Genomic DNA, 57,671 nt, shown 5'->3' with positions numbered 1-57,671 from the left:
CCCCATGTGCAATGGGACTGGCAGTGCTTGCACAGCCGATTGTATTTTTGCTTTACGGAAATTCCACAGGACTGGCAGCCAACCTGCTGATCCTTGGTTCTTTTTCGATCCTGCTCAATGGAATGTCAAATATTTCCAATGGAGTTCTGCAGGCAATCGGACAGCAGAGGATTCCGGTGATTACGGCTGCAATCGCACTGGTTGTGGACATTGTGGTAGTGGTAGTGCTGCTGTTTACTACAAACCTTGGAGTTTATGCACTGCTGATCGCAATGGTGATCTATTCTGTGGTTGTATGTGTGTTAAATGACAGAGCCATGAAGAAATATCTGCAGTATAAGAATCCATGGAAAGAAGGATATCTGTATCCTATTCTTGCATCTGTTCCCATGGGAATTGTTGCAGGCTGTATCTGCTATGGACTGAACATTTTTGTAAAATCCAATTTCATTTGTCTGATCGTTTCCATTCCTGTTGCTGCGGTTGTTTATCTGTTTGCTTACCTGATCATCAGCAAGCCGTCAGAATCACAGCTTAGAAGAATTCCGGGTGGAAGCTATCTGATAAGGATTGCAGAGAAACTTCCGTTCTGGCAGAATAATTAAAAACAGAAGTTATAAAAAATAAAAGAGTTATATTTCATGGTTTAAATGTATTTCTGAAATAGAAACACATTTAAAATTTCTGAAATATAACTCTTTTTTTGAGCGCGTTTGAAAAATGCTTTTCGCAAAGCAGGATATGTAGATTGCGGGATATTTCACCCGAATTCAGTTGCCGTAGCTCGCTACGGCGCCCTCATCCGGGCAAAATATACCACAAATTGTGACGCACATCTTACAGAAAGCCTTTTTCAGACACGCTCTAAGGCGGATATATTGCAAGGTAAAATACATTGCAATATATCCATTACGGTATTATTTATGCATTTTTTTCTTCTACTTTTTTCAGGTTTTTCTGAGCTGTGGAGAGCATCAGTTTGATTCGGTTGAGCTGATTGACTTCACTTGCACCCGGATCATAGTCGATGGCTACAATATTGGCTGTCGGATATTCTCTGCGGATCTCTTTGATAACACCCTTACCTACAATGTGGTTCGGCAGACATCCGAAAGGCTGGATACAAACAATATTCGGAACATCTCCATGGATCAGTTCCATCATCTCACCTGTCAGGAACCATCCCTCACCTGTCTGGTTTCCGGTGGAAACGATCGGAGATGCCATTTTTGCCAGATCTCTGATATCAGCAGGCGGTGCAAAATGGCGGCTCTGTGCAAGAGCTTCGCTTGCAGGCTTTCTCACCCATTCGATTGCTTTGATTCCCCAGTTTGCCATGGTTGCCTTGGACTTCTTGAATCCAAGATTTTCTACCTTAAAGTTCTGATTATAGAAGCAGTAGCACATGAAATCGATCAGATCCGGTACAACTGCCTCAGCGCCTTCAGATTCCAGAAGCTCTGCCAGATGATTATTTGCAGCAGGCAGGAACTTGACAAGGATCTCACCTACGATGCCGACACGCGGCTTCTTCACATCACTGATGGGAATGGTATCAAATTCATGAACCATTTCGCGGCACATTTTTTTAAACTGGCTGTGGCTGATACTGCTTCCGCTTAAGAAAGAGATCACACGCTGTTCCCAGATTTTATGTTTCCTGTTTACGATTCCCTCTTCCAGTTCATAAGGACGCATACGATATACGCATTTCATCAGGATATCTCCGAATACGGCACCGTAAGCAACTTTCTTCACTAATGGAAGCGTAAGTTTGAATCCGGGATTGCTTTCCAGACCGCTTAAGTTAACAGAGATAACCGGAATCTGTTCCATACCGGCTTTCTTTAATGCGCGTCGTATAAATGCGATATAGTTGGAAGCACGACATCCGCCACCTGTCTGTGACATGACAACGGCCGTTTTGTTCAGGTCATATTTACCGGAAAGCAGAGCATCCATGATCTGTCCCACAACGATCAGAGACGGATAGCAGGCGTCATTGTTTACATACTTCAGACCAACATCCACTGCATGCTTATTGTCATTCGGAAGCACCTCCAGGTTGTATCCGCAGGAATTGAATGCTGCCTGCAGGAGGCTGAAATGGAACGGTGACATCTGCGGGCAGAGGATGGTATAGTCCTTTCTCATTTCCTTTGTAAAGGATACTTTATCAATAGAAGCAGGTTTGACAGTACGTTTCTGTCCCTGTGCTTTCTTCGCGCGGATCGCTGCGATCAGGGAACGGATACGGATTCTTGCAGCACCAAGGTTATTTACCTCGTCAATCTTTAAGCAGGTATAGATTTTGTCACTTCCGTCAAGGATTTCATAAACCTCGTCAGTAGTAACTGCATCCAGACCACATCCAAAAGAGTTGAGCTGGATCAGATCCAGGTCATCGCGTGTCTTTACATAGTTTGCAGCAGCATACAGTCTGGAGTGGTACATCCACTGGTCATTGACGCGAATCGGGCGTTCCACAGGTGCCAGATGAGAGATGGAATCCTCAGTAAGTACGGCAATACCATAGCTGTTGATCAGATCCGGGATACCATGATGGATTTCCGGGTCAATATGGTATGGGCGTCCTGCAAGGACAATACCATGGCGTCCTGTATCTTCCAGATATTTCAGGGTTTCTTCCCCTTTTTTCTGTACATCGCGGCGTGCAGCAGCCATTTCCTCCCAGCCCTTATGCACAGCAGCTTTGACTTCTCCTGCCGGGATATCCTTAAATTCCTCTACCAGACGATTTGCCAGAATTTCCTCAGAAGTAAATGCAAGGAACGGATTGCGGAAGGTAATGGACGGATCATTTAATTCGTCTACGTTATTCTTGATATTTTCGGCATATGAGGTAACGATCGGGCAGTTATAGTGATTGACTGCATCCGGGAACTCGTTACGTTCATATGGGATACATGGGTAGAAAATAAATTTCACGCCATTGCGGATCAGCCAGGTTACATGGCCATGGGCAAGTTTGGCAGGATAGCATTCAGATTCACTTGGAATGGACTCAATACCCAGCTCATAAATCTTTCTGGTGGAAGTAGGAGAGAGCACAACCTCATACTTCAGTTCTGTAAAGAAAGTATACCAGAAAGGATAATTCTCAAACATGTTCAGAACACGGGGGATACCTACTTTACCTCGCGTTGCCTTATCAGCAGTAAGCGGTGTGTAGGAGAAAATACGCTTATATTTGTATTCATAAAGATTCGGAATATGATCTTTGTTCTTTTCCTTACCGATACCGCGTTCACAGCGGTTACCGCTTACATACTGGCGGCCTCCGGAGAATTTGTTGATAGTCAGACGGCAGTTATTGGTACATCCACGACAGTTTGCCATAGAAGTTGTATATTTCAGCTCGTTAATCTTATCAATGGAGAGCATAGTCGTTTCTGCGCCTTCCTGATGGCGTTCACGGGCAATTAGTGCGGCACCGAAGGCACCCATGATTCCGGCAATATCCGGACGAATGGCTTCGCAGCCTGCAATCTTTTCGAAGCTTCGAAGAACCGCATCATTGTAGAAAGTACCACCCTGTACAACGATGTGTCTGCCAAGTTCGGAAGCATCAGAAACCTTGATAACCTTATACAGAGCATTTTTGATAACAGAGTAAGCAAGACCTGCGGAAATATCGGATACCTCAGCTCCTTCTTTCTGTGCCTGCTTTACCTTGGAATTCATGAAAACAGTACATCTGGTACCAAGATCTATAGGATGCTGTGCAAAAACAGCAGCTTTTGCGAAATCCTGTACTGTATAATTCAGGGATTTGGCAAAGGTTTCAATAAAGGAACCGCATCCGGAGGAGCATGCTTCATTTAACTGTACGCTGTCAACGGTCTTGTTGCGGATCTTGATACATTTCATATCCTGTCCGCCGATATCCAGGATACAGTCTACCTCTGGGTCAAAGAATGCAGCTGCATAGTAATGGGATACGGTCTCAACCTCGCCCTCATCCAGGAGCAGGGCCGCTTTGATCAGAGCCTCGCCGTAACCTGTAGAACAGGAATAAGCGATCTTTGCGTCTTTGGGAAGCAGTTCATAGATTTCTTTAATAGAACGGATGGTAGTTTTTAACGGGTTTCCGTTGTTGCTGCTGTAAAAGGAATAAAGAAGTGTTCCATCTTCGCCTACCAGTGCAGTTTTGGTTGTGGTGGAACCTGCATCAATACCCAGATAGCAGTTTCCTTTATATGTAGCCAGATCTCCTGTTTTTACTTTGTAGGAACTCTGACGTTTTGCAAATGCATCGTATTCTTCCTGAGAAGCGAAAAGTGGTTCCATACGTTCTACTTCAAAATCCAGCTTAATGGAATTGCGGAGTCTGTCTTTCATTTCTGTCAGGGAAATGGAGTTGTCTTCTTTTGCATTTAATGCAGAACCGATGGCTGCAAAAAGATGGGAGTTCTCCGGAATGATGGTGTGTTCCTCATCCAGCTTCAAAGTACGGATAAAGGATTCTCTCAGTTCGGACAGGAAGTGAAGCGGACCACCCAGGAATGCAACATGTCCACGGATGGGTTTTCCACAGGCAAGACCGGAGATGGTCTGGTTTACAACTGCCTGGAAAATAGAAGCTGACAGATCCGGTTTGGTTGCACCGTCATTGATCAGCGGCTGGATATCCGTTTTGGCGAAAACACCGCAGCGTGCAGCAATCGGGTAGAGCGCTTTGTAATCTTTGGCATATTCATTCAGACCTGTGGCATCTGTCTGGAGAAGAGAAGCCATCTGGTCGATGAAAGAACCGGTACCGCCTGCACAGATACCGTTCATACGCTGTTCTACGTTTCCGTTTTCGAAATAAATGATCTTGGCATCCTCACCGCCAAGCTCGATGGCAACATCTGTCTTTGGTGCCAGCTTCTGCAGAGAAGTAGAAACTGCAATAACCTCCTGGGTAAAAGGAACGCCCAGATGGTTGGCAAGGGTCAGACCGCCGGAACCTGTGATCACAGGATGGAGAGTCATCTCGCCATACTGGTCAAAGGCCTCCTGAAGAAGGTCTGCAAGGGTTTCCTGAATGTTCGCAAAATGACGCTTGTAATCTGCGAAAATGAGATTTTCATTCTCATCTAAGATCGCGATCTTTACAGTAGTGGAACCAATGTCAATTCCAAGTGTTTTGTAATTCATAAAGTAAATTCAAGCCTCCTCGTATTGTATATAAACAAAATTGAAATTTTCCTGTTACTGTTCACACACCACTATCCCGCGAAGTGTTTTGGCATGAATATGCCAAAATCCCGAGACATACAAGCCAAAATTCCATTGCCGCAGGCAATCTGGAATGAATTTTGGCTACGTTACTGAGAACGGAGTGAACAGTAACATTTTCCTTACTGTTTGCTGCTGATATCATGCAAAGCGTGTTGCCGGACACGAAGTAAACAGTAAAAATCTATCCTGTTCTTTCCTATTAAATATCTGTTTCCAGATATGGAATATTCCGTAATATTATACGCTAATGGTCTGAAAAAGACAATATGAAACTTTACCAATGATTACCTTATTTGCAGTTGAAAATTCAGCTATTTCGGGATATAATAGAAAAAGTGATTTTTATCAAGAGGAGAGAAAAAATGGCAGAATATAAACTTCTTAAAACAGAAGGCCGTGCCAAGCGTGCGGAGTTTCATACAGTGCATGGTACGATCCAGACTCCTGTTTTTATGAATGTGGGAACGATCGGTGCGATTAAAGGCGCTGTATCCACCATGGATTTACAGCAGATTGGAACACAGGTAGAATTATCAAATACTTATCATCTTCATGTGCGTCCGGGTGATAAAATAGTAAAGCAGTTAGGCGGTCTTCATAAATTTATGGTATGGGACAAACCGATCCTTACAGACTCAGGCGGATTCCAGGTGTTTTCCCTTGCAAAGCTGAGAAAGATCAAAGAAGAGGGAGTTTATTTTAATTCCCATATTGACGGGCATAAGATCTTTATGGGACCGGAAGAGAGTATGCAGATCCAGTCCAATCTTGCCTCCACCATTGCCATGGCATTTGATGAATGTCCCAGCAGTGTGGCTGACAGGGATTATGTGCAGAAATCTGTAGACAGGACCACAAGATGGCTTGCCCGCTGTAAAGCAGAAATGGCGAGACTGAACAGTCTGCCGGATACCATTAACAAAGAACAGCTTCTGTTTGGAATCAACCAGGGTGCTGTTTATGAAGATATCCGTATTGAGCATGCCAAAGCGATCTCTGAAATGGATCTGGATGGCTATGCTGTCGGCGGTCTGGCAGTTGGAGAAACCCATGAAGAGATGTACAGGATCCTGGATGCGGTAGTCCCCTATCTTCCTCAGAATAAACCTACTTACCTGATGGGTGTGGGAACACCGGCAAATATTCTGGAAGGTGTTGAGAGAGGAATTGATTTCTTTGACTGCGTATATCCAAGCCGTAACGGCCGCCATGGACATGTATATACCAATCATGGAAAGATGAATCTGTTCAATGCAAAATATGAACTGGACACACGTCCTATCGAAGAAGGCTGTCAGTGTCCTGCATGCCAGCATTACAGCAGAGCCTATATCCGTCATCTTCTGAAAGCGAAGGAAATGCTGGGAATGCGTCTCTGTGTACTTCACAATCTGTATTTCTATAATCATATGATGGAAGAGATCCGAGATGCTCTTGATGCAGGAAACTTCGCAGAATATAAGAAAATGCGGCTGGAAGGCTTTGAAGAGGGCAAAATAAACTCGAAAAGATAATCTGTATATAAAATAATTATTAAATATGCCAAAAACTCTTGAAGTAAAGCGGTTTTTTGTGTATGATGTGTAGTGACGCTTTAATCAGATTGTTCTGCATGAAAACAAGATTTCATACAGAAGGTAACGGAGATTATAAGTGGATCGCAAAGCAGCTCTTCAGTATGAGCAGCCGTCAGGACGGTCTGTGAATACATGATGGACTGCAAATATGCAGAATAACAGGAAAAGTTACAGGAGGAATCAAAATGAACGCATCAAGCGGAATGGGTATGGTTGGCGCTATTGTCTGGATGGTAGTACTGTTCGGAATTATGTACTTCTTAATGCTTCGCCCTCAGAAAAAAGAGCAGAAGAGACTTCAGGCAATGTTAAATGACATGGAGGTTGGCGACAGCATTGTTACTACCGGCGGCTTTTATGGCGTTGTCATTGATATGACAGAAGAAGACGTGATCGTAGAATTCGGTAATAACAAAAACTGCCGTATTCCTATGAGAAAACAGGCAATCGCTGAAGTTGAGAAAGCCGGAAGCGCTGCCGAATAATGAAAGAGATATGAAAAAAGCGGAACCTATAGTCAGTGATGGCTGTGGTTCTGTTTTTTTTATTTTTACAGTAAAATCTCCGGAAAACAGCACTTTTGTATTTTTTCACTTTAATAGGTTGAAATCTGTCGGAAAGTGCGTTATTATAATAACAATTACGCAATTAGAGTATTTTTGGAGGAAATTATTATGGATTATAAGATTGCATTGATCCCCGGCGACGGAATCGGACCGGAAATCGTAAGAGAAGCAAAGAAAGTACTGGACAAGGTATGCGAGAAATATGGACACAGCTTTTCCTATTCAGAAGTTCTGTTAGGCGGCGCATCCATTGATGTACACGGCGTACCCCTTACTGATGAGGCAATTGCCACTGCCAAATCATCAGACGCCGTACTGATGGGCTCTATTGGCGGAGATGCAAAAACTTCTCCATGGTATAAGCTTGAGCCGTCCAAACGCCCGGAAGCAGGACTTCTTGCAATCCGTAAGGCATTAAATCTTTTTGCAAACTTAAGACCGGCTTACCTTTACAATGAGCTGAGAAAAGCCTGCCCTCTCCGCGATGAGATCATCGGAGACGGATTTGACATGATCATTGTACGTGAGCTTACAGGCGGTCTGTATTTCGGAGAACGTCAGACTATTGAAGAGAATGGTGTGAAGAAAGCAATTGATACACTTTCCTATAATGAAAACGAAATCCTCCGTATTGCCATCAAAGCATTTGAGATCGCACGTAAGAGAAGAAATAAAGTAACAAGCGTAGATAAGGCAAATGTTCTGGATTCTTCCAGACTCTGGAGAAAAGTGGTAGAGGAAGTTGCCAAAGACTATCCGGATGTTACCTTAGAGCATATGCTGGTTGACAACTGCGCAATGCAGCTTGTACGTGATCCAAAACAGTTCGATGTTATCCTGACAGAGAATATGTTCGGAGATATCCTTTCAGACGAGGCAAGTATGGTAACAGGCTCCATCGGAATGCTTTCATCTGCAAGCTTAAATGAGACAAAATTCGGTCTCTATGAGCCAAGCCATGGTTCTGCACCTGATATTGCAGGACAGGATAAGGCAAACCCTATCGCAACTATCCTTTCCGCAGCAATGATGCTTCGTTTCTCCCTTGATATGGACAAGGAGGCAGATGCAGTGGAAGCAGCAGTGCAGAAAGTTCTGACAGAGGGATACCGCACAGGTGATATCATGTCAGAGGGATGCAAGCTTGTAGGAACAAAGGAAATGGGCGATCTGATCGCAGCAGCTCTGTAAGAATTGATATTAAGAGGATTCAGCCGGCGCAGGCAGATTACGGAGTCAGGAATTTCGGTTGAATCATTAAAAATAAATAAAACAGTAAGAAAAGAGGAAATAAAACAATGAGAAGTGATGCAGTAAAAACAGGCACACAGCAGGCACCTCACCGTTCCCTGTTTAATGCTCTTGGAATGACAAAAGAAGAAATGGAAAGACCTCTGGTAGGTATTGTAAGTTCTTACAATGAAATCGTACCGGGTCATATGAACCTTGACAAGATCACACAGGCAGTTAAGCTTGGTGTGGCAATGGCAGGCGGTACACCTGTTATGTTCCCGGCAATCGCAGTATGTGACGGTATTGCAATGGGACACGTTGGAATGAAATACTCTCTGGTTACCAGAGACCTGATCGCAGATTCCACAGAAGCCATGGCAATGGCACATCAGTTTGATGCACTGGTAATGATTCCAAACTGTGACAAGAACGTACCCGGACTTCTGATGGCAGCAGCCAGACTGAATGTTCCTACTGTATTCGTAAGCGGCGGTCCAATGCTTGCCGGACATCTGAACGGACACAAGACAAGCCTTTCCAGTATGTTCGAGGCAGTAGGTGCTTATGCAGCAGGTAAGCTTGATGAAGACGGACTGACAGAATGTGAAATGAAAACATGTCCTACATGCGGATCCTGTTCCGGTATGTACACAGCAAATTCCATGAACTGTCTGACAGAGGTTCTTGGTATGGGTCTGAAAGGAAACGGAACCATCCCTGCTGTATATTCCGAGCGTATCCGTCTTGCAAAACATGCAGGTATGCAGGTTATGGAAATGTACAGAAAGAACATCCGTCCAAGAGATATCATGACAAAAGAGGCAATCCTCAATGCCCTGACAGTAGACATGGCACTCGGATGCTCCACAAACAGTATGCTTCACCTTCCGGCTATTGCTCATGAGATTGGAATGGACTTTGATATCAGCTTTGCAAACGAGATTAGCGCAAAGACTCCAAACCTCTGTCACCTTGCACCTGCAGGCCCTACATACATAGAAGACCTGAACGAAGCAGGCGGTGTATACGCAGTTATGAACGAACTGAATAAGAAGGGACTTCTTCATACTGAGTGCATGACAGTTACAGGCAAGACAGTAGGCGAGAACATCAAAGATTGTGTAAACTTAAATCCTGAAGTTATCAGACCGATTGACAATCCATACAGCCAGACAGGCGGACTTGCAGTTCTCAAGGGTAACCTTGCACCGGACGGCGGTGTTGTAAAACGTTCTGCAGTTGTAGAAGAGATGATGGTCCATGAAGGACCTGCAAGAGTCTTTGACTGCGAGGAAGACGCAATCGCAGCTATCAAAGGTGGCAAGATCGTAGAGGGTGACGTAGTAGTTATCCGTTACGAAGGACCGAAAGGCGGCCCTGGTATGAGAGAAATGCTGAATCCTACATCTGCAATCGCAGGTATGGGACTGGGATCTTCCGTAGCCCTGATCACAGACGGACGTTTCAGCGGTGCATCCAGAGGAGCATCCATCGGACACGTATCACCGGAAGCAGCAGTCGGCGGACCGATCGCACTTGTTGAAGAGGGCGATATCATCAGCATCAACATTCCGGAACTGAAACTGGAGATCAAGGTTTCTGATGAAGAAATGCAGGCAAGAAAAGCAAAATGGCAGCCTCGTGAGCCAAAGGTAACAACAGGATATCTTGCAAGATATGCTGCTATGGTAACTTCCGGAAACAGAGGAGCGATCCTTGAGGTACCAAAAGCAAAATAAAGATGAACAAGTACCCGGCGGGAATTGCAGCATAACCTGTGATTCCTGCCTGAAAAGTTAGGAGGATACGTAAAGATGCAGCTTACAGGTGCTGAAATCATCGTTGAATGTTTAAAAGAACAGGGCGTTGACACTGTATTCGGATATCCGGGCGGTGCCATCCTGAATGTATATGACGCCCTCTATGAATATAAAGACCAGATCACACATGTACTGACTTCTCATGAGCAGGGAGCATCCCATGCAGCAGACGGATACGCAAGAGCAACCGGTAAAGTCGGTGTGTGTCTTGCAACTTCTGGTCCCGGAGCTACCAATCTGGTAACAGGAATCGCTACCGCATACATGGATTCCGTACCAATGGTGGCAATCACATGTAACGTGGGAACACCGCTGCTCGGAAAGGATTCTTTCCAGGAGGTTGATATTACCGGAATTGTAATGCCTATTACAAAGCACAGCTTTATCGTAAAAGACATTACTACTCTGGCAGACACTGTACGCAGAGCATTCTATATTGCAAAGAGCGGACGTCCCGGTCCTGTGCTTGTAGATGTGACCAAGGATGTGACAGGTGCGAAATATGAATATACTGCCTGCGCTCCTGCTGAGATCACACCGAAAACAGACACCATCAAAGACGAAGACATTGCAACTGCAGTACAGATGATCAAAGAAGCGAAGAGACCATTTATTTTTACAGGCGGTGGCACGATTATCTCAGAGGCATCCAGAGAAGTGACAGAACTTGCTCACAGAATCGACGCTCCTGTATGTGACAGTCTTATGGGTAAGGGGGGATTTTCCGGAGAAGATCCTCTGTACACAGGAATGCTTGGAATGCATGGGACCAAAACTTCCAATCTCGGTGTCTCAGGCTGCGATCTCCTGATCGTGCTGGGAGCCAGATTCAGTGACCGTGTCACAGGAAACACGAAGACCTTTGCAAAGAATGCGAAGATTCTCCAGATTGACGTAGATGCTGCAGAAATTAACAAAAATATCGTAGTAGATGCAAGTGTGGTAGGAGATGAGAAAGAAGTTCTCAAACATATTCTGGCAGAGGTTCCGGAAATGAGACATCCGGAATGGACTGCACATATCAGTGAACTGAAGGAAAAATATCCGTTAAGATATGATCATTCCCAGCTTACAGGCCCATACATTATTGAAAAGCTGTACGAACTGACAAAAGGAGATGCCATCATCACAACAGAGGTTGGACAGAACCAGATGTGGGCAGCTCAGTATTTCAAATACAAAGAGCCAAGAACTTTCCTTTCTTCCGGTGGCCTGGGAACTATGGGATATGGACTTGGTGCAGCAATCGGTGCCAAGATGGGAAGACCGGACAAAACTGTAGTAAACATCGCAGGTGACGGATGTTTCCGTATGAATATGAATGAGATCGCAACAGCAGTCCGCTGTGGCAGACCTTTAATAGAAATCGTATTGAACAATCATGTACTGGGAATGGTACGTCAGTGGCAGACCTTGTTCTATGACCACAGATATTCCCATACAATTTTAAATGATGCAGTAGATTTTGTGAAGCTGGCAGAAGCCATGGGAGCAAAAGCAATCCGTATCACAAAGATGGAAGAGGTAGAGCCTGCATTAAAAGAGGCTCTGGCATGTCCGGGACCTATCGTACTTGACTGTATGATCGATCAGGATCTCAGCGTATTCCCGATGGTACCGGCAGGCGCAAGCATTGATGATATTTTTGATGAGGAGGATATGAAAAAATGAGCAGAGTGTATAATTTTTCCGCAGGACCGGCTGTACTGCCGGAAGAGGTACTGAAAGAAGTTGCAGAGGAGATGATGGACTATCAGGGAACTGGTATGTCTGTAATGGAAATGAGCCACAGAAGTGCTGATTTCCAGAAGATCATTGACGAGGCAGAGCAGGATCTTCGTGATCTGATGAAGATTCCGGATAATTATAAGGTATTATTCCTTCAGGGCGGAGCTTCCCAGCAGTTTGCAGCAATCCCTATGAACCTTATGAAGAACAAGGTAGCTGATTACATTGTAACAGGACAGTGGGCAAAGAAAGCATACCAGGAAGCACAGAAATATGGAAAAGCAAACAAGATTGCTTCTTCCGAGGATAAGACTTTCTCCTATATTCCTGACTGCAGTGACCTTCCGATCAGCCCGGATGCAGACTATGTATACATTTGTGAAAACAACACAATTTACGGAACAAAATTCAAGAAACTTCCCAACACAAAAGGAAAAACTCTGGTAGCAGATGTTTCCTCCTGCTTCTTATCTGAGCCTGTTGATGTATCCAAATATGGAATCATCTATGGCGGTGTACAGAAGAATATCGGACCAGCAGGTATGGTAATCTCCATCATCCGCGAAGATCTGATCACAGATGATGTTCTGGAAGGAACACCTACTATGCTGAAATTCAAAACACAGGCAGATGCAGGTTCTCTTTACAATACTCCAAACTGTTACTGCATCTATGTATGCGGTAAGGTCTTCAAATGGCTGAAGAAAATGGGCGGCCTGGAAGAAATGCAGAGACGTAACATTGAGAAAGCGAAAATCCTCTATGATTTCCTTGATCAGAGCAAGCTGTTCAAAGGAACTGTTGTACCGGAAGACCGTTCTCTTATGAATGTACCATTCGTAACGGGTGACAAGGACATGGATGCCAAATTTGTAAAAGAAGCAAAAGAGGCAGGACTTGTAAACTTAAAGGGACACCGTACAGTGGGCGGTATGCGTGCAAGTATCTACAACGCTATGCCAAAAGAAGGTGTGGAAGCACTGGTTGCTTTCATGAAGAAGTTTGAGGAGGAAAATGCATAATGTTTCAGTATCATTGCCTGAATCCCATTGCAGAAAAAGGTCTGGGATTATTTGATGAAGAATATAAGAAAAGCGAAGATCTGCAGGAGTGTGATGCAGTCCTTGTAAGAAGTGCAAAGATGCATGACATGGAGCTTCCTGAGAGCGTAAAAGTAATCGCACGTGCAGGTGCAGGTGTCAACAATATTCCGGTAAAGGACTGTGCAGAAAAAGGTGTGGTAGTATTTAACACACCGGGCGCCAATGCAAACGGTGTGAAGGAGCTTGTACTTGCAGGTATGCTCCTTGCTTCCCGTGATATCGTAGGTGGTATCGAATGGGTTGCCAAAGAGAAAGACCAGGAAGACATCGATAAACTTGCTGAGAAACAGAAAAAACAGTTTGCAGGATGCGAGATCATGGGTAAGAAGCTGGGTATCATCGGTCTTGGTGCCATCGGAGCAATGGTGGCAAACGCTGCTTCTGCACTTGGAATGGAAGTATACGGATATGATCCATACATCTCTATTGATGCTGCATGGAATCTTTCCCGCACCATCAAACATATCAAGAGCCTAGATGAGATTTATTCCCAGTGTGATTACATCACCATCCATGTACCTCTTCTTGACAGCACAAAACAGATGATCAACAAAGAAGCGTTAGACAAGATGAAAGACGGCGTAGTACTTCTGAACTTTGCCCGGGATCTTCTGGTTGATGAGGATGCTCTGATCGAAGCATTAGACAGCGGAAAAGTAAAGAAATATGTGACAGACTTTGCAAACCATACAGTAGCAGGACATAAGGGAATCTTGGTAACTCCACACCTTGGAGCATCCACAGAGGAATCCGAAGAAAACTGTGCAGTAATGGCAGTGAAAGAAGTGAGAGATTTCCTTGAGAACGGAAATATCAAAAACTCTGTAAACTTCCCCAACTGTGATATGGGAACCTGCGTGGCAGTAGGACGTATTGCCATCTGCCACAAAAACATCCCGAACATGATCAGCCAGTTCACCAAGATCCTTGGTGCAGAAGGCCTGAACATCGCAGATATGACAAACAAGAGTAAAGGCGAATATGCTTATACTCTCATTGATCTGGAAAGCGCAGCATCCAGAGAAGCACTGGATGAACTGAAAGCAATTGAAGGTGTTTCCAGAGTACGTGTGGTAAAATAGTAAGATACAAGTTAACGGTTTAGTATTTTTATAATGACTGACTGTTGATTTGTAATAGAGATTTATATATTTAAAATATCTCCTGTCTGATTGAGATTTTCAATCGCCAGGAGATATTTTTTGATTTTTATGATAAAAAAAGGAAGCCCAGTCTGGCGGTGCCAGAGGGCTTCCTTAAAAAATTATGATGTTAAATCAGCATCCTCTTGATTTCATAAAGTCAAGAACCTCTTCTTTGGTGGACATAACGCGAAGAGCACCCTTGCGTGTGGTGATCAGAGAAGCTGCCGCATTTGCGAATGTGAGCAGTTCTTTTAAGTTCTCTTCTGTCAGATTGTCCAGACCATGTTCCAGAACATAGTTTAAGGAACTTGCGCAGAAGGTATCGCCTGCACCTGTTGTCTCGATAGTCTTTTCCTGAAGGAAAGGAGCAGCCTCTACTTTCATGTCTTTGTAGTAAGCGCGGCTTCCGTCTTTTCCAAGTGTGATAAGGATAAGAGGAATGTTATATTTCTCTTTCAGAAGTGCGGCACCCTTGTCATAGTCTGTAGTTCCGAACAGGAATTCAACTTCGTTATCTGAGATTTTCAGAATATCGCATTTGCCAAGACCGTATTCGATCTCTGCCTTTGCGTCATCCAGAGATTTCCATAATGGCGGGCGAAGGTTCGGGTCGAAGCTGATGATACATCCGGCTTCTTTTGCAACGTCGATGGCATAGCGGGTTGCCTCGCGTACTCCTTCGTGAGTGGAAGAAAGTGTTCCAAAGTGGAAGATTCTGGAATCTCTGATCAGGTCTTCCTGGATTTCGTCTTTGGTAAGCATCATATCTGCACCCGGGTTACGGTAGAAGGAGAAATCTCTGTCTCCGTCAGGATAAGTATGTACAAAGGCAAGTGTTGTGTGTACCTCGTTGTCGATCACAAGGTTGCGGGTGTCGATCCCTACTTCCTCTACGGCATTCTTAAGCTGGGTTCCGAACATGTCGTTTCCGACTTTGCCGATGAATGCAGTTTTTTTGCCAAGCTTCTCAAGCATTGCAAGCACGTTGCATGGAGCACCGCCCGGATTGGCTTCCAGCATTGGATTTCCCTGTGCGCTGTTTCCGTTTTCAGTAAAGTCAATCAATAATTCGCCTAATGCGGTTACGTCAAAGGCTTTGTTTCCCATTTTGTATCCTCCTTGTTGTGATGGAAAGAAGCATAGTATCCGGAACAAGATTCTTTCCATAGTTAATAACATAAATTTAGCGCAGGAAAGGGAATTTGTCAAACAATTTTCTTTATTTTTTTGTGCAAAGATGCTAAAATAAACATAACTTGATTTGTTATTGTTTACAGGTGACGTTTAATGTACCATAAATACGCTGCCGGTAAGAGTAACCGATCATCGTATTTCTGACAATCGGGGAGGTAGCACAGCTATGGACGAAAAAGTATACGGCTATATGGACTGGCCGAGGATTGAAGCTATTGTGTATGGAGAGGAAACTGCTCCCAGAGATGTGATGGGACCAAGGATCACACAGGACGGAGTTCTTATTCAGGGATTTTTTCCTGATGCAGAGGAAGTAAGTGTGATCAGCGGAAAGAAAACCTATGTCTGCGAGAAAGAGGACGAGGCCGGATATTTTGCAGTATTGCTTCCTGTACGCAAGGTGCCGGAATACAGATTTCTTATAAAAATGGGAGAGACAGAGACAGAATGTTATGATCCCTATGCTTTTCCATGCCAGATCACAGAGGAAGAGGAGAAGGCTTTCTGCGCAGGTGTTTATTATGAGGCATATAAGAAGCTGGGCGCTCATCCTGTGGAGATTAAAGGAGTGAAAGGTACTCTTTTTGCTGTCTGGGCTCCGAACGCAGTGAGTGTAAATATCGCAGGTGATTTTAATGGATGGATCGGACGTGCGACTATTATGCATCGTATGCCTATGTCCGGTATCTTTGAGCTGTTTGTACCCGGGGTAGAGGCAGGGATACATTATAAATATGAGATTAAAGTCAAAGGCGGCGAAGTTCTGTTAAAGGCTGATCCTTATGGGAACAGTGCAGACCATGATCCTGAGGGAGCATCTGTGGTAGCAGATGTAAGTGCTTTTCAGTGGAATGACGGAGACTGGATGAAAGAGCGTCACAGATTTGATGACAGGAAACAGCCGGTTTCTATATACGAAACATCTCTGGAGGAATGGAAATCCGCTGAGGAGCTGGTGGAATTTCTGGCAGAGGAAGATTTTACCCATGTGGAACTCCATCCTGTGATGGAATACCTGGATGATATTACAGGTGGTTATTCTACATATGCATATTATGCACCTACTTCCAGATTTGGAAGCGTGGCGGATTTTCAGAAGCTGGTAGATGAACTGCATCAGGCAGGAATCGGTGTGATCCTGGACTGGACACCTGCACAGTTCCCGCGTTATGCCTCCGGTCTGGAGAAATTTGACGGAACACCTCTTTATGAGAGACAGAATCCGGCAGAGGCCATTCATCCGTTCTGGGGAACATTGCTCTATAATTACGGAAGCCCGATGGTGAAGGACTTCCTGATTTCCAATGCCTGCTTCTGGGCTGAGGTCTACCATGCTGACGGTCTGCGTATGGACGATGTGGATGCCATGCTGTATCTGGATTATGGCAGAAATCCGGGAGAGTGGACACCTAATATTTACGGAACCAATGAAAATCTGGATGCTCTGGAATTTCTGAAGCATCTGAATTCTGTGATAAAGGAGAGAAATCCCGGATTGCTTTTAGTTGCTCAGGAGAACGGACTCTGGCCGGAGCTGACAGACAGTGTGGAGAATGATCATCTGGGATTTGACTATAAGTGGAGTGGCGGATGGACAAAAGATCTGCTTGAATATCTGAGCAAGGATCCTATTGAGAGAAAGAATTACCATGATCAGCTGACTATGTCCATGCTCTATGCATACTGCGAACATTATATTCTGACGCTTGGCAGCAGGGATGTTGGTACATTGAAGGATTTCGCGGATAAGCTGCCTGGAAGTGAAGAACAGAAGAATGCGCAGATCAGAGAGGCTTATGCTTATATGATGCTCCATCCGGGATGCAAGATGATGGCACCGGATAAAGATATGCCAAAGGAACTGGAAGTATTTGTCAAAGACCTCAATAATATGTATCTTGCTCATCCTGCACTTTATCAGCTGGATGATGAATATGATGGATTTGAATGGGTTCAGCTGATGAAGTATGAGGAGAATGTGATCGCATTCATGAGAAAGACAGAGAAACCGGAAGAAACTATTCTGGCTGTCTGCAATTTCGCGGCAATCCCATATGAAAACTACAATGTGGGAGTTCCTTTTGCCGGCAAATATAAAGAAATCTTTAACAGTGATGATAAAAAGTACGGTGGTAATGGTGTAGTAAATACGAGAGTTAAAGCAGCGAAGAAGGCTGAGTGTGATGAGAGAGAGTATTCCATCACATTGAAGCTTCCGGCACTTGGCGTGGCAGTCTTTACCTGCACTCCGGAAGAAACTGAGAAAAAGCCTGCTGCCGGGCACAGCCAGATCAAGAAATCCATCACCAAGACAAGAACTGTACGAAAGGCTGCCGGGAAAACAAAAGCAGCTGTAAAAACCGCAGTGAAACCGGTGACGAAAAAGGTGACAAAAGAAGCACCCCAAATAGTGAATAAAACGGAGGAGAAAATACCGGTCAAAAAGGACTTGACAGAGAAGAAATAATATTATAAACTAAATGCTGTGGCTGTCAGAATTATCAATTTCTGACAGATTACAGCATAAGCTGAAATAGCTCAGTCGGTAGAGCACTTCACTCGTAATGAAGGGGTCGTGAGTTCGAGTCTCATTTTCAGCTTGAAAGATATTGGGCAATTGTAATTTTATAGAAAATCCGCTATACTGAAAAGCAGAGTATAGTGGATTTTTTATGTTTTTATGGAGGTTCGTATGGTGAGTACCTTAAAATTGCCGGTAGGAATTGAAATGATTGTAAAGAGAAATTTACGTTACTGTCCACACGCCACTATCCCGCGAGGTGTTTTGGCATGAATATGCAAAAATCCCGAGACATACAAGCCAAAATTCCATTGCCGCAGGCAATCTGGAATGAATTTTGGCTAAGTTACTGTGAACGGAGTGAACAGTAACAAATTTACTTGACAATCTCGGGCCTATCCTTTAATATAACTTTTGGATTATACCAAATAAATAATGACCGGGAATCTATCAAGAAGAATGGTTGATTTCCGGTTTTCTTATGTGGACATCATGGTCAGGAGTGCACGCAGACTGGATGGAACAGGACGGACCGGATATATCTATAATTGGAAAAATGGACATATACAGATGCGAAACCATGCAGAGACTGGCACTGTAACAGGCGTCAGCATTGGCATAAACCGATGTAGGGGCGAGAGCTTTTACGCGTGGTTTCGTATCTTTTTTAGTATAAAGAGGTATCTTTTTTACATGAAAGGAGCTGAGTATAGTTGGCAGAGGTTTCACTTGAACTGAAGGAGATAAAGAAAAGTTTTACAGAAGGCGAAGCAGTTCTGGATAATATCAGTCTTGAGATCAGTAAAGGAGAGTTTATTACTTTGCTGGGATCTTCGGGATGCGGCAAGACGACAACATTGCGAATCATTGCCGGTCTGGAACAGCCCGATGCAGGAAGTGTCTGGCTGGACGGCAGGGAAGTGACAGGTCTGGAGCCGAACCAGAGGGATGTGAATACGGTATTTCAGAATTATGCCCTCTTTCCGCATATGAATGTTGCGGAGAATATTGGCTATGGTCTGAAGCTGAAAAAAGTTCCTAAGAGTGAGATCAGGAAAAAAGTTTCTCAGATGCTGGAACTGGTGCAGCTTGAAGGATATGAAAAAAGAAAGCCTTCCGAACTCTCGGGCGGTCAGAAACAGAGAGTTGCCATTGCGAGAGCACTGGTGAATAATCCCAAAGTACTGCTTCTGGATGAGCCGCTGGGAGCACTGGATCTGCAGCTTCGCCGTGCGATGCAGATAGAACTGAAGCATCTGCAGAAGAAGCTGGGAATTACATTTATCTATATCACTCATGATCAGGAAGAAGCTATCAATATGTCTGACAGGATCGCGGTGATGAGGGACGGACGTATTGAGCAGATCGGAACACCGGATGAGATCTATAATCATCCAAAGACCAGTTATGTAGCAACATTTGTAGGAAATGCCAATATCCTGCATGGAGTTGCAGAGAGTATTCAGGGAGAGAATGCAATCGTAAAAATTGGAAATGACAGGGTAATTGTAAAGCTTGAAACAAGTCAGCAGGATACAGGGGGAAAACAATACCTGTCAGCCGGAGAAAAAGTAACTCTGGCTGTGAGAAGCGAAAATATATTGTTACAGGAAACTGCTGTAATCGGTGATACCGGTACAGATTACAGAGACGCTGTTGATATAAGTGTGGCAGACGGAAGTCTGGATGCACATAATAAGAATAGTGTATCAGGTTTACAGGCGACTGTTACAGAGAAGAATTTCGCAGGAGGTCAGCTTCGTGTAACTCTGAAGCTGAGTGATGGTACACAGTTGATCGCCAGCAGATACGGAATCGACGCATCCGTCGCAGAAGGCCAGACAGTGAGATGCAGTTTTCTGCCGACAGATGCAGTACTGGTAGACAGGGAGGACATTCATGAAGAAGCGTAGAAACCGTTCTGACAGTTCTGCATGGATGGCACTTCCACTGTACATTTTTACTATTGTGTTTGTAGTATGCCCCCTTATCTATATGGTGGCGCTGAGTTTTGCTACTCCGTCCAGAGGATTTGGGGTGACCTGGAAATTTACGCTGGACAATTACAGAAATATTCTGGAACCTGTATACCTGAATACATTTGTGGAATCACTGAAACTGGCATTTACCAGTACGATAGTGATCGCTTTGATCGGCTATCCGTTCGGGTATTTCATGGCGAGGCTGCCGGAGCACAGAAAGAAAAAGGCACAGCTTCTGTTGTCTACGCCGTTCTGGGTAAATTCCCTGATCCGTCTGTATGGCTGGATCATTATTCTGCAGAAAAAAGGACTTTTGAACTTTGTATTGATGAAACTCGGGATCATTGAGAAACCGTTGTCCATCCTGTATAGCTATCCGGCAATTGTGATCGGTATGATTTATGTGCTTCTCCCGTTTATGATCATGTCTGTATACTCCAGCGCAGAGAAGCTGGACTGGTCTTATGTGGAGGCTGCCAGAGACCTTGGGGCATCCAGACTGCAGGCATTTTTTACTATAACACTGAAACTTACACTGCCCGGGCTGCTTTCGGGTGTGATCCTGACTTTTGTGCCATCCATGGGACTGTTTTTTATTGCAGATATCCTGGGCGGAAATAAAGTGGTACTTGTGGGAAGTCTAATACAGGATCAGATGACCAGAGGAAGTAACTGGCCCTTTGCAGCAGCACTTGCTGTGGTGATGATGGTACTTACAACTGTACTGATCATGATTTACAGGAAAGTGACAAATGCCAGAGAACTGGAGGGAATCGGATGAAAAAGAATTCAAGATTTGCCGGATTTTATATGGGGCTGATTTTCTTCCTGATGTATCTCCCTATTGCAGTAGTGATCGTTTTCTCATTTAATGAATCCAAACTGCCGGTGAAATTTACAGGTTTTTCCCTGAAATGGTATCAGGAACTTTTCCATGACAGAGCAATGTTGGAAGCACTGGTGAACAGTCTGATCCTTGGGGTATTAAGCTGTCTGGTTAGTGCAGTGATCGGTACTCTGGGTGCAGTTGGGTTATCAAGGATTCACTGGAAGTCAAAAGGGGCGCTGGAATACATTTCCATATTGCCGTTAATGATACCGGAGATCATCCTTGGTATGGTGCTGATGGCATTCTTTTATATGCTGAACCTGCCCTTTGGCATGCTGACACTGTTAATAGGCCATACGGTATTCTGTGTGCCCTATATTCTGATGGAAGTGAAGGCAAGACTGGCAGGCATGGATCCGGCACTGGAAGAGGCAGCCAGAGATCTGGGGGCAGGACCGTTCAGGGCTTTCCGGGATATTACGCTGCCCTTAATTATGCCGGCGGTAATTTCAGGTTCGCTGCTTGCGTTTGCCATGTCTATGGATGATGTGGTAATAAGTATTTTTGTAAACGGACCGCGTCTGTCTACGCTGCCGATCAAGGTGTACACACAGCTGAAAACAGGAGTGACGCCGGAGATCAATGCGTTGTGTACCATTCTGCTGGCAGCTACACTGATTATTTTTATTGTTTATTCACTGATAACAAAGAAGAAAAAATAAATGATATAGCTTTTAGGAACATTCTGAACAGCCGGTCAATGCTTTTGGAACAGCCGGATTATAAAAAACAGAGAAAAATACATTCAGAGGAAGGAAAAGATGATGAACAAACTGATTGAGTTAAAAAATCTGACCAAGAATTTTGATGATCAGCAGGTTTTGCGCGGCATCAATCTGGATATTTACGAAAAGGAATTCCTGACGCTTTTGGGACCCAGCGGATGCGGAAAGACAACCACCCTTCGAATCATTGCAGGCTTTGAAGAACCAAGTGACGGAGAAGTACTGTTTAACGGGATTGAGATTTCCAAGCTTCCCCCGTACAAGAGAGAGGTTAATACTGTGTTTCAGAAGTATGCTCTTTTTCCTCATTTAAATGTGGCGGAGAACATCGGTTTCGGGCTGAACCTGAAGAAAGTCGATAAAACTGTCATCGCCCAGAAGGTGGAGCGTATGCTGAAGATGGTTGGTCTGGAAGGCTTTGGGAAAAGAGATGTAACTCTGCTCTCCGGTGGACAGCAGCAACGAGTGGCCATTGCCAGAGCCCTGGTAAATGAGCCGAAGGTTCTGCTTTTAGATGAGCCCCTGGGTGCACTGGATGCAAAGATCCGTAAACAGATGCAGGTAGAATTAAAGAAGATTCAGCAGGAAGTCGGCATCACTTTCATTTATGTTACCCATGACCAGGAAGAAGCCCTGTCCATGTCAGATACGGTTGTTGTTATGAATAACGGTGAGATTCAGCAGATCGGCTCTCCTACAGATATCTACAATGAGCCGGAAAACCGTTTTGTTGCAGGCTTTATCGGTGAATCCAATATTATCGAGGGAACCATGATCCGCGATTATCTGGTTACTTTTGACGGATTTGAGTTTGAATGTGTGGATAAGGGATTTGAGGATAATGAAGAGATCGAAGTTGTGTTAAGACCTGAGGATCTGGATATCGTAGATCCCGGTCAGGCAAAGATCAGGGGGATTGTGCGCAATATTACCTTCAAGGGCGTGCATTATGAGATCCTGATCGAGACAGAACTTCGTACTTATATGGTTCATACCACAGATTATGCGGAAGTCGGAAGGGAAGTGGGACTGAAATTCGGGCCTGAAGACATCCATGTTATGTGTAAGATGGGAAGCTACTGATGAAACAGTACAGAAATCTTATCAAACCATATCTTGTGTGGGCATTTGTGGTCATTGTCATCCCGCTGATACTGATCGCATTATATGCATTTACAGAAGATGGAAACGAGGTGCTGACGTTCTCCTTTACCCTGGAGAATTTCCGCAAATTCCTGGAAGCAACGTATATGAGCGTTATTTTCAAGTCCTTTAAGCTTGGAATCCTGACGACGGTCATCTGTCTGGGACTTGGCTATCCGCTGGCATATATTATTTCCAAATGTCCGGAGAAATCCCAGAGTCTTCTGATCCTGCTGGTAACTATTCCGGAATGGATCAATATGCTTCTGCGTACCTATGCATGGATGAACCTGCTGTCAGACAATGGTATCATCAACCATTTGCTTGGATTACTGGGGATTTCCCCGGTGACAATGATGTATACAGACTTTTCCGTAGTGGTTGGTCTGGTCTGTAACTTTATGCCGTTTATGATCATCCCGATCCATACATCCCTGAGCAAAATGGATAAATCCTTTATCGAGGCTGCCTATGACCTGGGGGCAAATAAATTCCAGACCTTCACAAAGGTTATCTGGAAATTGTCCATCCCCGGCGTGCTCAATGGAATCATGATGGTATTCCTGCTGTCTATTTCCACATTCGTTATTCCGAAACTTCTCGGAGGCGGACAGTACATGCTGATCGGTAACCTGATCGAGTCTCAGTTTATCTCAGTTGGTGACTGGAACTTCGGAAGTGCGATTTCTCTGATTCTGGCTATGCTCATTCTGATATTTATGAGCCTGATGAAGAAGATGGATAAAGATGAATAAGGGAGGACGGCATGAAACGTAATAATAAATTTTTCTCAATGTTATATGTAGTACTCTGCCTTGCTTTCTTTTACCTGCCGATCCTGGTGACGATGATCTTTTCCTTTAACTCATCCAAGTCACTGACCAGATTTACAGGCTTTTCCCTGCGCTGGTATCAGGAACTTCTCGGTAACGGGGAAGTAATTAAGGCAGTTTATGTATCTGTTACCATTGCGATCATTGCGACCATTGTTTCTACAATACTTGGAACCATTACAGCGATCGGTTTATCCAAATCAAAGAAGGTAATCAAGGAACTGCTTTTGAATATTAATAATATCCCGATCCTGAATCCTGAGATCGTAACTGCCATCAGCCTGATGCTGTTGTTCTCTTCTCTGGGATTTCGAAAAGGGTATCTGACTATGCTGCTGGCACATATTGCATTCTGTACCCCGTATGTAATTACCAGCGTTTATCCGAAGGTAAGGGCTCTGGATCCGAATATGGCAAATGCTGCCATGGACCTTGGGGCAACACCTTTTCAGGCTCTGACAAAGGTTATCGTGCCGATGATCAAAGAGGGTATTTTCGCAGGCGCGCTGCTTGCATTTACCATGTCATTTGATGATTTCGTTATTTCCTATTTCGTATCAGGAAATGGTGTAAAGAATATCTCTATTGTTGTATATAATATGACAAAGCGTATCAATCCGACGATCAATGCTTTGTCAACCATCGTGATCGTAGTCATCATCGTGGTACTGCTTTTGTCCAATCTGCTTCCGAAGTTTAAGAATAAAGCCAGAAAGCTGAACAGGAAAGCAGTAAAAATTGTCTCTGTAGTTCTGGTTGTTGCCGTTACGGCAGGGCTGATCAAATGGGGATTCGTGGCGCAGTCCACTCATGTGCTGAAAGTTTACAATGCAGGAGAGTACATGGATCTTTCTCTTCTTGAGGATTTCGAAAAAGAATATGATTGTACCATCGTATACGAGACTTTTGAGTCAAATGAGATGATGTACACCAAGCTTTCAAGCGGTGAGACTTATGATGTGCTGATCCCGTCTGATTACATGATTGAGAGACTGATCAAAGAAGAATATCTGCAGGCACTTGACTGGAAAGAAATTCCGAATAAGAAAAATCTGCTGAATGATGTCATGAACCAGAGCTATGATCCGGGCAACCGTTATTCCTGTCCGTATTTCTGGGGAACAGTAGGAATCCTTTATGATAAGACAGTAGTAGATGAGGCTGATCTGAAAGATGGCTGGAATCTTCTGTGTAATCCGAAATATAAAGGAAATATTTACATGTATGATTCTGAGAGAGATTCCTTTATGATAGCATTAAAAGCACTTGGGTATTCCATGAATACTACAAATGAGTCTGAGATCGAGGAGGCTTATCAGTGGCTGATCGATCAGCGTGACACTATGGATCCGATCTATGCAGGCGATGATGTGATCGACAACATGATTTCAGGAAACAAAGCGCTGGCAGTTGTGTACTCCGGAGATGCATCTTACATTATCAGTGAAAATCCGAATCTGGACTACTTCACACCGGAACAGGGAACCAACAGATGGTATGATGCAATGGTTATCACAAAGGACTGCAGCGAAGTACAGCTTGCCCATGAATTTATTGATTTTATGATCAGTGATAAATCTGCTCTTTCCAATACGGAAGAAGTAGGGTATACTTCTACAGTGAAGAGTGCTTTTGAAACCATGAAGGAGGGGGACTATGCCGGGATCAGTTCTTATATTCCGGATACAACCAACCCGAATAACGAAATCTTTGCTTATCAGCAGCCAAAGATCAAGCAGAAATTTGCGGAACTCTGGACAAAAGTAAAAGCAAAGTAAAAAAGGATAGCCGCTGTCTGCCGATACGGTGGAAGGCGGACAGTGACTGATATAGACAACAATGCAGAGCATAAGAAGGGAGATCATTTATGAAAAAAAGAGTACTTGCAGTAGTGATGTGTGCATTAATGGCAGGAACAGCATTCACCGGATTCAAGGATGCAGGAGATGATAAAGAACTTGTACTTTTTACATGGGAGGGAATGTTCCCGCAGGAAGTTCTGGATGATTTTGAAAAAGAGACAGGAGTTAAGGTTGTTTATTCAAACTTCGATACAGATGAAACCATGCTTGAGAAGCTTTCCATGGCAAAGGGCGGTGACTATGATATCGTGATCGCAGATGACTATATTTTGGAAACTGCGATCCAGGAAGGACTTGCAGAGAAGCTTGACAAGGATTCTCTGGAGAATATCGGAAATATCAACCCATTATATCAGGGACAGTTCTATGATCCAGACGATGAATACACAGTTCCTTACGGAGCAGGCATCCCGCTGATCGTTTATGATCCGGAACAGGTGGATATTGATATCAAAGGATATAAAGACCTCTGGGATCCGTCTCTTGAGGACAGCATTGCACTGACTGCAAACTATCGTGTGATCAATGGTATCACCCAGCTTTCCATGGGCGAGAGCATGAATGAAGAGGACGTTGACGTGATCAAGAAGACAGGAGAGAAGCTTCTGGAACTTGCTCCGAATGTACGTCTGATCCAGGATGACAATACACAGAATGCACTTCTCAACGGAGAAGCAAGTGTTGCATTTCTTTATACCTCTCAGGTAACAGCTGCTCTGGCTGAGAATCCTGATCTGAAGGTGGTATATCCGGAAGAAGGACTTGGATTTGGTATTATGGGTATGTTTATTCCAAGTGAAGCGCCGGATAAAGATGCGGCATATTCTTTCATGGATTACATCATGCAGCCGGAGGTTGCAGCGAAATGCACAGACTATATCGGCTATTACAGCACAAATAAAGCAGCAGATGAGCTGGTAAATCCGGATCTGGTAGTTCCGGATGACGTTACAAAGGGCGAGATCGTCCAGAATGTAAGCCAGGACGCAGACGCACAGTATCAGAAGAACTGGACTGAATTTAAGGCTGCCTGCGACTAAGGGGTTAATCAACTAAGGAGTTAATATGGATGTTTACAAGGGAACCGGTGCCTTTTCCGGAATTGCCATCGGTAAGATACTGTATTATCATAAAAGCGAATATCAGATGCGCCAGTACGAAATCACAGATGTGAAAACAGAGCTGAATATTTTCCGGCAGGCGCGCACCAGAGTCATGGAACAGCTGGAGGATTTATATGAAAAAAACTGCATAATTCAGGGAACCCAGGCAGAGATTTTTCTCAGACAAAAGAATCTGCTGGAGGGAAAAAGCTTTCAACGTGCCATTGAGAGTGTCATACAGAGTGAAAAAGTAAATTCTGCCTATGCGGTAATGACTACAAGGGATGAGATGCTTAAGACTTTCAGAACTCTGGAAGAGCCTGCGATTAAAGAACGGCTGGATAATATGCGGGAGATTTCCGACCGCCTGATCGGTGAACTGGGAGGTATCTCTCCCAGGATAGATCTTGGGGATGAGCCTGTGATCGTTGTGACGGAGAGTATTACGCCAACAGAACTGATGGAGATGGATAAGGATAAACTGATGGCTATTGTTACCCATCATGGTTCCGACATGTCTCATGCTGCCATTATGGCAAAAACAATGAATATACCGGCTCTGCTGGAAATTGACACAGATTCGGAGTGGGACGGACGGCAGGCTATTGTGGACGGATATACCGGAACTTTGTATATTGATCCGGATGAAGAGGTAAAAAAAGAATATGAGATCCGCAGGCAGGCTGATAAAGAAGAAAGAGAAGAGCTTCTGAAATTAAGGAGAGAACCGGATATCACAAAAGATGGCAGAAAAATTGAAATCTATGCCAATATCGGAAATATGGACGACCTGAACAGTGTGCTGTATTACGGAGCTGCCGGGATTGGTCTTCTGCGCAGTGAATTCCAGTATCTTGGAAGAGAAAATTATCCTCGTGAAAATGAGCTGTTTCTTGCATACAAAAAGATTGCGGAGACCATGGGAGAAAAGCTCACTGTGATCCGTACGGCAGATCTCGGAGCAGACAAGCAGGCAGAATATCTGAATATCCCGGACGAGACAAATCCGATCATGGGGAACAGAGGAATCCGTCTCTGCCTTGACAGAAAAAGAATGTTCAAGGCACAGCTTCGGGCAATTTTCAGGGCGAGTGCATATGGAAATCTGGCGCTGATGTATCCGATGATCAGCTCAGAAGAGGAAATGGATGAGATTGAAGAAATTATCCGGGAAGTAAAGATCGGGCTGGATGAAAAAGGAATTCCGTATAAACATATTAAGACAGGAATCATGATCGAGACTCCGGCAGCAGTCATGATCAGCCGGGAGCTTGCCAGAAGAGTGGATTTCCTGAGTCTTGGAACCAATGACCTGAGTCAGTATACACTGGCGATGGACAGACAGAATCCGCTTCTGCGCAAGAAATATAATGACCATCACCCGGCAGTGCTGCGTATGATTCAAATGGTGATCGAAGCGGGACATGCAGAAAATAGACGTGTCTGTATCTGCGGGGAACTTGCAGCAGACACTGCCCTGACAGAAGAATTTCTGAGGATGGGTGTGGACTGTCTCTCTGTAGTGCCGGCATGTATTTTGCCGGTAAGAAAAGCACTGAGACAGGTGGATCTGTCCGGAGATGATAAAGGTGCGTGAATTTGGTGAAAAGTAAAGTGGTATTACTTCCCTGCCGGGAATATGATGAAGAAAAAATCTATATGCTGCTGAAACAGGGGCTGGATTTTCTGGGTGGAGTGGAGACTCTGATTCCAAAGGATGCGAAGATCCTGCTGAAGCCGAATCTGCTGAAAAAAGCAGAGGTAGAGAAAGCAGTGATCACACATCCGGTTGTAGTAGGAGTTTTTGCGGGAATCCTGCGTGAAAGTGGGTATGAGAATATTGTGCTTGCAGATTCCTGCGGTCATGGAACCACTCAGGCAGTGATTCGCGGAACAGGAATGGATACTTATCTGGAGAAATATCATATTCCGGCTGTTGATTATTCTGAGGGCGTGAAAACTGCTTATCCGCAGGGAGTCCAGGCAAAGGAATTTATCCTGCCAAAAGAACTGTTGGAGCAGGACTGTGTGATTTCCCTGAGCAAGATGAAAACACATGCATTAGAACGTATCACCGGTGCGGTTAAGAACAGCTATGGGTTTGTATATGGATTCCATAAAGCGAAGGGGCACACGCAGTACCCGAGTGCAGACAGCTTTGCCAGAATGCTTATTGATCTGAATAAATGTGTGGCACCGAAGCTGTATGTGATGGATGGGATCGTGGCCATGGAGGGCAACGGACCGGGTTCGGGAGATCCGGTTCCTATGAATGTACTGCTGATGTCCACAGATCCGGTTGCACTGGACAGTGTATTCAGCCGTCTGGTTTATCTGAAACCGGAGATGGTTCCGACGAACTATCATGGCGAGAAAATGGGACTTGGTACATGGAAAGAAGAGGAGATTACCCTTCTGACACCAGACGGGGAGATTTCCATGGCAGAGGCAGTGAAAAAATACGGAAATCCGGCTTTTAATGTAGACCGCACAGAAGTGCGAAAGAATATCTGGACAAGAATGGCGGGAGCGTTAAACATTTTTCAGAAAAAACCATATATAGAAGCTGATAAATGTGTCCGCTGCGGGATCTGTGTGCAGAGCTGTCCGGTTCCGGGGAAAGCTGTGGATTTCAGAAAAGGCAAAGGAAAGCCGCCGGTATATGATTACAGAAAGTGTATCCGCTGTTTCTGCTGCCAGGAGATGTGCCCGAAAAAAGCAATCAAAGTGAAGTAGATGAAAAGCAGATAATAAAAAGCGCAACTGTTTATAGAATTGCCATGGTATTTTCGCAGGATCAGGACAGAGGAAAGCCGGACAATTACCAAAAAGCACATAACAGAGGATGAGAATATCTCGGATTGAGACAGATTCTATCCTAAGTTATGTGCTTTTTTGAGTCATATCCCTCTTTAACCGAATCAGGAAAGTTCCCTGCTTTGGCTGCGAATATTCGTTATTCGTCTGACTATGGCTGTCGAAGATACAAAATCTATCTTCCGAGGCTTCTGCTTATCTCGCGGATGAATTCCGGAGTAGTACCACAGCATCCTCCGACAACAGACGCACCATTTTCGATCAGAACCTTCATATGTTCTGCAAAGCTTTTGGCGTCCATACTGTAAATGGCATTTCCCTGATCATCAATCGTCGGCATACCGGCATTAGGTTTGGCGATGACAGGAATGGATACGTTCTCTTTGATATTGCGGACAACGGATACCAGCTGGTCAGGTCCTACAGAACAGTTGATCCCAACTGCCACAGCACCTGCACCCTCAAGGGCGATCGCAGCCTCCACAGCATTTCCTCCGCTGAAAATGCTTCCGTCAGCTTCTACGGTCATTGTACACATTACAGGAAGAGAACTTACGGATGCAGCAGCATCCAGTGCAGCAAGTGTTTCCTCGATATTGATCATGGTTTCCGCAGCAATCAGATCAACACCTGCATCTTCAAGAACCTTAATCTGTTCACAGTATGTTTCATATGCCATCTCATAGGTGAGATCACCGGCAGGCTCCATCATCTTTCCGGTTGTGGTAATATCACCGGCAACATAGACCTTATGTCCTACTGCCTCTCTGGAAATATTTACAAGTGCATGGTTCATTTCCGCAAGCTTATCCTGCAGTCCGTGAAGTCCGAGACTGTAACGGTTTCCGCCGAAAGTAGGTGCGTATACGATCTGGCTTCCTGCTTCAACATAAGCCTTTTGCAGATTCTGCAGAACTTCTTTGTGCTCCATGATCCATGCTTCTGTACAGATTCCTCTTGGCATTCCGGCGGCCATAAGATTGGAACCGGTAGCACCGTCGAGCAGTACAACATCCTGTGTCAGCTTCTGAAATTCTTCTCTAGTCATGGAAATTTCCTCCTGTGTTTTTCTATGAAAGTCCTGAGTGGCTGCCATGAATCAGTCATGTCTGCATGGGTAAATTCGTGGATACCGGACAGGATGACTTTCATATACTGTGACATTATAGCACAGCTTTCAGGATAAATGGAGAAAATTAATAAATTTTTATTTCATATGATGCAGTAAAAATTTCATCCTTGTCCAGAGTGTTGATATATTTCTTTTCCGGAAGCTCGCCCTTAAATCCAAAATCATCACAGCGTCCCATCCATGGTTCAAGACATACAAAAGGAGAACCCGGGACGGACCAGATGCCAAAGCTTGGAAATCCATGACAGATCAGTTCCACATAAGGAGTTCCGTCAGGGAAAGCGATGCCGGCCTTTTCAATCTGGTCATCAAAAATAAGGGCATCTTTGTCAAACATGTGAGCATCAATAAGGCAGGAACCATTCTCAAGCTCCAGTGTATAAGCTTTATCTGCAACCGCGGTGCCTGATGACATGTCGATCAGCAGATAGGAGAGGGAATCCCGGTCGTCGAAAGTAAGATGATATTGCTCCTGGGAGCCAATTCCTCCGGCAGGTACATTGAATGCAGGATGGCCGCCAATTGTAAAATACATGGTTTCATCATTAAGGCTGATCACTTCCCAGCATACACTGACCTGGTTCTTTTCCAGAACATGCTTGATCTTCAGCTCAAAATCATATGGATAATTTTCTCTTGTGGCATCAGAAGATTTCAGCCTATGGGTGATGGAATCAGCAGTCATATCCACGCAGGTAAATTCGCTGTCCCTGGCAAACCCATGCTGACTGGAGGGATATTCGACTCCATTAATACGATAGTGATCCTCAAAATGACGTCCCACATTAGGGAAAAGAACCGGTGCGTGGCGTTTCCAGTAAGCCGGATCTGCCTGCCAGATCACTTCTCTGTTATGTACTTTATCAAAAATGCTGCAAAGCTCAGCACCATGATCGTCTACAGATACTCTAAGATAGTCGTTTTCAATTGTATGGATCATAAATGAATCCTCCTTGATCGATAAATATTGTGTAACTGTTCAGCTGGCAGTATTCTGCAAATCACCGAAGGTGATTTGAAATGCATTTTGGTTCGTAACTGCGAAGGTACCGAATAGTCACGGACATTGATGTCCGGCAATTTTTAAAAAGGTTTTGATTGCTATAAGTTGATGCCGGAATCAATCTGTCTATAAGTATAACACATGGGCCGGATTAATTATAGTTATAAATATACAAAAATAGATCTGAAATGTCGTGGTAAATTGAAAAATACACTGATATAGTGACGAAATACAGAAATCATATGTGTAAAAACCACAATAAATGATTGACGAATAAAAAAATATTTGTTACAATTTACCTCAACGAGTCCTGCGGGACCAGAGCGTGTCTGAAAAATTGTGACGCACATCTTGCGTAAAGCATTTTTCAGACACACTCTAAGACATAATGAACAAAACGTGAAAACAAGGAGGTCATTGCTATGGCGAAAAAAAGAAATATCATTGTTGGACAATCAGGAGGACCTACTGCAGTAATCAATTCCAGTCTTGCCGGAGTTTATAAGAATGCCATTGAACGAGGATTTGACAAAGTATACGGAATGCTTCACGGCATTCAGGGACTGTTGGATGAACAGTATATTGATCTGTCAACACAGATTCATTCAGAACTGGATATCGAATTACTCAAGAGAACACCATCTGCATTTTTAGGTTCCTGTCGTTACAAGCTTCCTGAGATTCACGAAGATAAAGCAATTTATGAGAAAATTTTTGAGATCTTAAATAAACTGGATATCTATGCGTTTATCTACATTGGCGGAAATGATTCCATGGATACGATCAAGAAACTGTCTGATTATGCGATTCTCACAGGACAGACTCAGAAGTTCCTTGGTGTTCCGAAAACAATCGACAATGACCTGGCGCTGACAGACCATACACCCGGATTCGGAAGTGCTGCAAAATATATCGGCGCATCCACAAAAGAAGTGATCCGCGATGCACTGGGACTTACTTATAAGAAAAATATGATTACGATCATGGAGATTATGGGACGTAATGCCGGATGGCTTACAGGTGCCACAGCACTGGCAAAATCTGAGGACTGCGACGGACCGGATTTGATCTATCTGCCGGAAGTGCCTTTTGATGTTGAGAAATTCCTTGCAAAAGTAAAAGATCTTCTGAATAAAAAAGCATCTATTGTAATCGCAGTTTCCGAGGGAATCAAGCTGGCAGACGGAAGATATGTATGTGAGCTTGGAAGCGTGGGAGACTATGTGGATGCATTTGGACACAAACAGCTTCAGGGAACAGCCACTTATCTGGCAAACTTCCTGGCAGCGGAGTGCGGATGCAAGACAAGAGCTGTTGAACTTTCCACATTACAGAGAAGTGCTTCCCATATGGCATCCAGAGTGGATATTGATGAAGCATTCATGGTAGGTGGTGCTGCAGTTAAAGCTGCAGATGAAGGTGACACAGGTAAGATGGTTGTTATCGACCGTGTTTCCGATGATCCCTACATGGCAGCTACAGGTATCTACGATGTACACAGAATCGCAAATGAGGAGAAACTTGTTCCGAGAGAATGGATGAATAAAGATGCTACAAACGTAACTAAGGATTTTGTAGACTATATTAAACCTCTGATCCAGGGAGATTATCAGCCTATTATGGTAAATGGTATGCCGAGACATCTGGTACTGAACATGAAAAAAGGCAGAAAGAAATAATTGATGAAAATTATAAACGGGCAGCCGGGCAGATCAACTTATCTGTTTTGCTTCCCGTTTTTTCCTGTTATAATGAGATGTGAAAGAAAAATATAGATAAAGACCAGAATAAAGGACTGAGAAAACCTTAACAATAATAAGAATAATAAAATAAATCACTTTATGCAGAATGTATAAAAATTTTAGCTAATTTTAGCAGAATAACCTTGACGAAATGACACAAATTCTATAAAATAATTATGTGCGTATAAGAAACATATATTTACTTATGTGCGAAAGGTGTGGCTGTTCAGTTACTTCACAACAGAATGCTGAATAGTTACAAAAGAACAATAATTTAGGAGGAAAATGTAAAATGGCAAAATGGGTTTACATGTTTACAGAAGGTAACGCTAATATGAGAAACCTTCTGGGTGGTAAAGGTGCCAACCTTGCTGAAATGACAAACCTTGGTCTTCCTGTACCTCAGGGCTTCACAATCACAACAGAAGCTTGTACTCAGTACTATGAAGACGGAAGACAGATCAATGATGAGATCATGGCTCAGATCATGGAAGCAATCACCAAAATGGAAGGAGTTACCGGAAAGAAATTCGGTGACAAAGAAAATCCTCTGCTTGTTTCCGTTCGTTCTGGTGCGAGAGCTTCTATGCCAGGTATGATGGATACTATCCTGAACCTTGGTTTAAATGAAGACGTTGTTAACGTACTTGCTGAAAAATCCGGCAATGCTCGTTGGGCATGGGACTGCTACAGAAGATTCATCCAGATGTACTCTGATGTAGTTATGGAAGTCGGAAAGAAATATTTCGAAGAACTTATCGATGAGATGAAAGCTAAAAGAGGTGTTAAGCAGGATGTTGAACTTACTGCAGAAGACCTTCATGAATTAGCTGAACAGTTCAAAGCTGAATATAAAGCAAAAATCGGTGCTGATTTCCCAACTGATCCTAAGGAACAGTTAATGGGTGCTATCAAAGCCGTATTCCGTTCCTGGGACAACCCACGTGCGAACGTATATCGTCGTGACAACGATATCCCGTATTCCTGGGGTACAGCTGTTAACGTACAGATGATGGCATTCGGTAACATGGGTGATGACTGTGGTACAGGTGTTGCCTTCACACGTGACCCTGCTACAGGAGCTAACGGTCTGTTTGGTGAATTCCTTACAAATGCTCAGGGTGAAGACGTTGTTGCCGGTGTTCGTACACCTATGCACATCTCCGAAATGGAACAGAAATTCCCGGAAGCATTCGTACAGTTCAAACAGGTTTGCGAAACACTTGAAAAACACTACAGAGACATGCAGGATATGGAGTTTACTGTAGAGCATGGTAAACTGTATATGCTTCAGACACGTAACGGTAAGAGAACAGCTCAGGCTGCTTTAAAGATCGCTTGTGACCTTGTTGATGAGGGAATGAGAACAGAAGAAGAAGCTGTAGCTATGATCGACCCACGTAACCTTGATACTCTTCTTCACCCACAGTTTGATGCTGCTGCTCTGAAAGCTGCTACACCAATGGGTAAAGGCCTTGGCGCTTCTCCTGGAGCTGCTTGCGGTAAGATCGTATTCACAGCTGATGACGCTGTTGAATGGGCTGAAAGAGGAGAAAAAGTCGTACTTGTACGTCTTGAGACATCTCCGGAAGACATCACAGGTATGAAATCTGCTCAGGGTATCCTGACAGTTCGTGGTGGTATGACATCTCACGCAGCAGTTGTTGCCCGTGGTATGGGTGAGTGCTGTGTATCCGGATGCGGTGATATCGCTATGGACGAAGAAAACAAGAAATTCACACTTGCTGGTAAAGAATTCCACGAGGGAGACTTCATTTCCATCGATGGTACAACCGGTAACATCTACGACGGAATCATCCCGACTGTAGACGCTACAATCGCTGGTGAGTTCGGACGCATCATGGCATGGGCTGACAAGTACAGAACAATGAAAGTTCGTACAAACGCAGATACTCCTGCAGATGCTAAGAAAGCTGTAGAGCTTGGTGCAGAAGGTATCGGTCTTTGCCGTACAGAGCATATGTTCTTCGGTGAGGGACGTATCGATGCATTCCGTGAAATGATCTGCTCCGAAACAGCAGAAGAGAGAGAGAAAGCACTTGAAAAAGTTCTTCCATATCAGCAGGATGACTTCAAAGGTCTCTTTGAAGCTCTGGAAGGTAACCCTGTTACTATCCGTTTCCTGGATCCGCCTCTTCATGAGTTCGTTCCTACAGATGAAGCTGACATCAAGAAACTTGCAGATGCTCAGGGCAAAACTGTAGAGCAGATCAAGACTATCATCGCTTCTCTTCATGAGTTCAACCCGATGATGGGACATCGTGGATGCCGTCTTGCTGTTACTTATCCTGAAATCGCTAAGATGCAGACAACAGCAGTTATCCGCGCAGCAATCGAAGTTAAGAAAGCTCATCCGGACTGGACAATCAAACCGGAAATCATGATCCCACTTGTTGGCGATGTAAAAGAGCTTAAATATGTTAAGAAATTCGTAGTTGAGACAGCTGATGCTGAGATCAAAGCCGCTGGTTCTGACCTTCAGTATGAAGTTGGTACAATGATTGAGATCCCGAGAGCAGCTCTTACAGCTGATGAGATCGCTAAAGAAGCAGACTTCTTCTGCTTCGGTACAAACGACCTTACTCAGATGACATATGGCTTCTCCCGTGATGATGCAGGTAAATTCCTCAACGCATACTATGACGCTAAGATCTTCGAGAACGATCCATTTGCAAAACTGGATCAGGTTGGCGTTGGCAAGCTGATGAAGATGGCTATCGAACTCGGCAAACCGGTTAACCCGAACCTTCACGTAGGTATCTGCGGCGAGCATGGTGGAGATCCGTCTTCTGTAGAATTCTGCCACAAGATCGGTCTTAACTATGTATCCTGCTCACCATTCCGTGTACCGATCGCTCGTCTTGCAGCAGCACAGGCAGCTATCGCTGAGAAGAATGCATAATTAGCATAAAATATAGATTCATGCGCGAGCATGAGAGTGTCCAAACGTAAAATGGCTCCTGGAACTTTAGAAAAATCTGAAGCTCCAGGAGCTTTTTGATGTATTTTGTAGTGAAACGTGGAATAATCATTTGTAGAAAGTTTTAATTATGTGATCTTTGCATTTATGATCAGGAGATTTGATTTCAAAACTCCGGAATGCGAGGATGATGATACAGAGACAAAACTTTATACAAAAGCAGACGTAAATGTAAGAAAAGAAGCAGGAAAAATAGCCGGATAATTAAGATAGTTTATCTGATTATCCGGCTGTTTTTGTCTGGCTGCATAGTAAGTTTCATAGTAACCTTCATGGTAAAACAAATTGACGTTATATATGAAAAGTGATATAATGTACAATGATTTGACATAAAATATATAAAAAAAGTACAAAATACACAAAAATACTTACTGTAGAGGTGCTTCAATGTATGCAGAATTACAAATGGAACTGGAAACAAAAGAAATAAATTACAGGCAGTCATCAAATTTACAGGGAGTTATTATGGAAAATATTTCTCCAGAATATGCAGCCAGACTACATGGAAACCAGTTAAATCCTTATAGTCAATGTATCACGAGGGAAAATAACAACACCATCTGGACAATAAAGACTTTGAATGAAGAAGCATATGAAAATATAATTATGCCGTTGTCTGAATGTACAGATATTTTTTTGAGAAAAAAGGGATTATCAATTTCTGTATGTAATAAAAGGATGCACTTGAAAAATGATAATGAACTTATCACAGAGTTTTATGAGAAGAAATGTCCGAAATATTTGGAGATAAAGTTTCAGACACCCACAGCTTTTAAAAGTGACGGAAAATATGTAATATATCCGGATTTGGGCTTAATATATGCCAGTCTTATGAGAAAATACAGTGCTGTTTCAGAAGCTTTTGATATGTTTGATGAGGAAACACTGGGGGCACTTGTTGAACAGAGTGAAATCGTGCGGTACCGTTTGCAGACAGTACCATTTCCATTGGAGAAAGTTCAGATCACAGGTTTTACAGGAAGTATCTGTATTCATATTAGAGGACCAGAAACAATGGCAAGATATCTGAGAATGTTATTTAAATTCGGAGAATTTGCCGGAGTGGGAATTAAGACAGGCATGGGAATGGGAGCAATGAAATACGTCAGGAGGAATGAAGATGATTGACCAGAAAATTAAGTTGATTACAGGAAGTCTGCTTCATGACATAGGAAAAGTAGTTTACCGGGAAGGTAGTGACAGAAGAAATCATAGTGTATCAGGATATGATTTTCTTAAAGAAGAGGGAAAAATAGAGGATAAAGAGATTCTTGACTGTGTAAGATACCATCACTTTTCAGAAATCAAAAGTGCACGTCTGAAAGAGGATAATCTGGCGTACATCGTTTATCTGGCAGATAATATAGCTGCCTTTGCAGACAGGAGAAAAAAGGAAGACACTGAAGAAAAGGGTTTTGATCTGTCAGTCCCGCTTCAGAGCGTGTTTAATGTATTGAATGGAAATAACCAAAGTTTTTATTATCAGCCAGGTGATATGGATAATCAGGGGAAGATTAATTATCCTGCTTCTGAGAAAAAGCCATTTTCCAGAGAATTCTATATGAAAATCTGTCAGAGAATGTTAGATAATTTCAGAGGTATGAATTGGAGTGAAGAATATCTGAACTCCTTACTGGCCGTTATGGAAGCAAATCTTTCTTATATGCCATCCTCCACTTCAAATGAAGAATTAAGTGATATTTCTCTGTTTGATCATGTAAAATTGACTGCGGCAATTTCTAGCTGCATATATGATTATCTAAACGAAAATCATTTGAGTTATAAGACGGAATTATTTGATAAGAAGGATTTTTATGACAGGAACGCATTTCTCTTATGTTCTATGGATATTTCAGGAATACAGAGTTTCATATATACAATAAGCTCTAAAAATGCATTGAAAACTTTGCGTGCAAGGTCTTTTTACCTGGAAATTATGATGGAGCATATCATAGATCTTCTTTTAGACAGACTGCAACTGTCAAGGGCAAATCTTTTATACTCCGGAGGCGGACATTGTTATCTGCTTCTTGCAAATACAACGAAAACTGTTATACAGATTCAAAAATTTCAGGAAGAATTGAAGGAATGGTTATTGAAACAGTTCCAGACAGATCTTTTTGTTGCTTTTGGATATGTGCAATGTACAGGGAATGCATTCAGAAACGTTCCGGAGGGTAGTTATACAGAGTTATTCAGGAAAATGAGTAAAATGCTGTCGTTGCAAAAACAGCACAGATATACGGCGAGAGAAATAATTCGGTTAAATAATCGAAAAGAGCAGGATTATTCCAGAGAATGTAAGGTTTGCAAAAAAATCGGATATGTAGATGAAGAGGGAGTTTGCGCTCTGTGCAGAAAAATAGAGAAGCTTTCAAAAAATGTATTGTATGCAGATTTTTTCTCCGTTGTACTGGAAAATCCAGATGAAAGAGAAGATGCCATGCCACTGCCGGGAGGATATTGTCTGGTTGCAGACGATGAAAAAAAACTGTGCAGACGAATGGAAAATGACGATTATTTTGTACGAGCCTATTCTAAAAATAAGCTTTATACAGGAAAACATATTGCTACGAAGCTGTGGGTAGGAGATTATTCAACAGGAAGTACTTTTGAAGAATTTGCCCGGGAAGCTGAAGGCATCAGCAGAATCGGGGTATTGAGAGCAGATGTGGATAATCTTGGACAGGCTATTGTGTCAGGATTCTGTAATTCAAAAAATGGAGACAGATATATGACATTATCCAGAACAGCTACTTTATCCAGACAGTTATCCTTATTCTTCAAGTATCATATTCGATTCATCCTGGAAAATGGAGAATATTCACTGGAAGGAAAAAATGGTGGAAAGAAAAGACAGGCTACAATTGTATATTCCGGAGGAGATGATGTATTTATTGTAGGTGCATGGAATGATATTATTGAATTGTCTGTAGATCTGAGAAGAAAATTTGAACAATATACTCAGGGGACATTAAGCATTTCAGCAGGCATCGGTATTTATGATTTTTCTTATCCGATTGCTGCCATTGCAGAAGAAACCGGTATGATGGAATCAGAGTCAAAGAGAATGCCGGAAAAAAATGCAGTGACATTACTTCAGGATGGAGAGATTCATCTGGTGGATGACGGGGATGAAGAAAAAGAGATCAGCGATGGAACCTATTCATGGAAAGAATTGGAAGAAGGAGTTGTTCAGGAAAAATACAGGGCATTATGTGATTTTTTTGAAGGTATTGACGAAACCAGAGGAATGTCCTTCTTATACCGTATGATGGAGTTGGTAAGAGGACATGAGGAGAAGATCAATTTTGCAAGAATGATGTATCTTCTTTCCAGGCTGGAGCCGACAGAGGAAGGACCGAAAAAAGAAAAATACAGACAGTTGTCTCGGAAAATGTACAGGTGGATTCAGTCGGATCAGGATTGCAGACAATTGAAAACAGCAATTAATCTTTACGCATACATTCATCGCAAAAAGGGGGAACACAGGGATGAGAATTAATGAGAATAACTATGTAGATAAAGCTGAAGAGGCGATTAAGAGTCTGGTTGAGGAGTCAAAGCAAAAATGCAGAGGAAAAGTAAATATTGTAACTACATCTAAAATACGGAATCTTCTGGCAATGACTGCGGATATTTATAATCAGGTTCTTACATATACATCAGAAAAATTGGATGATGAAATTTGTGGAAGAATTGAGTATCTCAGAATTCGTTTTATATATGAATGTGGTCGGGAGCCAAAAGTAAAAGCATTTGTAAAACAGGCAGAAATTCTGGAGATTCTTAAAGAAATCAGACAGAGTAAAAAGAATTATCTGTTGTTCAGCAAATATATGGAAGCTTTGATTGCATTTCACAAATATTATGGTGGCAAAGAACAGTAGGAGGAAAGATTTATGTATGGAAAAATCAGGATTTCAGGAAATATTTTAGTAAAAACAGGAATGCATATTGGTGGAAGTGGCGCATTTGCTGCAATTGGGGCTGTGGACTCACCAATCATAAGGGACGCCAGAACAAATCTACCGATGATTCCCGGAAGTTCTCTGAAGGGGAAAATGAGAAGTCTTCTGGCAAAAGAATTCAATGAGCGTGTAGTAGAGCCAAATGAAGATCATGAACGTATTACACGACTGTTTGGCTCTTCAAAAAAGGGAAATATAAAAAGAAGCCGATTACTGTTTTCTGATATGGTTTTAAAAAACGAAGAAGAATTACGAGATGCCGGACTTCAAAGTATGACAGAAGTAAAATTTGAAAATTCTATTTCCAGAGCTACTGCTGTAGCAAATCCCAGACAGATTGAACGAGCCGTCAGAGGTTCTGTTTTTAAACTGGATTTGATATATGAATTAGAAGAAGAACAGGAATTTTTGGAGGATATGGACACTCTCGCAGAAGCAATGAAATTATTGCAGTACGATTATCTTGGAGGAAATGGATCCAGAGGATATGGAAAAATCCAATTTCAGGATATTTATACAGATGCAGTTGTTGGCCATGTTGATAATACATTGCTGGAAAAATGCAATTCGATTCTGAATGAGGCTGTGAAAGAGTAGTCGGTGAAAGGAAGGATACTTTGAATTATACATTATACTGTTTGGAGTTTATAAATGGAGTCCATTTTGGCAGGGGAAATCTAGATAGTTCAGAAATCACTTTTCATGCAGATACTCTGTTTTCAGCTTTGTTTCAGGAAGCACTGAAAATGAAAAAACAGGATAGATTTCTGAAACAGGTGTCAGATGGAAAAATCATATTCTCTGATGCATTCCCATACATAGGAAAAAATTACTATATTCCGAAGCCAATGATTGCTGTTCAGACGGAGGATGAAAGCAAACAGGGAGATTCCCGTCAGAAAAAGAAATTTAAAAATTTGAAATACATCTCAGTAAGTACGCTCGCAGATTTTGTGAATGGAACTTTTCCGGAAGAACATATGGAGGATATGAAATATCTGGGACTTTATGATATGAAAGTTTCAGTAGGAATCCATGGGATGGAGGAGCCGGAACCTTTTCGGGTTAATACATGGAACTTTAATACAGGAACAGGTTTGTATGTGCTGGCAGGATATGAGAATGAATGTGACAGGGAATTGTTAGACGAACTGTTTGAAAGTCTGCAATATACTGGTATAGGTGGAAAGAAAAGTTCCGGACTGGGAAGATTTATATACAAGGTCTGTAAAGTTCCGGAAGATATGATGGGATATTTAAAGAAAAAATCAGAAAAAAACATTTTGCTTTCCACTGCGCTTCCTGAAGATGAAGAATTGGAACAGGTTATAAAAGATTCCTCATATCTTTTAATAAAAAGATCAGGATTTGTAGATTCATCAGAATATGCATTGCAGCAAATGCGAAAAAGAGATCTTTATGTTTTTTCATCTGGTTCATGTTTTGCGCATACATTCAGAGGAAGAATCATTGAAGAAAGAAATGGTGGAAAACATCCGGTATTTCGATATGCAAAAGCTTTCTTCATGGGGGTATAATATGGAACGAAAATTAAAAACATATAAGATACATCTGAAAGTCAATGGACCGGTATTCGTAGGTGATGGAAACGAAATACAGAAAAAAGAATATATGTTTCTGAATAGAAATACCATAGGGGTAATAGATGGCTCAAAGTTCTATATGTTGGCTAAAAAACTTCATCTTCAGAATGATTTTGAACGTTTCATGATTGATGATACAAGAGAAGACTTGAAACATTGGTGTTTCAGAAACCATGTATCTCAAAATGATTTAAAAAACTGTATGAAATATGTAGAGAATGTGGGTGACAGATCAGAAGAAAAAGGAAAGCTTCAGGTAATGACCTGCATTACAGATCCATATGGGAATCCCTATATACCCGGAAGTTCTCTGAAGGGAATGCTACGAACAATTCTTCTGGGTAGAGATATTTTACAACACCGCGAGAAATATAGAACTGATACCAGACAGATCAGGAGTGATTTGGAAGTTAACAGGATTAACAGAAGAATCTTAAATAATAATATTGTAAAAATTGAGAAAAATGCATTCAATTCAGTAAGATCTTCAGGGAAAGAAACTGTTGATTTCGATATTATGTCAGGCATTATCGTTGGAGACAGCGAACCCTTGTCCAGAGAAGATATTATTTTGTGCCAGAAATGGGAACAGCACACAGATGGTACATACAAAACATTGAATCTTCTGCGAGAGTGCATAAAACCGGGAACTGTCATTAAAAGTACATTGACAATTGATGAAACGCTTTGTAATATAAAAAAGAAAGACATTTTGGAAGCAGTACAGTTATTCTATGAACAGTATTATCAGAATTTCCAGAAGAAATTTCCGCGAAGTGACAGGAGAAAACCGAATACAGTATTTCTGGGAGGTGGAAGCGGTTTCGTTTCCAAGACAGTGATTTACCCGTTATTCGGAGAAAAAGAGGGCATTGAAACTGTAAAAAATATTTTTGACAGAACAAATGTGCCTAAAACCCATCAACATTATAAAGATACTCGTATAGGAGTATCCCCTCATATTTTAAAATGCACAAGATATCAGGGAAAAGAATATATGATGGGGGAATGTGAATTAAATATTATTTGAGCATTTTGTTCTTAAATGCGCGAAATTCTGTATTTTGCCGCGCATGGCTTAAATACTGGATTTGTGAGAATTTTTTACTTTCCAAAACGGCTGCATTTCAATAAAATTACTTTTCCCCCGCAATCCCCCTATCTGTCCCAGACAGAACATGGGGTTGCGGGGATGGTATTGAGAAATGTAGCTCCCCGATAGGGGACGGAAACATAGAAATTTCCATGCAAGTGCCTTTTCGACAAAATTGAGAAATGTAGCTCCCCGATAGGGGACGGAAACTTGCGCCCACCCGCAGGCAGGCGCATCAAGCTGTTATTGAGAAATGTAGCTCCCCGATAGGGGACGGAAACGCTATTCTTCTTTCCATTGGTACGATGTACATGATTGAGAAATGTAGCTCCCCGATAGGGGACGGAAACCCGGATGCGGCTACAGCTGTTCGTACGATTGTTCATTGAGAAATGTAGCTCCCCGATAGGGGACGGAAACAGTCTTTCGACTCTTTATGTGTGCAGAAAAATAATTGAGAAATGTAGCTCCCCGATAGGGGACGGAAACCATTTTCATCTTTACCGTCAATCAGGCATTTTTCAATTGAGAAATGTAGCTCCCCGATAGGGGACGGAAACTATACTTGCAAATCTTGACAGCGTAGGCGCTAATATTGAGAAATGTAGCTCCCCGATAGGGGACGGAAACATAACGAATCCATTCATCCATAATTCCAAATTCAATTGAGAAATGTAGCTCCCCGATAGGGGACGGAAACCCGTTATAATATATTATAGTAGCATTCATTCCGCAATTGAGAAATGTAGCTCCCCGATAGGGGACGGAAACCATCATCATAATTGCTATATGGGTTATAAACGCATTGAGAAATGTAGCTCCCCGATAGGGGACGGAAACTATGTTTTCCCTCCACTTTTTAACTTGTGTCTTTTTATTGAGAAATGTAGCTCCCCGATAGGGGACGGAAACGATGTGCAAGCCCTTTTACATTCCTCCTTTTAAGCTTATATTGAGAAATGTAGCTCCCCGATAGGGGACGGAAACGAGGTATCCATCAATCCCTGAATGGTACTATTGTCATTGAGAAATGTAGCTCCCCGATAGGGGACGGAAACATTTAACAGCGTCGCTGGTTGTGAGAGGAGGTTTAATTGAGAAATGTAGCTCCCCGATAGGGGACGGAAACAAGTGCAAGGTAAATCCATGGTACTACTTAAGAGAATTGAGAAATGTAGCTCCCCGATAGGGGACGGAAACGATTGTCTCAACGTTCTTTAAAACCTGTTTACGTGATTGAGAAATGTAGCTCCCCGATAGGGGACGGAAACACTCACATAACTGAGAAATGAAAGGAGAAAAAAGAAATGATTGAGAAATGTAGCTCCCCGATAGGGGACGGAAACTTAATGATAGCCGCTCTCTGAGCCGGAGATGTTCCTCATTGAGAAATGTAGCTCCCCGATAGGGGACGGAAACCTCCACCCATTTCTGCACCAATAAACAAATGTCCCAATTGAGAAATGTAGCTCCCCGATAGGGGACGGAAACCTTTGATCAGTTTGTATCTGAGCGCAGCCTCCTCAGATTGAGAAATGTAGCTCCCCGATAGGGGACGGAAACCAGACCAGTCTTTAAATTCAAAATTATTATTCATATTGAGAAATGTAGCTCCCCGATAGGGGACGGAAACTTTACGTCAACATAGTTCAGTGTCATTTTTTCAGTAATTGAGAAATGTAGCTCCCCGATAGGGGATGGAAATTCGTATTCAAATTTAGAAACAGTTACATTTGGCAATAAAGTGGATTGTTACTAGAGAAACAGAGGTGATATCATGAGTCTTTTATATGTAAATGACAGTGGTGCAACAATAGGAATAGAAGGTAACTGCTGTACTGTAAAACAAAAAGATGGTTCGAAACGAATGCTTCCTATAGAATCGCTGGATGGAATTACAATTATGGGGCAATCCCAGATGACGACACAGTGTGCAGAAGAATGTATGCAGAGAGGAATTCCTGTAAGTTACTTTTCAAAAGGGGGTAAATATTTTGGCAGATTAATCTCAACAGGTCACGTCAATGTAGAACGTCAGAGAAAACAATGTGCACTCTATGATACGGGTTTTGCTGTAGAACTTGCTATGAAAATTTTAAGTGCAAAAATTAAAAATCAAAGCGTAGTGCTGCACAGGTATGAGAAAAGTAAAGGTTTAAATCTGGAAGAAGAACAAAAAATGTTAGCTATCTGCAGAAACAAAGTATTGACCTGTGATAGAATAGAAGAGATGATTGGTTTTGAAGGGCAGGCTGCAAAGTATTATTTCAAAGGATTGTCAGCCTGCATAGATGAAAATTTTACTTTTCAGGGAAGAAACCGCCGTCCGCCAAGAGATGAATTTAATTCTATGATAAGCCTTGGATATTCAATATTGATGAATGAGGTCTATTGCAAGATAGAAATGAAAGGCTTAAATCCATATTTTGGTTTTATACACAGGGATGCGGAAAAGCATCCTACTCTTGCCAGCGATATGATAGAAGAATGGCGGGCAATTATCGTGGATGCTACGGCGATGAGTATGATTAATGGACATGAAATCCTGAAAGATCACTTCTATTTTAATATGGATGAACCGGGATGCTATATAACAAAGGATGGCTTAAAGCTGTATTTAAATAAATTGGAGAGGAAATTTCAGACAGAAGTCAGATATTTAAAATATGTAGACTACGCGGTAAGCTTTCGTCGTGGTATTTTTCTTCAGATGGAACATCTGGCGAAAGCAATTGAGGAGGGAGACGCAAGCCTTTATGAGCCAATTATCATACGATGATGAAGATTATTATTTCCAGATATCTGATGAATTGGAATCAGATAAGGAATTTGTTTTGATTATTTACGATATTGTAGATAATCGTAAGAGGGTAAAACTTGCCAAACTTTTGTCCGGTTATGGAAAACGTGTTCAGAAGTCAGCTTTTGAGGCAATGCTGACAACACAGAGATATAACAAACTGATAGAAGAAATTCCGAGATATATTGACAAAACAGAGGACAATGTCCGAATATATAAAATAACAGGAAAAGGCAAGGTAACTTTATGGGGTGAAGTGCCAGAATTTGATGAAGAGATTGTTCTGATCTAACTAAAAAATGTATAGATAAAACGGAGGAGAAAAATGGCAAGGAAATATTTATTTTCACCAATTGGAAATACAGATCCTATTAAATATTTATATGATGGCTCTATGATACACATATGCAGATATTATCAGCCGGATGTTGTATATCTTTATCTGTCTAAGGAAATGATGGAGAATCATAAAAAGGACAACCGTTATGTAAAAACCCTGGAGCTGCTTGGAGAGTTTCTGCATCACAAATTTGAGATTCACATTATTGAGAACTCAGATATGATAGATGTTCAGCAGTATGATATATTTTATAATGAGTTTCATCGGATTATTGCAGAAATAGAAGAACAAAAGGACTCGGAAGATATTCTGCTGGTAAATATGGCTTCCGGAACTCCTGCAATGAAGAGCGCATTGCTGGTTATGGCAACGCTGTCTGAGTACAGATTTTTACCAATTCAGGTCTCAACGCCACAAAAGAAAAGTAATTTAGAACATGAAGAACGGGACGAGTATGATGTTGATGCCAACTGGGAATTAAATATGGACAATGAAGAAACCGCAGAAAACAGATGCCAGGAAGTAAAATGTCTGAATTTAATGCGTCTTTTGAAAATTGATATGATAAAGAAGCATTTACTTGCCTATGATTATCATGCTGCTTTAGCTGTGGGAAAAGAAATAAAAGAAGATTTAAGTCCTGTTGCATATCAGTGGCTGGAAACTGCAGATGCCCGTTCGCTTCTGGACTGGACAAGGATGAACAGGGTTTTGCCGGAAAATAATGGGATTATTACTGCAGTACGCGGAGAAAATGAAAAGAAAGTCCTGTTTGAATATATGCTGGCTCTGGATTTAAAGGTAAAACGGGGAGAATATGCTGACTTTATCAGGGCGATTACTCCGTTAGGTGTAGATTTGCTTGAAATAGTATTGGAACAGTCATGTGATATTGACATTACCAGATATTATAAGCGAAATAATCAAAGAATCTGGGACAAAAACAGACTTGTCGGTGAAATACTGGATATTTTAAATCAAAAATTTTATCCATTCAGATATGGGCCGGTATATTCTGCTCATCTACTGGAAATTATCCAGAAGAAATGTACAGATACGTTAATGGTGCAGAGAATACAGGAACTGGTAAATATAGAGCAGAATGTGAGAAATGTAGCAGCGCATAACATAGTATCTGTTACTCCTGAATGGATCAAAGAACGCACAGGAAAAAGCGTTGATGATATTTTCTGGATTCTGAAATACGTCTGTGAACAGGTAAAAATAAACACCAGAAAAGAAAACTGGAATTCCTATGATTCTATGAACAAGAGGATTATTGATGAATTAGATAAAGATTGATCTGCCAGATCTTAACTGAATCAGTATCTGTTAATGCAATCCCTGTTTTTCGGACTTTGCTGAAAATTTATTTCTGATAGAAATGAGGTACATATATATATGAGTAAAAAAGGTTATAGTCGTCCCGGATTATTTGGAACTATGAAGCATTATGACGCGGACGGAAACTTTATAGGAGAGAGCCGTCCAGGATGGCTTGGCAGCATGGAGAATTATGATGCCAATGGAAATAAGACTGGTGAAAGTCGTCCAGGCTGGCTTGGAAGTATGGAAAATTATGATGCTAATGGAAACAAAATAGGTGAAAGCCGACCCGATTGTTTTGGAAATATGAATCATTATAATGAAAATGGGCATAAGACAGGACATAGCGATAAAGGTATTTTTGGAGGATGGAACCATTTTGATGAATAAAAAAGATACAAAGATCAACCGAAATGATATGCTGGAATTAACCCGCAGAATGACATTATCCAGAAACTGCTTTGTGCGTGCAGCAGGAGCATATATAGATGATGAGGGATACATAGATAATACCTTCAATGTAAGCTTCAAAAATATGAGCAAACATGATCAGCAGGTAAATCTGGATCTTGCGAAAACCATTCCTTTTTCAAAAACAAATGAACAGTTAAAGTGTTATAAATTCCCTGAAGGGGATATGGCATATGACAGCATCCACAAACTGCTGATGGCATTATCACAATACGGATTAAAAGATGATCTTCTGGTTCAGACTCTCTGTGAACAGCTTGCAGAGGGAATCTGTGATACAAAAGATTCTTCGGATAAAATAAACCGTCTGCAGGGACAGGAGTTTGGAATTTATATTTATCATGGAATATATGATATCCCAAAGAAAGGCTCAGACCATAGTGAACAGTGGGAGTCAGAAGAAATATACAGTTTCCTGATCTGTGTGGTGTCTCCGGTAGATAAAGATTACAATGCCGGAACTCCAAAATGCGGCTTTATTTTCCCGGCCTTTGAAGAACGTTCTGCAGAACCTGGAAAAATAGATATATTCTTTGAAATTCCAGAGTATCCGGACGAAGGATTTTTGAACAGGATAATAGGGCAATAATCTGAACAAGGTGCTTATTTATGAGGGAGTGAGATAGATAAATCTTAATTACACCATATGCAATTCAATTTAGTCATTTGTACACAAAATGACTAAATTGAATTGCGCTATGACTAAATTAATGATAAAATGGGAGCAAGACAATGACATTACACGCTGAGAGGATAATTGATGAGAAGTTTTGATTTTGAGAAAGAATACAGCAAATTGCTTACTCCTGATATTGTATCATATATTGCTCAGATTCATGAATATAGAGGCCGGTATTCCGCAGACAATGTACAAAAGGAATTACTGTCAGAACTGCTGGAGATTGCCAGAATACAAAGTACGGAAGCGTCTAACAGAATCGAGGGAATTATAACAACAGATGATCGGTTGAAGAAAATTGTCTGCGAGAAAACATTGCCAAAGACAAGGAGTGAAAAAGAAATTGCCGGATACAGGGATGTTCTGGCAACGATTCATGAAAACTATGAATATATTCCTGTCAGTTCAAATATGATTCTGCAACTGCACAGAGATTTGTATAAATTTAGTGTCAATGGATACGGAGGGAATTTTAAGTCTGTGGATAATGTAATCGCAGAAGAACTTCCGGATGGAACAAAAAGGGTAAGATTTCAGCCGGTTCCGGCATGGGAAACAGCAGAAACAGTCAATGATTTATGCAATGCATTTAAGGATGCTGTCAATAAGCAGTTTATGGATATACTGCTGTTGCTTCCAATGTTTATACTGGATTTTCTTTGCATTCATCCATTTAATGATGGGAACGGAAGAATGAGCCGTCTCCTGACTTTATTGATTTTGTATAAGTCGGAATATTATGTCGGTCAGTATATTAGTACTGAAAGACTGATATCAGACACAAAAGAGAATTATTATGAAGCTTTGCAGGAAAGCTCATGGGAATGGCATGAAGGCAGAAATGATTATGTCCCTTTTGTGAAATATATGTTAGGGATTATGGTTGCTGCCTACCGGGAATTTGCGGACAGGGTGGAGATTCTTATGGACAAAACAATTTCAAAATCTGATCGTATTGGAGAAATTATCAGAAGCTCCTATGGCAGGATTACGAAAGCGGAAATTGCAGCTCAATGTCCGGAAATCAGTCAGACAACCATACAGCGAACGTTGAACGAATTACTAAAGAACAATCAGATAATAAAAATAGGCGGAGGAAGATATACTTCCTATGTCTGGAACAGGGAGAACGAATGATATGGTTACCGGAGAATTAAAAAGTAAAATTGATAATTTATGGGAAATATTCTGGACAGGAGGACTGACTAATCCACTGGATGTAATTGAACAGATGACATATCTGATGTTTATCCGCGATCTGGATGATGCAGACAATGTCCATGCAAAAGAGGCGGCAATGCTTGGTTTGCCACATAAGAGTATATTTGCCGGAGAAATACAGATCGGAGACCGGAAAATTGATGGAAGCCAGCTGAAATGGAGTACTTTTCATGATTTTCCTGCTGCAAAAATGTACAGCACTATGCAGGAGTGGGTATTTCCTTTTATAAAAAATCTCCATGGAGATAAGGAAAGTGCCTATTCCAAATACATGGGAGATGCCATTTTTAAAGTACCGACCCCTTTGATGCTGGATAAGATTGTGACGACTATGGATGCCATTTATGAGCAGATGGAACAGATTAAGTCAGCAGACACCCGGGGCGATGTATATGAATACCTGCTTTCTAAACTTGCTACGGCAGGTGTAAATGGTCAGTTTCGTACACCGAGGCACATTATTCGAATGATGGTGGAAATGATGGATCCTAAGGCAGATGAAATCATCTGTGATCCGGCGTGCGGTACGTCTGGTTTTCTGGTTGCCGCAAGTGAATACCTGCGAGATAAAAAAAAGCAGGAGGTTCTTTTTGACAGACAGAATAAGGAACATTATATGAATCACATGTTCCATGGTTATGATATGGACAGAACCATGCTTCGAATCGGTGCAATGAACATGATGACCCATGGTGTGGAGAATCCATATATTGAGTACAGAGACAGTCTGTCGGATCAGAATACAGATAAGGAAAAATACAGTCTGATTCTGGCTAATCCGCCATTTAAGGGAAGTCTGGATTACGATATTGTAAGTGCAGATTTATTGAAAGTATGTAAAACAAAGAAGACAGAATTACTGTTTCTTGCACTGTTTATCCGTATGCTGAAAATTGGTGGGAGATGTGCATGTATTGTACCGGACGGAGTGCTGTTTGGTTCTTCAACTGCCCATAAAGCCATAAGAAAAGCCCTGGTAGAAGAAAACCGTCTGGAAGCAGTGATTTCCATGCCCTCCGGCGTGTTTAAACCATATGCAGGAGTATCCACAGCTATTTTGATTTTTACCAAAACCGGACATGGTGGAACTGATAAAGTCTGGTTTTATGATATGAAAGCGGATGGTTTTAGCCTTGATGATAAGAGAACAGAAACGAAAGAAAATGACATTCCGGATATCATAGAGCGTTTTAGAAACCTGGATAAAGAGACTGACCGTAAACGCACAGATCAGAGCTTCTTTGTACCAAAAGAAGAAATTGCAGAAAATGGCTATGACCTGAGCATTAACAAATACAAAGAAATCGAATATGTACCAGTAGAATACCCATCAACACAGGAAATCATGACAGAGCTGCATGAAATTGAGATGAAAATTGGCGAAGAAATGCAGGCTTTGGAAGAGTTGCTGGGGTTAAATTAAGGTTTGTAGGGATGGTAGAGATGGAAAAATATAAGCTTGGTGATATTTGTGAAATTGTATCAGGCAGTACCCCGAAAACCAATATAGATGAGTATTGGGAGGGGACTATCAAATGGATAACACCTGCAGAATTAAATGATGATACGTATATTATTACTGATAGTGTACGTAAGATTACAGAACTTGCAGTTAAAAAAACAGGATTAAAATCATTTCCAGAGGGAACAGTGATTCTTTCATCAAGAGCACCTATTGGTAAGGTGGCTATAGCTGGCTGTGAGATGTATTGTAACCAAGGATTTAAGAATCTAATTTGTTCTAAAAAAATAAATAATAAATATTTATACTGGTTCTTAAAGGGAAATACGGTTTTTCTTAATTCACTTGGGCGGGGTGCGACCTTCAAGGAATTATCTAAGTCAATTGTTTCAAACATTGAGATAAATCTTCCAGATATTGTCTATCAAAAAAAAGCAGTGGAGACATTGGAAAAAGTAAGTGAAATTATTGCTCTAAGGAAAAGAGAATTGTCTTCATTAGATGATCTCATTAAAGCCCGATTTGTCGAGATGTTTGGTGATCCGGCAACTAATCCGATGAGATGGAGCGAAACAACTATTGGTGATGAATGCTTTTATATAAAAGATGGACCTCATAAATCGTTGCCTGATATTGGAAAAGAAAATGGTGGACATCCATTCATTTCCGTTAGAAATATTGTCAATGGTTACATAGATTTTTCTACGGCAAGATACATTTCTGATGAAGATTATGCTAATGCGATAAAGAAATGTCATCCTGAAAAAGGTGATATGCTTTATAGCAAAGGTGGAACAACTGGAATCGCAAAATTGATAGATATTGATGAAGAATTTGCGAACTGGGTCCATGTCGCAGTGTTAAAATTTGATAAGTCTAAATTAAATGGAATTTTTTTTGAAAATATGCTGAATGGAGATTATTGTTTTGAACAATCTCAGAGGCTGACTAAGGGGATTGCGAATAGAGATTTGGTGCTTAGTGCAATGGCGCAGATAAAGATGTATCGTCCACCAATGGAGATTCAGAAACAATTCGCAGACTTCGTCAACCAAGTCGACAAATCTAAAGTTGCAATTCAAAAAGCATTGGATAAAACCCAGATGCTATTTGATTCGTTAATGCAGGAATATTTCGGATAGGAGGGAAGTTTGTGCAGGATTACAAAAAATGGTTGGTTGAGAGATTTATAATTGAACGGAAACGCTTTGACAGATCTGGTGTATATGCTTACACACAGCGTGCCATGGCATATAATTCCAATAAAATTGAAGGAAGCACACTTACTCCGGAACAGACAGCCTCTCTTTTTGACAGTGGAACATTACCGCAAAGTGATGACTATTACAGAGCCAAAGATGTTGAAGAAATGAACGGCCATTTTCTTATGTTCAATTACATGCTTGATACCCTTGATGAAGAGTTGACACCGGAACTAATCAAACATCTGCATTATGAATTAAAGACCGGAGTATTCGAAGACAGAGCGAATGGATATGCAATTGGTGATTATAAAAAGCGTCCAAATATGGTAGGGATGTATCGAACAACGTTGCCACAGGATGTTGAGATGGAAATGAACCAATTACTAAAGTGGTATAGAGAACAGAATAAAAATATGAGAACCCTTGCGGAATTTCATGCCAAATATGAGGCAATTCATCCTTTCCAGGATGGAAATGGAAGAACCGGAAGGATGATCATGTTTCGGGAAAGTCTAAAGAATCCGGATATTCTTCCATTTATTGTATTGGATGAGAATCGAAGTCAATATATTGATGGACTTAAACAATATAGAGAAGAGCAGAAAGTAGACAAGCTTGTCTCATTAATGCAGAAAGAAGCTGAGGAATATTATCAGCAATGCAAATACTTTATGGGCTAATGCATTTTGTACAAAGGATGCATTAAAATGTCTTGAATACAGAGATTGTGAGGTGCTTTAATGGTAGGACTCGGACGGGAAGATAAGAAAGATAATGATCTGTTTTACACTTGCAGTCTGATTGACTATATTTCGCGGAAAACGAAAAATATTCGTGCAGATGTAGTAAATCAATTAGGCAGGAAACGTCTGGAGAAAATCTATGATCTGGCAGATGTGTATCATTGTGATAATATTGATCAGGTTAGTGAAGATTTTATTGCAGAGGCGCACATACCAACAGGGAGGTTCGATAATGTCAAGGAATGCAAATATTCAATTCCCTCTCATTGGGATATTGGAAAAGTATATAAACGCTTGATAAAACAGGTAGCTGCCAGCGAGAAAATAGAGGTAGTTGATGCACTGATCAAGGTTTATAATTCCTTTATCAGCGAAAAAATAGATGATTATAACAGTAGTGTTTACTATGAAAATCCATCTTATATTTATGAAAGTTACAGAGAAAATAAAATGTTATAAAAACAATGGTTGAAGGATGCTGGTATAAAGAGGGAGTATACCAGCATGGAAGAAAAAGTTGTAAAAATATTAAATGAGATGTCAGAATACCTTTCTATTGCACAGATGAAAAAACTTCAGGAAGTAATGCTAAAAGTATGTGCAGAGAATGAAGCTGATAAAGTAGAGATTCCAAACAAAGATTTTCTGGAAATGTTTCTGGATGCCAAGAAAATAGAAGGATGTTCAGAAAGAACCTTGCAGTATTATCGGGTAACAGTGGAGCATTTACTTTCCCAAATGGGAAATTCTGTGCGAAAAGTTACAACCGAAGAGATACGGACATATCTGGCTGATTATCAGAAAAACAGCAATTGTTCTAATGTTACCATTGATAATATTCGAAGAAATATATCAAGCTTTTTTTCATGGCTTGAGGAAGAAGATTATATTCTGAAAAGTCCAATGAGAAGGATACATAAAATTAAAACAAAGACAGTGGTAAAGAATACGATTTCCGATGAAAGTATCGAGAAACTGAGAGATCATTGTACGGAAATCAGGGATCTGGCCATTATTGATCTGCTGTATTCCACAGGAATCCGAGTTGGAGAACTGGTTAATTTGAATATAGATGATATTGATTTGGAAGGCAGGGAGTGTATTGTATATGGAAAAGGTGATAAGGAACGCAGGGTATATTTTGACGCCAAGGCAAAGGTACATCTGAAAGAATATATTGAAGGTCGAAAAGACGAAAATAAAGCATTATTTGTGACCCTAGATGCGCCATATGACAGATTGAAAATCAGTGGAGTAGAAATAAGATTACGTCAGTTAGGCAGAAAATTGGATTTGGAAAAAATACACCCGCATAAGTTCAGACGGACTATGGCAACCAGAGCTATTGATAAAGGAATGCCTATTGAACAGGTGCAAAAAATACTTGGACATTCACAAATTGACACAACTATGCAGTATGCAATGGTTAATCAGAACAATGTAAAAACATCTCATCAAAAGTACATGAGTTAATATTACAGTATTTAGATGAGGCTGTGAACGCCCGATTTGTCGAGATGTTTGGAAATCCAGCAACGCCAGGAGATAAATTTAAAACTTGCAAGCTAGGCGAAGTAGCTGATGTTAAATCCAGCCATCGAGTATTTACAACAGAATTTGTTGCTGAAGGAGTTCCATTTTATAGAGGCACGGAGATAGGTGTTTTGGCATCAGGGCAGCAGCCGGAAGATTCTTATAGAATTAGCATGGAACATTATCGCAAGATTGCAAGTGATGATTCAAAACCTATGCGTGGAGATTTACTTTTACCGTCAATATGCAATAAAGGACAAGTTTGGATGGTTGATACGGATGAACCATTTTACTATAAAGACGGCCGAGTTCTGTGTATTTCTCCAGAACGATCAGTATTTGATTCAAGATATCTTCAATTTTACATGAAGTTGCGAACCGAAGCAGAATATCCAAAGTTAGGTTCAGGATCAACTTTTGCTGAATTTAAAATTTTTCAGTTAAAAGAGTTGGAGGTGGACATACCTCCGATGAATTCTCAGAAATCATTTGATTTGTTTGCTGACCAAGTCGACAAATCTAAATTGTATAAAATTTCAACCCTACAATTCCCCTGTATCCCAGGGTGAAAAAACATAAGATTCGGGAGGTGTCAGTATGACTAATTTTGATTTCCTGAAAAATGAACCAAAGTTTAAAGATTTTGCAGATGTAGCAATCTCTGCGGAAAGGATTTTTCAGTTTGATTATGCGGCATCTGTGCTTAACTGCAGACGGGCAATGGAATTTGCTGTCAAATGGATGTATTCTGTGGACAGTGCTCTTTTCATGCCATGGGATGACAGACTGGTCAGTCTTATGAGTACAGATGAATTCAGGGATATTATAGATGCAGATCTTTTGAAACGTATGGAATTTATACGCAAAACAGGTAATTTTGCAGCCCATACCGGTCAGAAAGTAAAGAAGGAACAGGCAGAATTGTGTCTGCAAAATCTATATATTTTTCTGGATTTTGTTGCTTATTGTTACGCAGATCATTACACTGTCAGCAATTATGATTCTACATTACTGCAGGAAAATTCTGCTCATACAGCGGATCAGTCAGTTAGTCAGCCGGTCGGCGATCGGGCTGGTCAGTCAGAAACTGATCTGAAACTGGAACAATTGTTAAAGGAAAATGCTGCCCTGAGGGAAGAACTGACTGCCCGTCGTGAAGAACAGCAGCAGACATACGTGACTAAACCACTGGATATTTCAGAATATGAAACCCGAAAGATCTACATTGATTCTATGCTGCAGGATGCAGGATGGACTGAGGGACAGAACTGGATAAATGAATACAGGATTCCGGGTATGCCAAATAAGTCACAGGTCGGATATGCAGATTATGTTCTCCTTGGTGATGATGGTAAGATCCTGGCTGTGATAGAAGCCAAGAGAACCTGTGCAGATGTGGCAAAGGGCAGGCAGCAGGCGAAGTTATATGCTGATCTGATTGAGCAGAAACAAGGCAGAAGACCGGTAGTATTTCTCACCAATGGTTTTGATGTCCGTATCTGTGATAACCAGTATCCGGAGAGAAAAATTGCAGCAATTTATTCCAAACGGGATCTGGAAAAATTGTTTAATCTCAGACAGATGCGCTCAGGTTTGGGACAGATTTCCATAGACAAAAACATAGCAGGACGATATTATCAGGAGGCTGCGATTAAGGCAGTCTGTGACAGTTTTGACACCAGAAATCGCAGAAAAGCTCTCCTTGTTATGGCTACAGGTTCGGGAAAGACACGTACAGTTATTGCACTTTGCAAGGTATTGTCAGAGCAGGGATGGGTAAAAAATATTCTTTTCCTGGCAGATCGTAATTCACTGGTAACACAAGCTAAGCGAAGCTTTGTCAATTTGCTGCCGGATTTATCTGTTACAAATTTGTGCGAAGAGAAAGATAACTATGCAGCTCATTGTGTTTTTTCTACTTATCAGACCATGATAAACTGTATAGATACGATTCAGGACAAAGAGGGAAAATTGTTTACCTGCGGACATTTTGATTTGGTGATCTGTGATGAAGCACATCGTTCCATTTACAATAAATACAGGGATATTTTTAATTATTTTGATGCTCCGCTGATTGGGCTGACAGCTACTCCAAAAGATGAAATTGACAAAAATACCTATGAAATCTTTGAACTGGAGAACGGTGTCCCTACTTATGGCTATGAGCTTGCGCAGGCAGTAAAGGATGGTTATCTGGTTGACTTTATGTCTGTGGAGACTACACTGAAATTTATAGAGCATGGAATAGTATATGATGAATTATCTCCGGAAGATAAGGAAGCCTATGAGGATACCTTTGAGGATGAAAACGGTGAAATGCCGGACAGTATTGGCTCAGCAGCATTAAATGAATGGCTTTTTAATGAGGATACCATAAAGAAGGTTTTACATATCCTGATGACGAACGGATTAAAGATAGATTATGGAAACAAGATTGGAAAGACCATTATTTTTGCGAAAAATCACCGTCATGCAGAGAAAATATATGAGGTGTTCGGAAAAGAATATCCACATCTGACAGGATATGCCATGGTGATTGATAATCGCCTGAAATATGCACAGAGTGCGATTGATGAGTTTTCGGATTCAAAGAAGCTTCCTCAGATAGCAATCTCTGTAGATATGCTGGATACGGGAATTGATGTGCCGGAAGTTTTGAATCTGGTATTTTTCAAAAAGGTTATGAGTAAGGCGAAATTCTGGCAGATGATCGGGCGAGGTACCCGTTTGTGCCCGGCCCTGATGGATGGAGAGGATAAGCAGAAATTCTATATTTTTGAGCTTGAATGAAAAAGTAAATTCTACATTCTAACACACCTTGATTTTATGCGGGATTAAATTCTATTTTCGGAGATAC

43 protein-coding genes, 1 tRNA gene, 2 pseudogenes and 1 CRISPR repeat array (1 of these 47 running past the window's edge) are annotated in these 57,671 nt (G+C 41.8%); of the genes and pseudogenes, 41 read left to right on the top strand and 5 right to left on the bottom strand.

Annotated elements, in window-relative coordinates; all coding sequences use genetic code 11:
* Together ACESZG_RS00230 and ACESZG_RS00225 are read left to right on the top strand one after the other, a co-directional pair.
* Positions 1-605 carry the 3' end of a polysaccharide biosynthesis protein gene (locus tag ACESZG_RS00230; RefSeq protein WP_008703496.1) on the top strand. It extends 1,024 nt beyond the left edge of the window, so 605 of the gene's 1,629 nt are visible here — the last part of the coding sequence; its start codon lies beyond the left edge, outside the window; the stop codon is at positions 603-605.
* Positions 606-713: 108 nt separating this feature from the next.
* Positions 714-812, top strand: a pseudogene (locus tag ACESZG_RS00225) (DUF6783 domain-containing protein); the annotation flags it as partial.
* Here the strand turns inward: ACESZG_RS00225 and ACESZG_RS00220 are convergent.
* Both ACESZG_RS00220 and ACESZG_RS00215 read right to left on the bottom strand, forming a co-directional pair.
* Positions 771-896 (bottom strand): DUF6783 domain-containing protein, encoded by a 126-nt coding sequence (locus tag ACESZG_RS00220; protein WP_306452304.1) that lies wholly within the window; start codon positions 894-896, stop codon positions 771-773. The pseudogene ACESZG_RS00225 and the gene ACESZG_RS00220 sit on opposite strands and share 42 nt — an antisense overlap.
* A gap of 25 nt (positions 897-921) precedes the next feature.
* Positions 922-5,163 (bottom strand): 2-hydroxyacyl-CoA dehydratase, encoded by a 4,242-nt coding sequence (locus ACESZG_RS00215; RefSeq protein WP_144137096.1) that lies wholly within the window; start codon positions 5,161-5,163, stop codon positions 922-924.
* A gap of 446 nt (positions 5,164-5,609) precedes the next feature.
* On the opposite strand from ACESZG_RS00215, the gene tgt reads away from it, so the two are divergent.
* The 7 genes from tgt to ACESZG_RS00180 all read left to right on the top strand — a co-directional run bounded on the left by tgt (position 5,610) and on the right by ACESZG_RS00180 (position 14,356).
* Positions 5,610-6,761: a tRNA guanosine(34) transglycosylase Tgt gene (tgt, locus tag ACESZG_RS00210; protein ID WP_008703492.1), complete on the top strand. Its 1,152-nt coding sequence runs from the start codon at positions 5,610-5,612 to the stop codon at positions 6,759-6,761.
* 248 nt (positions 6,762-7,009) lie between these two features.
* Positions 7,010-7,309 (top strand): preprotein translocase subunit YajC, encoded by a 300-nt coding sequence (gene yajC, locus ACESZG_RS00205; RefSeq protein WP_008703490.1) that lies wholly within the window; start codon positions 7,010-7,012, stop codon positions 7,307-7,309.
* Between the two features lie 189 nt (positions 7,310-7,498).
* On the top strand, positions 7,499-8,581 hold the full coding sequence (leuB, locus tag ACESZG_RS00200) for a 3-isopropylmalate dehydrogenase (protein ID WP_373217325.1): 1,083 nt from the start codon (positions 7,499-7,501) through the stop codon (positions 8,579-8,581).
* Positions 8,582-8,688: 107 nt separating this feature from the next.
* Positions 8,689-10,362, top strand: coding sequence for a dihydroxy-acid dehydratase (ilvD, locus tag ACESZG_RS00195; RefSeq protein WP_368211015.1), 1,674 nt, complete (start codon positions 8,689-8,691; stop codon positions 10,360-10,362).
* 75 nt (positions 10,363-10,437) lie between these two features.
* Positions 10,438-12,114: a biosynthetic-type acetolactate synthase large subunit gene (gene ilvB, locus ACESZG_RS00190; protein ID WP_025577083.1), complete on the top strand. Its 1,677-nt coding sequence runs from the start codon at positions 10,438-10,440 to the stop codon at positions 12,112-12,114.
* Positions 12,111-13,193: a 3-phosphoserine/phosphohydroxythreonine transaminase gene (gene serC / locus ACESZG_RS00185; RefSeq protein ID WP_025577082.1), complete on the top strand. Its 1,083-nt coding sequence runs from the start codon at positions 12,111-12,113 to the stop codon at positions 13,191-13,193. Before ilvB ends, serC begins: the two co-directional genes overlap by 4 nt.
* On the top strand, positions 13,193-14,356 hold the full coding sequence (locus ACESZG_RS00180; protein ID WP_173698094.1) for a phosphoglycerate dehydrogenase: 1,164 nt from the start codon (positions 13,193-13,195) through the stop codon (positions 14,354-14,356). Before serC ends, ACESZG_RS00180 begins: the two co-directional genes overlap by 1 nt.
* Positions 14,357-14,551: 195 nt before the next feature.
* Here ACESZG_RS00180 and ACESZG_RS00175 read toward each other — a convergent pair whose 3' ends face one another.
* Positions 14,552-15,526, bottom strand: coding sequence for a carbohydrate kinase (locus ACESZG_RS00175; protein WP_119241194.1), 975 nt, complete (start codon positions 15,524-15,526; stop codon positions 14,552-14,554).
* Positions 15,527-15,779: 253 nt separating this feature from the next.
* Between ACESZG_RS00175 and glgB the strand changes: the two genes are divergently transcribed.
* The 11 genes from glgB to ACESZG_RS00120 all read left to right on the top strand — a co-directional run bounded on the left by glgB (position 15,780) and on the right by ACESZG_RS00120 (position 29,407).
* On the top strand, positions 15,780-18,080 hold the full coding sequence (gene glgB / locus ACESZG_RS00170) for a 1,4-alpha-glucan branching enzyme (protein ID WP_349062768.1): 2,301 nt from the start codon (positions 15,780-15,782) through the stop codon (positions 18,078-18,080).
* Between the two features lie 60 nt (positions 18,081-18,140).
* Positions 18,141-18,213: transfer RNA gene (locus ACESZG_RS00165), tRNA-Thr, on the top strand.
* A gap of 634 nt (positions 18,214-18,847) precedes the next feature.
* Positions 18,848-20,047, top strand: coding sequence for an ABC transporter ATP-binding protein (locus tag ACESZG_RS00160; RefSeq protein WP_349062767.1), 1,200 nt, complete (start codon positions 18,848-18,850; stop codon positions 20,045-20,047).
* Positions 20,034-20,897 (top strand): ABC transporter permease, encoded by an 864-nt coding sequence (locus tag ACESZG_RS00155; RefSeq protein ID WP_062807754.1) that lies wholly within the window; start codon positions 20,034-20,036, stop codon positions 20,895-20,897. The genes ACESZG_RS00160 and ACESZG_RS00155 overlap by 14 nt, the downstream gene beginning before the upstream one ends.
* The gene (locus tag ACESZG_RS00150; protein WP_055151263.1) at positions 20,894-21,667 is read left to right on the top strand and encodes an ABC transporter permease; all 774 of its coding nucleotides are present in this window, start codon (positions 20,894-20,896) and stop codon (positions 21,665-21,667) included. Before ACESZG_RS00155 ends, ACESZG_RS00150 begins: the two co-directional genes overlap by 4 nt.
* A 99-nt stretch (positions 21,668-21,766) precedes the next feature.
* Entirely contained in the window at positions 21,767-22,813 is a 1,047-nt protein-coding gene (potA, locus tag ACESZG_RS00145) for a spermidine/putrescine ABC transporter ATP-binding protein (RefSeq protein ID WP_202020900.1), read from the top strand.
* Positions 22,813-23,628: an ABC transporter permease gene (locus tag ACESZG_RS00140; RefSeq protein WP_368211016.1), complete on the top strand. Its 816-nt coding sequence runs from the start codon at positions 22,813-22,815 to the stop codon at positions 23,626-23,628. Before potA ends, ACESZG_RS00140 begins: the two co-directional genes overlap by 1 nt.
* A gap of 11 nt (positions 23,629-23,639) precedes the next feature.
* Complete coding sequence (locus ACESZG_RS00135; RefSeq protein ID WP_055053877.1) at positions 23,640-25,484, top strand: extracellular solute-binding protein; 1,845 nt, start codon at positions 23,640-23,642, stop codon at positions 25,482-25,484.
* Between the two features lie 89 nt (positions 25,485-25,573).
* Positions 25,574-26,608 (top strand): spermidine/putrescine ABC transporter substrate-binding protein, encoded by a 1,035-nt coding sequence (locus ACESZG_RS00130; protein ID WP_025577627.1) that lies wholly within the window; start codon positions 25,574-25,576, stop codon positions 26,606-26,608.
* Between the two features lie 25 nt (positions 26,609-26,633).
* Complete coding sequence (ptsP, locus tag ACESZG_RS00125; protein WP_025577630.1) at positions 26,634-28,268, top strand: phosphoenolpyruvate--protein phosphotransferase; 1,635 nt, start codon at positions 26,634-26,636, stop codon at positions 28,266-28,268.
* The gene (locus tag ACESZG_RS00120; protein ID WP_022381264.1) at positions 28,265-29,407 is read left to right on the top strand and encodes a DUF362 domain-containing protein; all 1,143 of its coding nucleotides are present in this window, start codon (positions 28,265-28,267) and stop codon (positions 29,405-29,407) included. Before ptsP ends, ACESZG_RS00120 begins: the two co-directional genes overlap by 4 nt.
* Before the next feature lie 256 nt (positions 29,408-29,663).
* On the opposite strand, the gene ACESZG_RS00115 is transcribed toward ACESZG_RS00120, so the two are convergent.
* Both ACESZG_RS00115 and ACESZG_RS00110 read right to left on the bottom strand, forming a co-directional pair.
* Complete coding sequence (locus ACESZG_RS00115; protein ID WP_022381265.1) at positions 29,664-30,536, bottom strand: homocysteine S-methyltransferase family protein; 873 nt, start codon at positions 30,534-30,536, stop codon at positions 29,664-29,666.
* 148 nt (positions 30,537-30,684) lie between these two features.
* Positions 30,685-31,560, bottom strand: coding sequence for an aldose 1-epimerase family protein (locus ACESZG_RS00110; RefSeq protein WP_368211017.1), 876 nt, complete (start codon positions 31,558-31,560; stop codon positions 30,685-30,687).
* A gap of 485 nt (positions 31,561-32,045) precedes the next feature.
* Here ACESZG_RS00110 and ACESZG_RS00105 point away from each other — a divergent pair, with 485 nt between their 5' ends.
* The 21 genes and pseudogenes from ACESZG_RS00105 to ACESZG_RS00005 form a co-directional block, all read left to right on the top strand.
* Positions 32,046-33,302 carry a 6-phosphofructokinase gene (locus tag ACESZG_RS00105; RefSeq protein WP_008703460.1) on the top strand — a complete coding sequence of 419 codons (1,257 nt, stop codon included), beginning with the start codon at positions 32,046-32,048 and terminating at the stop codon, positions 33,300-33,302.
* 355 nt (positions 33,303-33,657) lie between these two features.
* A complete protein-coding gene (gene ppdK / locus ACESZG_RS00100) occupies positions 33,658-36,288 on the top strand; it encodes a pyruvate, phosphate dikinase (RefSeq protein WP_055058049.1) in 2,631 nt (876 codons plus the stop codon).
* Positions 36,289-36,753: 465 nt separating this feature from the next.
* A complete protein-coding gene (cas6, locus tag ACESZG_RS00095) occupies positions 36,754-37,494 on the top strand; it encodes a CRISPR-associated endoribonuclease Cas6 (protein WP_055058050.1) in 741 nt (246 codons plus the stop codon).
* Positions 37,487-39,871: a type III-A CRISPR-associated protein Cas10/Csm1 gene (gene cas10 / locus ACESZG_RS00090; RefSeq protein ID WP_055058051.1), complete on the top strand. Its 2,385-nt coding sequence runs from the start codon at positions 37,487-37,489 to the stop codon at positions 39,869-39,871. Before cas6 ends, cas10 begins: the two co-directional genes overlap by 8 nt.
* Positions 39,861-40,256, top strand: a complete 396-nt coding sequence (gene csm2 / locus ACESZG_RS00085) for a type III-A CRISPR-associated protein Csm2 (protein ID WP_008703380.1) — start codon at positions 39,861-39,863, stop codon at positions 40,254-40,256. The genes cas10 and csm2 overlap by 11 nt, the downstream gene beginning before the upstream one ends.
* 12 nt (positions 40,257-40,268) lie before the next feature.
* The gene (csm3, locus tag ACESZG_RS00080; RefSeq protein WP_055058052.1) at positions 40,269-40,934 is read left to right on the top strand and encodes a type III-A CRISPR-associated RAMP protein Csm3; all 666 of its coding nucleotides are present in this window, start codon (positions 40,269-40,271) and stop codon (positions 40,932-40,934) included.
* 20 nt (positions 40,935-40,954) lie between these two features.
* The gene (gene csm4 / locus ACESZG_RS00075; protein ID WP_055058053.1) at positions 40,955-41,875 is read left to right on the top strand and encodes a type III-A CRISPR-associated RAMP protein Csm4; all 921 of its coding nucleotides are present in this window, start codon (positions 40,955-40,957) and stop codon (positions 41,873-41,875) included.
* 1 nt (position 41,876) lies between these two features.
* Positions 41,877-42,971 carry a type III-A CRISPR-associated RAMP protein Csm5 gene (gene csm5 / locus ACESZG_RS00070; RefSeq protein WP_368210959.1) on the top strand — a complete coding sequence of 365 codons (1,095 nt, stop codon included), beginning with the start codon at positions 41,877-41,879 and terminating at the stop codon, positions 42,969-42,971.
* 167 nt (positions 42,972-43,138) lie between these two features.
* Positions 43,139-44,739: direct repeats of the CRISPR family, unit length 36 nt; unit sequence ATTGAGAAATGTAGCTCCCCGATAGGGGACGGAAAC.
* A 72-nt stretch (positions 44,740-44,811) separates the two neighbouring features.
* Positions 44,812-45,813: a CRISPR-associated endonuclease Cas1 gene (cas1, locus tag ACESZG_RS00065; protein WP_173679519.1), complete on the top strand. Its 1,002-nt coding sequence runs from the start codon at positions 44,812-44,814 to the stop codon at positions 45,811-45,813.
* The gene (cas2, locus tag ACESZG_RS00060; protein ID WP_173679518.1) at positions 45,791-46,126 is read left to right on the top strand and encodes a CRISPR-associated endonuclease Cas2; all 336 of its coding nucleotides are present in this window, start codon (positions 45,791-45,793) and stop codon (positions 46,124-46,126) included. The genes cas1 and cas2 overlap by 23 nt, the downstream gene beginning before the upstream one ends.
* 33 nt (positions 46,127-46,159) lie before the next feature.
* Complete coding sequence (locus tag ACESZG_RS00055) at positions 46,160-47,476, top strand: hypothetical protein (protein WP_046438339.1); 1,317 nt, start codon at positions 46,160-46,162, stop codon at positions 47,474-47,476.
* A gap of 99 nt (positions 47,477-47,575) precedes the next feature.
* On the top strand, positions 47,576-47,890 hold the full coding sequence (locus ACESZG_RS00050) for a hypothetical protein (protein ID WP_227193990.1): 315 nt from the start codon (positions 47,576-47,578) through the stop codon (positions 47,888-47,890).
* Positions 47,883-48,560: a DUF4317 family protein gene (locus ACESZG_RS00045; RefSeq protein ID WP_173679528.1), complete on the top strand. Its 678-nt coding sequence runs from the start codon at positions 47,883-47,885 to the stop codon at positions 48,558-48,560. Before ACESZG_RS00050 ends, ACESZG_RS00045 begins: the two co-directional genes overlap by 8 nt.
* A gap of 171 nt (positions 48,561-48,731) precedes the next feature.
* Positions 48,732-49,787, top strand: coding sequence for a Fic family protein (locus ACESZG_RS00040; RefSeq protein ID WP_373217313.1), 1,056 nt, complete (start codon positions 48,732-48,734; stop codon positions 49,785-49,787).
* A 1-nt stretch (position 49,788) separates the two neighbouring features.
* Positions 49,789-51,294 carry a class I SAM-dependent DNA methyltransferase gene (locus tag ACESZG_RS00035; RefSeq protein WP_173679527.1) on the top strand — a complete coding sequence of 502 codons (1,506 nt, stop codon included), beginning with the start codon at positions 49,789-49,791 and terminating at the stop codon, positions 51,292-51,294.
* A gap of 20 nt (positions 51,295-51,314) precedes the next feature.
* Positions 51,315-52,475 carry a restriction endonuclease subunit S gene (locus tag ACESZG_RS00030; protein WP_161283217.1) on the top strand — a complete coding sequence of 387 codons (1,161 nt, stop codon included), beginning with the start codon at positions 51,315-51,317 and terminating at the stop codon, positions 52,473-52,475.
* Positions 52,476-52,486: 11 nt separating this feature from the next.
* Positions 52,487-53,218 carry a Fic family protein gene (locus ACESZG_RS00025; protein WP_055058059.1) on the top strand — a complete coding sequence of 244 codons (732 nt, stop codon included), beginning with the start codon at positions 52,487-52,489 and terminating at the stop codon, positions 53,216-53,218.
* A 60-nt stretch (positions 53,219-53,278) separates the two neighbouring features.
* Positions 53,279-53,740: a hypothetical protein gene (locus ACESZG_RS00020; RefSeq protein ID WP_020993945.1), complete on the top strand. Its 462-nt coding sequence runs from the start codon at positions 53,279-53,281 to the stop codon at positions 53,738-53,740.
* A 45-nt stretch (positions 53,741-53,785) separates the two neighbouring features.
* Entirely contained in the window at positions 53,786-54,754 is a 969-nt protein-coding gene (gene xerA, locus ACESZG_RS00015) for a site-specific tyrosine recombinase/integron integrase (protein ID WP_118613562.1), read from the top strand.
* 44 nt (positions 54,755-54,798) lie between these two features.
* A complete protein-coding gene (locus ACESZG_RS00010; RefSeq protein ID WP_055057758.1) occupies positions 54,799-55,383 on the top strand; it encodes a restriction endonuclease subunit S in 585 nt (194 codons plus the stop codon).
* A gap of 28 nt (positions 55,384-55,411) precedes the next feature.
* Positions 55,412-57,595, top strand: a pseudogene (locus ACESZG_RS00005) (DEAD/DEAH box helicase family protein); the annotation flags it as partial.
* Between the last annotated feature and the right edge of the window lie 76 nt (positions 57,596-57,671).

Origin of the sequence: Blautia sp. Marseille-P2398 (assembly GCF_964240315.1) — a bacterium.
GTDB classification, from domain to species: domain Bacteria; phylum Bacillota; class Clostridia; order Lachnospirales; family Lachnospiraceae; genus Blautia_A; species Blautia_A wexlerae.
The sequence above is the reverse complement of the archived record's forward strand: the minus strand, read 5'-3'. Positions and strand labels throughout refer to the sequence as shown.

Coding starts and splice junctions, on each gene's coding strand:
- ACESZG_RS00105 (WP_008703460.1), top strand. CDS start 32,046: ATGGCGAAAAAAAGAAATATCATTGTTGGACAATCAGGAGGACCTACT.
- xerA (WP_118613562.1), top strand. CDS start 53,786: ATGGAAGAAAAAGTTGTAAAAATATTAAATGAGATGTCAGAATACCTT.
- ACESZG_RS00010 (WP_055057758.1), top strand. CDS start 54,799: ATGTTTGGAAATCCAGCAACGCCAGGAGATAAATTTAAAACTTGCAAG.
- glgB (WP_349062768.1), top strand. CDS start 15,780: ATGGACGAAAAAGTATACGGCTATATGGACTGGCCGAGGATTGAAGCT.
- ACESZG_RS00130 (WP_025577627.1), top strand. CDS start 25,574: ATGAAAAAAAGAGTACTTGCAGTAGTGATGTGTGCATTAATGGCAGGA.
- ACESZG_RS00180 (WP_173698094.1), top strand. CDS start 13,193: ATGTTTCAGTATCATTGCCTGAATCCCATTGCAGAAAAAGGTCTGGGA.
- csm3 (WP_055058052.1), top strand. CDS start 40,269: ATGTATGGAAAAATCAGGATTTCAGGAAATATTTTAGTAAAAACAGGA.
- ACESZG_RS00215 (WP_144137096.1), bottom strand. CDS start 5,163: ATGAATTACAAAACACTTGGAATTGACATTGGTTCCACTACTGTAAAG.
- cas10 (WP_055058051.1), top strand. CDS start 37,487: ATGATTGACCAGAAAATTAAGTTGATTACAGGAAGTCTGCTTCATGAC.
- tgt (WP_008703492.1), top strand. CDS start 5,610: ATGGCAGAATATAAACTTCTTAAAACAGAAGGCCGTGCCAAGCGTGCG.
- ACESZG_RS00140 (WP_368211016.1), top strand. CDS start 22,813: ATGAAACAGTACAGAAATCTTATCAAACCATATCTTGTGTGGGCATTT.
- ACESZG_RS00150 (WP_055151263.1), top strand. CDS start 20,894: ATGAAAAAGAATTCAAGATTTGCCGGATTTTATATGGGGCTGATTTTC.
- ppdK (WP_055058049.1), top strand. CDS start 33,658: ATGGCAAAATGGGTTTACATGTTTACAGAAGGTAACGCTAATATGAGA.
- ACESZG_RS00110 (WP_368211017.1), bottom strand. CDS start 31,560: ATGATCCATACAATTGAAAACGACTATCTTAGAGTATCTGTAGACGAT.
- csm5 (WP_368210959.1), top strand. CDS start 41,877: ATGGAACGAAAATTAAAAACATATAAGATACATCTGAAAGTCAATGGA.
- leuB (WP_373217325.1), top strand. CDS start 7,499: ATGGATTATAAGATTGCATTGATCCCCGGCGACGGAATCGGACCGGAA.
- ACESZG_RS00155 (WP_062807754.1), top strand. CDS start 20,034: ATGAAGAAGCGTAGAAACCGTTCTGACAGTTCTGCATGGATGGCACTT.
- ACESZG_RS00115 (WP_022381265.1), bottom strand. CDS start 30,536: ATGACTAGAGAAGAATTTCAGAAGCTGACACAGGATGTTGTACTGCTC.
- cas2 (WP_173679518.1), top strand. CDS start 45,791: ATGAGCCAATTATCATACGATGATGAAGATTATTATTTCCAGATATCT.
- ACESZG_RS00055 (WP_046438339.1), top strand. CDS start 46,160: ATGGCAAGGAAATATTTATTTTCACCAATTGGAAATACAGATCCTATT.
- ACESZG_RS00175 (WP_119241194.1), bottom strand. CDS start 15,526: ATGGGAAACAAAGCCTTTGACGTAACCGCATTAGGCGAATTATTGATT.
- ACESZG_RS00135 (WP_055053877.1), top strand. CDS start 23,640: ATGAAACGTAATAATAAATTTTTCTCAATGTTATATGTAGTACTCTGC.
- ACESZG_RS00035 (WP_173679527.1), top strand. CDS start 49,789: ATGGTTACCGGAGAATTAAAAAGTAAAATTGATAATTTATGGGAAATA.
- ilvD (WP_368211015.1), top strand. CDS start 8,689: ATGAGAAGTGATGCAGTAAAAACAGGCACACAGCAGGCACCTCACCGT.
- cas6 (WP_055058050.1), top strand. CDS start 36,754: ATGTATGCAGAATTACAAATGGAACTGGAAACAAAAGAAATAAATTAC.
- csm2 (WP_008703380.1), top strand. CDS start 39,861: ATGAGAATTAATGAGAATAACTATGTAGATAAAGCTGAAGAGGCGATT.
- yajC (WP_008703490.1), top strand. CDS start 7,010: ATGAACGCATCAAGCGGAATGGGTATGGTTGGCGCTATTGTCTGGATG.
- ACESZG_RS00040 (WP_373217313.1), top strand. CDS start 48,732: ATGAGAAGTTTTGATTTTGAGAAAGAATACAGCAAATTGCTTACTCCT.
- ptsP (WP_025577630.1), top strand. CDS start 26,634: ATGGATGTTTACAAGGGAACCGGTGCCTTTTCCGGAATTGCCATCGGT.
- ACESZG_RS00220 (WP_306452304.1), bottom strand. CDS start 896: ATGTATTTTACCTTGCAATATATCCGCCTTAGAGCGTGTCTGAAAAAG.
- ACESZG_RS00020 (WP_020993945.1), top strand. CDS start 53,279: ATGGTAGGACTCGGACGGGAAGATAAGAAAGATAATGATCTGTTTTAC.
- potA (WP_202020900.1), top strand. CDS start 21,767: ATGATGAACAAACTGATTGAGTTAAAAAATCTGACCAAGAATTTTGAT.
- cas1 (WP_173679519.1), top strand. CDS start 44,812: ATGAGTCTTTTATATGTAAATGACAGTGGTGCAACAATAGGAATAGAA.
- ACESZG_RS00045 (WP_173679528.1), top strand. CDS start 47,883: ATGAATAAAAAAGATACAAAGATCAACCGAAATGATATGCTGGAATTA.
- ACESZG_RS00050 (WP_227193990.1), top strand. CDS start 47,576: ATGAGTAAAAAAGGTTATAGTCGTCCCGGATTATTTGGAACTATGAAG.
- ACESZG_RS00030 (WP_161283217.1), top strand. CDS start 51,315: ATGGAAAAATATAAGCTTGGTGATATTTGTGAAATTGTATCAGGCAGT.
- ilvB (WP_025577083.1), top strand. CDS start 10,438: ATGCAGCTTACAGGTGCTGAAATCATCGTTGAATGTTTAAAAGAACAG.
- serC (WP_025577082.1), top strand. CDS start 12,111: ATGAGCAGAGTGTATAATTTTTCCGCAGGACCGGCTGTACTGCCGGAA.